This window comes from Arthrobacter sp. G.S.26 (assembly GCF_050847375.1).
Classification (GTDB): Bacteria; Actinomycetota; Actinomycetes; order Actinomycetales; family Micrococcaceae; genus Arthrobacter.
The window spans coordinates 2669501-2724787 of the sequence record NZ_CP193752.1 but is presented as its reverse complement, the minus strand read 5'-3'; the positions used below and the strand labels follow the sequence as shown (position 1 = coordinate 2724787).

The 55287-nt window shown below is 64.5% G+C and carries 60 protein-coding genes, 1 other RNA gene, 2 pseudogenes and 1 riboswitch (2 of these 64 only partly in view); of the genes and pseudogenes, 35 read left to right on the top strand and 28 right to left on the bottom strand.

Annotated elements, in window-relative coordinates; translation table 11 throughout:
* Both ACRB8A_RS12490 and rfbB read right to left on the bottom strand, forming a co-directional pair.
* Positions 1–354 carry the beginning of a sugar nucleotide-binding protein gene (locus ACRB8A_RS12490; protein WP_432244813.1) on the bottom strand. It extends 1071 nt beyond the left edge of the window, so only the first 354 of its 1425 coding nucleotides appear in the window; it begins with the start codon at positions 352–354; its stop codon lies off the left edge, out of view.
* Between the two features lie 3 nt (positions 355–357).
* A complete protein-coding gene (gene rfbB, locus ACRB8A_RS12485) occupies positions 358–1356 on the bottom strand; it encodes a dTDP-glucose 4,6-dehydratase (RefSeq protein WP_050685627.1) in 999 nt (332 codons plus the stop codon).
* Positions 1357–1411: 55 nt separating this feature from the next.
* On the opposite strand from rfbB, the gene rfbA reads away from it, so the two are divergent.
* On the top strand, positions 1412–2281 hold the full coding sequence (rfbA, locus tag ACRB8A_RS12480) for a glucose-1-phosphate thymidylyltransferase RfbA (protein ID WP_432244812.1): 870 nt from the start codon (positions 1412–1414) through the stop codon (positions 2279–2281).
* Positions 2282–2441: 160 nt separating this feature from the next.
* Here rfbA and ACRB8A_RS12475 read toward each other — a convergent pair whose 3' ends face one another.
* Complete coding sequence (locus ACRB8A_RS12475; protein WP_432244811.1) at positions 2442–5363, bottom strand: GH25 family lysozyme; 2922 nt, start codon at positions 5361–5363, stop codon at positions 2442–2444.
* Between the two features lie 326 nt (positions 5364–5689).
* On the opposite strand from ACRB8A_RS12475, the pseudogene ACRB8A_RS12470 reads away from it, so the two are divergent.
* Positions 5690–5839: pseudogene (locus ACRB8A_RS12470) on the top strand (CpaF family protein); the annotation flags it as partial.
* Between the two features lie 27 nt (positions 5840–5866).
* On the opposite strand, the gene ACRB8A_RS12465 reads toward ACRB8A_RS12470, so the two are convergent.
* Both ACRB8A_RS12465 and ACRB8A_RS12460 read right to left on the bottom strand, forming a co-directional pair.
* Entirely contained in the window at positions 5867–6385 is a 519-nt protein-coding gene (locus tag ACRB8A_RS12465) for a hypothetical protein (protein WP_157370899.1), read from the bottom strand.
* A gap of 91 nt (positions 6386–6476) precedes the next feature.
* A complete protein-coding gene (locus tag ACRB8A_RS12460) occupies positions 6477–8546 on the bottom strand; it encodes an alpha/beta hydrolase (RefSeq protein ID WP_432244810.1) in 2070 nt (689 codons plus the stop codon).
* Between the two features lie 1160 nt (positions 8547–9706).
* On the opposite strand from ACRB8A_RS12460, the gene ACRB8A_RS12455 reads away from it, so the two are divergent.
* The 11 genes from ACRB8A_RS12455 (at position 9707) to ACRB8A_RS12405 (ending at position 18198) form a co-directional block, all read left to right on the top strand.
* On the top strand, positions 9707–10837 hold the full coding sequence (locus tag ACRB8A_RS12455; RefSeq protein WP_432244809.1) for a CpaF family protein: 1131 nt from the start codon (positions 9707–9709) through the stop codon (positions 10835–10837).
* Positions 10725–12134 (top strand): recombinase family protein, encoded by a 1410-nt coding sequence (locus tag ACRB8A_RS12450; protein WP_432244808.1) that lies wholly within the window; start codon positions 10725–10727, stop codon positions 12132–12134. The genes ACRB8A_RS12455 and ACRB8A_RS12450 overlap by 113 nt, the downstream gene beginning before the upstream one ends.
* An 828-nt stretch (positions 12135–12962) precedes the next feature.
* Positions 12963–13259: a hypothetical protein gene (locus ACRB8A_RS12445; protein WP_432244807.1), complete on the top strand. Its 297-nt coding sequence runs from the start codon at positions 12963–12965 to the stop codon at positions 13257–13259.
* Positions 13256–13534: a hypothetical protein gene (locus ACRB8A_RS12440; RefSeq protein WP_432244806.1), complete on the top strand. Its 279-nt coding sequence runs from the start codon at positions 13256–13258 to the stop codon at positions 13532–13534. The genes ACRB8A_RS12445 and ACRB8A_RS12440 overlap by 4 nt, the downstream gene beginning before the upstream one ends.
* A gap of 141 nt (positions 13535–13675) precedes the next feature.
* Complete coding sequence (locus ACRB8A_RS12435) at positions 13676–15022, top strand: DUF3631 domain-containing protein (RefSeq protein WP_432244805.1); 1347 nt, start codon at positions 13676–13678, stop codon at positions 15020–15022.
* A gap of 218 nt (positions 15023–15240) precedes the next feature.
* Positions 15241–15375: a hypothetical protein gene (locus ACRB8A_RS12430; RefSeq protein ID WP_432244804.1), complete on the top strand. Its 135-nt coding sequence runs from the start codon at positions 15241–15243 to the stop codon at positions 15373–15375.
* Positions 15376–15377: 2 nt separating this feature from the next.
* On the top strand, positions 15378–16136 hold the full coding sequence (locus ACRB8A_RS12425) for a hypothetical protein (protein WP_432244803.1): 759 nt from the start codon (positions 15378–15380) through the stop codon (positions 16134–16136).
* 67 nt (positions 16137–16203) lie between these two features.
* Positions 16204–16428 (top strand): hypothetical protein, encoded by a 225-nt coding sequence (locus tag ACRB8A_RS12420; RefSeq protein ID WP_432244802.1) that lies wholly within the window; start codon positions 16204–16206, stop codon positions 16426–16428.
* A gap of 22 nt (positions 16429–16450) precedes the next feature.
* Positions 16451–17209 (top strand): hypothetical protein, encoded by a 759-nt coding sequence (locus ACRB8A_RS12415; protein WP_432244801.1) that lies wholly within the window; start codon positions 16451–16453, stop codon positions 17207–17209.
* 193 nt (positions 17210–17402) lie between these two features.
* Entirely contained in the window at positions 17403–17747 is a 345-nt protein-coding gene (locus ACRB8A_RS12410) for a terminase (protein ID WP_432244800.1), read from the top strand.
* A 271-nt stretch (positions 17748–18018) separates the two neighbouring features.
* On the top strand, positions 18019–18198 hold the full coding sequence (locus ACRB8A_RS12405; protein ID WP_432244799.1) for a hypothetical protein: 180 nt from the start codon (positions 18019–18021) through the stop codon (positions 18196–18198).
* Between the two features lie 32 nt (positions 18199–18230).
* On the opposite strand, the gene ACRB8A_RS12400 is transcribed toward ACRB8A_RS12405, so the two are convergent.
* The 5 genes from ACRB8A_RS12400 to ACRB8A_RS12380 all read right to left on the bottom strand — a co-directional run bounded on the left by ACRB8A_RS12400 (position 18231) and on the right by ACRB8A_RS12380 (position 20605).
* Entirely contained in the window at positions 18231–18674 is a 444-nt protein-coding gene (locus ACRB8A_RS12400) for a hypothetical protein (protein WP_432244798.1), read from the bottom strand.
* Between the two features lie 77 nt (positions 18675–18751).
* Positions 18752–19012, bottom strand: a complete 261-nt coding sequence (locus ACRB8A_RS12395) for a hypothetical protein (protein WP_432244797.1) — start codon at positions 19010–19012, stop codon at positions 18752–18754.
* Positions 19013–19412: 400 nt separating this feature from the next.
* A complete protein-coding gene (locus ACRB8A_RS12390) occupies positions 19413–19826 on the bottom strand; it encodes a hypothetical protein (RefSeq protein ID WP_432244796.1) in 414 nt (137 codons plus the stop codon).
* A 489-nt stretch (positions 19827–20315) separates the two neighbouring features.
* Positions 20316–20480: a hypothetical protein gene (locus ACRB8A_RS12385; RefSeq protein WP_432244795.1), complete on the bottom strand. Its 165-nt coding sequence runs from the start codon at positions 20478–20480 to the stop codon at positions 20316–20318.
* On the bottom strand, positions 20477–20605 hold the full coding sequence (locus tag ACRB8A_RS12380) for a hypothetical protein (RefSeq protein ID WP_432244794.1): 129 nt from the start codon (positions 20603–20605) through the stop codon (positions 20477–20479). The genes ACRB8A_RS12385 and ACRB8A_RS12380 overlap by 4 nt, the downstream gene beginning before the upstream one ends.
* Before the next feature lie 89 nt (positions 20606–20694).
* On the opposite strand from ACRB8A_RS12380, the pseudogene ACRB8A_RS12375 reads away from it, so the two are divergent.
* The 13 genes and pseudogenes from ACRB8A_RS12375 to ssrA form a co-directional block, all read left to right on the top strand.
* A pseudogene (locus ACRB8A_RS12375) lies at positions 20695–20949 on the top strand (CpaF family protein); the annotation flags it as partial.
* Entirely contained in the window at positions 20949–21803 is an 855-nt protein-coding gene (locus ACRB8A_RS12370) for a type II secretion system F family protein (protein WP_056597482.1), read from the top strand. The pseudogene ACRB8A_RS12375 and the gene ACRB8A_RS12370, both read left to right, overlap by 1 nt.
* On the top strand, positions 21800–22741 hold the full coding sequence (locus ACRB8A_RS12365) for a type II secretion system F family protein (protein WP_432244793.1): 942 nt from the start codon (positions 21800–21802) through the stop codon (positions 22739–22741). Before ACRB8A_RS12370 ends, ACRB8A_RS12365 begins: the two co-directional genes overlap by 4 nt.
* Positions 22742–22830: 89 nt before the next feature.
* Positions 22831–23115 carry a hypothetical protein gene (locus ACRB8A_RS12360; protein ID WP_285240745.1) on the top strand — a complete coding sequence of 95 codons (285 nt, stop codon included), beginning with the start codon at positions 22831–22833 and terminating at the stop codon, positions 23113–23115.
* 84 nt (positions 23116–23199) lie between these two features.
* Entirely contained in the window at positions 23200–23547 is a 348-nt protein-coding gene (locus ACRB8A_RS12355) for a TadE family protein (protein WP_231686064.1), read from the top strand.
* Positions 23548–23572: 25 nt separating this feature from the next.
* A complete protein-coding gene (locus ACRB8A_RS12350) occupies positions 23573–24040 on the top strand; it encodes a hypothetical protein (protein ID WP_050685635.1) in 468 nt (155 codons plus the stop codon).
* Between the two features lie 32 nt (positions 24041–24072).
* Complete coding sequence (locus ACRB8A_RS12345) at positions 24073–24477, top strand: pilus assembly protein TadG-related protein (RefSeq protein ID WP_432246039.1); 405 nt, start codon at positions 24073–24075, stop codon at positions 24475–24477.
* 50 nt (positions 24478–24527) lie between these two features.
* Positions 24528–25643, top strand: coding sequence for a peptide chain release factor 2 (gene prfB, locus ACRB8A_RS12340; RefSeq protein ID WP_056597211.1), 1116 nt, complete (start codon positions 24528–24530; stop codon positions 25641–25643).
* Between the two features lie 168 nt (positions 25644–25811).
* Entirely contained in the window at positions 25812–26588 is a 777-nt protein-coding gene (gene ftsE, locus ACRB8A_RS12335; protein ID WP_432244792.1) for a cell division ATP-binding protein FtsE, read from the top strand.
* Positions 26585–27499: a permease-like cell division protein FtsX gene (gene ftsX / locus ACRB8A_RS12330; protein ID WP_432244791.1), complete on the top strand. Its 915-nt coding sequence runs from the start codon at positions 26585–26587 to the stop codon at positions 27497–27499. The genes ftsE and ftsX overlap by 4 nt, the downstream gene beginning before the upstream one ends.
* Positions 27500–27526: 27 nt before the next feature.
* The gene (locus ACRB8A_RS12325; protein WP_050685640.1) at positions 27527–28954 is read left to right on the top strand and encodes a M23 family metallopeptidase; all 1428 of its coding nucleotides are present in this window, start codon (positions 27527–27529) and stop codon (positions 28952–28954) included.
* Positions 28955–29030: 76 nt separating this feature from the next.
* Positions 29031–29504 carry an SsrA-binding protein SmpB gene (smpB, locus tag ACRB8A_RS12320; protein WP_050685641.1) on the top strand — a complete coding sequence of 158 codons (474 nt, stop codon included), beginning with the start codon at positions 29031–29033 and terminating at the stop codon, positions 29502–29504.
* 73 nt (positions 29505–29577) lie between these two features.
* Positions 29578–29947, top strand: a transfer-messenger RNA (tmRNA) gene (gene ssrA, locus ACRB8A_RS12315).
* Positions 29948–30239: 292 nt separating this feature from the next.
* Here ssrA and ACRB8A_RS12310 read toward each other — a convergent pair.
* The 10 genes from ACRB8A_RS12310 to ACRB8A_RS12265 form a co-directional block, all read right to left on the bottom strand.
* Positions 30240–30608 carry a hypothetical protein gene (locus ACRB8A_RS12310; RefSeq protein WP_050685665.1) on the bottom strand — a complete coding sequence of 123 codons (369 nt, stop codon included), beginning with the start codon at positions 30606–30608 and terminating at the stop codon, positions 30240–30242.
* Between the two features lie 63 nt (positions 30609–30671).
* Positions 30672–31064: a fluoride efflux transporter FluC gene (locus ACRB8A_RS12305; protein WP_050685642.1), complete on the bottom strand. Its 393-nt coding sequence runs from the start codon at positions 31062–31064 to the stop codon at positions 30672–30674.
* Positions 31061–31480, bottom strand: a complete 420-nt coding sequence (locus tag ACRB8A_RS12300) for a fluoride efflux transporter FluC (protein WP_050685643.1) — start codon at positions 31478–31480, stop codon at positions 31061–31063. Before ACRB8A_RS12300 ends, ACRB8A_RS12305 begins: the two co-directional genes overlap by 4 nt.
* A gap of 48 nt (positions 31481–31528) precedes the next feature.
* Positions 31529–32242: a metal-dependent transcriptional regulator gene (locus tag ACRB8A_RS12295; RefSeq protein WP_050685666.1), complete on the bottom strand. Its 714-nt coding sequence runs from the start codon at positions 32240–32242 to the stop codon at positions 31529–31531.
* A gap of 48 nt (positions 32243–32290) precedes the next feature.
* The gene (locus ACRB8A_RS12290; protein ID WP_056597216.1) at positions 32291–33049 is read right to left on the bottom strand and encodes a class I SAM-dependent methyltransferase; all 759 of its coding nucleotides are present in this window, start codon (positions 33047–33049) and stop codon (positions 32291–32293) included.
* Positions 33050–33118: 69 nt separating this feature from the next.
* Positions 33119–34540 (bottom strand): aminotransferase class V-fold PLP-dependent enzyme, encoded by a 1422-nt coding sequence (locus ACRB8A_RS12285; protein WP_050685645.1) that lies wholly within the window; start codon positions 34538–34540, stop codon positions 33119–33121.
* Between the two features lie 35 nt (positions 34541–34575).
* Positions 34576–34690, bottom strand: a riboswitch (SAM riboswitch).
* Positions 34691–34851: 161 nt separating this feature from the next.
* Positions 34852–35664, bottom strand: a complete 813-nt coding sequence (gene hisN, locus ACRB8A_RS12280) for a histidinol-phosphatase (RefSeq protein ID WP_050685646.1) — start codon at positions 35662–35664, stop codon at positions 34852–34854.
* Positions 35665–35709: 45 nt separating this feature from the next.
* Complete coding sequence (gene rsgA, locus ACRB8A_RS12275) at positions 35710–36825, bottom strand: ribosome small subunit-dependent GTPase A (protein ID WP_432244790.1); 1116 nt, start codon at positions 36823–36825, stop codon at positions 35710–35712.
* Positions 36809–38197, bottom strand: coding sequence for a 3-phosphoshikimate 1-carboxyvinyltransferase (aroA, locus tag ACRB8A_RS12270; protein ID WP_432244789.1), 1389 nt, complete (start codon positions 38195–38197; stop codon positions 36809–36811). The genes rsgA and aroA overlap by 17 nt, the downstream gene beginning before the upstream one ends.
* 7 nt (positions 38198–38204) lie before the next feature.
* Complete coding sequence (locus ACRB8A_RS12265; RefSeq protein ID WP_050685649.1) at positions 38205–38753, bottom strand: DoxX family protein; 549 nt, start codon at positions 38751–38753, stop codon at positions 38205–38207.
* A gap of 270 nt (positions 38754–39023) precedes the next feature.
* Between ACRB8A_RS12265 and ACRB8A_RS12260 the strand changes: the two genes are divergently transcribed.
* Positions 39024–39785, top strand: coding sequence for a sigma-70 family RNA polymerase sigma factor (locus tag ACRB8A_RS12260; protein ID WP_082178296.1), 762 nt, complete (start codon positions 39024–39026; stop codon positions 39783–39785).
* A complete protein-coding gene (rsrA, locus tag ACRB8A_RS12255) occupies positions 39782–40042 on the top strand; it encodes a mycothiol system anti-sigma-R factor (RefSeq protein ID WP_432244788.1) in 261 nt (86 codons plus the stop codon). Before ACRB8A_RS12260 ends, rsrA begins: the two co-directional genes overlap by 4 nt.
* Positions 40043–40165: 123 nt before the next feature.
* Here rsrA and ACRB8A_RS12250 read toward each other — a convergent pair whose 3' ends face one another.
* From ACRB8A_RS12250 to ACRB8A_RS12225, 6 genes are all read right to left on the bottom strand, one after another.
* Positions 40166–40240, bottom strand: a complete 75-nt coding sequence (locus ACRB8A_RS12250) for a 50S ribosomal protein bL37 (protein WP_369299106.1) — start codon at positions 40238–40240, stop codon at positions 40166–40168.
* 111 nt (positions 40241–40351) lie between these two features.
* Entirely contained in the window at positions 40352–40978 is a 627-nt protein-coding gene (locus ACRB8A_RS12245; RefSeq protein ID WP_432244787.1) for a PadR family transcriptional regulator, read from the bottom strand.
* A complete protein-coding gene (locus ACRB8A_RS12240) occupies positions 40978–41805 on the bottom strand; it encodes a DUF4097 family beta strand repeat-containing protein (RefSeq protein WP_432244786.1) in 828 nt (275 codons plus the stop codon). The genes ACRB8A_RS12245 and ACRB8A_RS12240 overlap by 1 nt, the downstream gene beginning before the upstream one ends.
* Before the next feature lie 87 nt (positions 41806–41892).
* Positions 41893–42492, bottom strand: coding sequence for a GDSL-type esterase/lipase family protein (locus ACRB8A_RS12235; RefSeq protein WP_157370901.1), 600 nt, complete (start codon positions 42490–42492; stop codon positions 41893–41895).
* 142 nt (positions 42493–42634) lie between these two features.
* Entirely contained in the window at positions 42635–46450 is a 3816-nt protein-coding gene (locus tag ACRB8A_RS12230) for a multifunctional oxoglutarate decarboxylase/oxoglutarate dehydrogenase thiamine pyrophosphate-binding subunit/dihydrolipoyllysine-residue succinyltransferase subunit (RefSeq protein ID WP_056597225.1), read from the bottom strand.
* A 148-nt stretch (positions 46451–46598) separates the two neighbouring features.
* Entirely contained in the window at positions 46599–46733 is a 135-nt protein-coding gene (locus tag ACRB8A_RS12225) for a hypothetical protein (protein WP_432244785.1), read from the bottom strand.
* 272 nt (positions 46734–47005) lie between these two features.
* Here ACRB8A_RS12225 and ACRB8A_RS12220 point away from each other — a divergent pair, with 272 nt between their 5' ends.
* From ACRB8A_RS12220 to ACRB8A_RS12200, 5 genes are all read left to right on the top strand, one after another.
* Positions 47006–48340: a hemolysin family protein gene (locus ACRB8A_RS12220; protein WP_050685656.1), complete on the top strand. Its 1335-nt coding sequence runs from the start codon at positions 47006–47008 to the stop codon at positions 48338–48340.
* Positions 48337–49407 (top strand): hemolysin family protein, encoded by a 1071-nt coding sequence (locus ACRB8A_RS12215; RefSeq protein ID WP_432244784.1) that lies wholly within the window; start codon positions 48337–48339, stop codon positions 49405–49407. Before ACRB8A_RS12220 ends, ACRB8A_RS12215 begins: the two co-directional genes overlap by 4 nt.
* A gap of 102 nt (positions 49408–49509) precedes the next feature.
* Positions 49510–50490, top strand: coding sequence for a metal ABC transporter solute-binding protein, Zn/Mn family (locus ACRB8A_RS12210; RefSeq protein ID WP_432244783.1), 981 nt, complete (start codon positions 49510–49512; stop codon positions 50488–50490).
* Positions 50491–51306 (top strand): metal ABC transporter ATP-binding protein, encoded by an 816-nt coding sequence (locus ACRB8A_RS12205; RefSeq protein WP_050686840.1) that lies wholly within the window; start codon positions 50491–50493, stop codon positions 51304–51306. It abuts the gene before it with no gap.
* The gene (locus tag ACRB8A_RS12200) at positions 51306–52181 is read left to right on the top strand and encodes a metal ABC transporter permease (protein ID WP_050686838.1); all 876 of its coding nucleotides are present in this window, start codon (positions 51306–51308) and stop codon (positions 52179–52181) included. The genes ACRB8A_RS12205 and ACRB8A_RS12200 overlap by 1 nt, the downstream gene beginning before the upstream one ends.
* Before the next feature lie 17 nt (positions 52182–52198).
* Here the strand turns inward: ACRB8A_RS12200 and ACRB8A_RS12195 are convergent, their stop codons facing one another.
* Positions 52199–52660, bottom strand: coding sequence for a Fur family transcriptional regulator (locus tag ACRB8A_RS12195; RefSeq protein WP_432244782.1), 462 nt, complete (start codon positions 52658–52660; stop codon positions 52199–52201).
* A gap of 95 nt (positions 52661–52755) precedes the next feature.
* Here ACRB8A_RS12195 and ACRB8A_RS12190 point away from each other — a divergent pair, with 95 nt between their 5' ends.
* Complete coding sequence (locus tag ACRB8A_RS12190) at positions 52756–53412, top strand: MBL fold metallo-hydrolase (protein WP_432244781.1); 657 nt, start codon at positions 52756–52758, stop codon at positions 53410–53412.
* Here ACRB8A_RS12190 and ACRB8A_RS12185 read toward each other — a convergent pair.
* Positions 53409–54515, bottom strand: coding sequence for a PLP-dependent cysteine synthase family protein (locus ACRB8A_RS12185; RefSeq protein WP_432244780.1), 1107 nt, complete (start codon positions 54513–54515; stop codon positions 53409–53411). The two genes, ACRB8A_RS12190 and ACRB8A_RS12185, sit on opposite strands and share 4 nt — an antisense overlap.
* A gap of 73 nt (positions 54516–54588) precedes the next feature.
* Between ACRB8A_RS12185 and ACRB8A_RS12180 the strand changes: the two genes are divergently transcribed.
* Positions 54589–55287, top strand: the 5' portion of a protein-coding gene (locus ACRB8A_RS12180; protein ID WP_432244779.1) for a sulfurtransferase. It continues 198 nt past the right edge of the window; the window shows 699 of its 897 coding nt (coding positions 1–699); it begins with the start codon at positions 54589–54591; its stop codon lies off the right edge, out of view.

Genomic DNA, 55287 nt, shown 5'->3' with positions numbered 1-55287 from the left:
ACCGCGGGGAATGAAGATCGCCTGGCTGGCGTCCATTTCGGCGGTGAAGACGGCGCCGAACGACGGGCCTTCGCGCAGGTCAACCCACGCGCCGAAAATCCGGCCGGTGGCCACGGAGATGAATTTGTCCCACGGCTCCGCGTGGATGCCGCGGGTGGTGCCCGCCTTCTCGTTGAAGGAAATGTTGTTCTGGACAGGCTGGAAATCCGGCAGGCCCAAAGCCACCATCTTTTCCCGCTGCCAGTTTTCCTTGAACCAGCCGCGGTTGTCGCCGTGGACGGGCAGATCGTAAAGGACAACGCCCGGAATGGGTGTTTCCGTGGCCGTCAGCTTTTTGCCGAACTCGATGGCCATGGGCTACTGGCCCTGCTCTTTGTACTTGGCTTCCGTGGCGGCCTTCTGCGGGCGCCACCAGTCCTGGTTGTCGCGGTACCAGGCGATGGTGTCCTCGATGCCGAGGTCAAAGTTGGAGAACTGGGGTTCCCAGCCGAGCTCGTCACGGAGCCTTGTGGAGTCAATGGCGTAGCGCAGGTCATGGCCCGGCCGGTCCACCACGTGGTCGTAAGCGTCCGGGGACTGGCCCATGTGCTTGAGGATCAGCTCCACAACCTCTTTGTTGTTCTTTTCGCCGTCGGCGCCGATCAGGTACGTCTCACCGATGGTGCCCTTGTCGATGATGGCCAGCACCGCGGAGGAGTGGTCATTGGCGTGGATCCAGTCGCGGACGTTCTCGCCTTTGCCATACAGCTTCGGGCGGATTCCGTCGATCACGTTGGTGATCTGGCGCGGAATGAACTTCTCCACGTGCTGGTACGGGCCGTAGTTGTTGGAGCAGTTGCTGATGGTGGCCTGCAGCCCGAAGGACCGGACCCAGGCGCGGACCAGCAGGTCGGAGCCCGCCTTGGTGGACGAGTACGGGCTCGACGGGTTGTACGGGGTCTGCTCGGTGAACCGCTCCGGGTCATCCAGCTCCAGGTCGCCGTAAACCTCATCCGTGGAAATGTGGTGGAAGCGCCGGTTGTGCTTGCGGGCCGCTTCGATCAGCACGTAGGTGCCAATGATGTTGGTGTCCAGGAAGGGGCGCGGATCGTGGAGGGAGTTGTCATTGTGAGATTCGGCCGCGTAATGAACCACAACATCGGTCTCGGCGACGAGGCCGTCCACCAGGCCGGAATCGGCGATATCCCCCTGCACAAAACTGAAACGGTCTGCAGGGAGGCCCTTGAGGGACTCCAGGTTGCCCGCGTAGGTGAGCTTATCCAGCACCGTCACGGTGTGGTCAGTGTGCTCCAGCACGTAGTGGACAAAATTTGAACCAATGAACCCGGCACCGCCGGTTACGAGGAGTCGCGACATAGTCCCCAACGATACCGGATTTGCCGACGCACTTAGTGGGAGGAAAGATGGTGGCATGCGCGGAATAATACTTGCCGGCGGTACCGGCTCCAGGCTTCACCCGATCACATTGGGAATCAGCAAGCAGTTGGTCCCGGTTTACGACAAGCCAATGATCTATTACCCGCTTTCCACCCTGATACTCGCCGGCATCCGTGACATCCTCATTATCACCACGCCCCACGACAGCGAGCAGTTCCAGCGGCTGCTGGGGGATGGCTCCCGCTTCGGCGTCTCCATCACGTACAAAGAGCAGCCGTCCCCGGATGGTTTGGCGCAGGCGTTTGTCCTTGGCGCAGAGCACATCGGGGATGACAGCGTGGCCCTGGTCCTCGGCGACAACATCTTCTACGGCCCGGGAATGGGCACCCAGCTGCGCCGGTTCGAAAATATCGACGGCGGGGCCGTCTTTGGGTATTGGGTGGCGGACCCGAAGGCTTATGGCGTGGTGGAATTCGACTCCGCGGGGAAGGCAATTTCCCTCGAAGAAAAACCCGAAAAGCCCAAAAGCCACTACGCGGTACCCGGCTTGTATTTCTACGACAATGACGTGGTGGAAATTGCCAGGGAGCTCAAGCCTTCGGCCCGGGGCGAGCTCGAGATTACCGATGTAAACCGCACCTACCTGGACCGGGGCAAGCTGCAGGTTGAAATCCTGCCCCGGGGCACCGCATGGCTGGACACCGGAACGTTCAGCGACCTCAACGATGCGTCCAACTTTGTCCGAACCACGGAGAACCGCCAGGGATTGAAGATTGGCGCACCCGAAGAAATCGCATGGCGGCTGGGCTTCCTGTCAGATGAGGAACTCCGCAAGTTGGCTGAGCCCCTTGTTAAGAGCGGCTACGGTGCGTACCTGATCAACCTGCTCGAGCACGGACGTTAAAGGCGCCGCGCACTGCAGAGCCGGCGGACTGCTCCCCGGATGCCGACGGATATTCCGTCCGGCGTTCGGGGAGCATTTTCGTTAATTGCGTCAACAACACAAGAGGGCCCGGCGACGGTGCGTTACCGTGTCCGGGCCCTCCTTCTGCTGGTGCCGCGTGCTAGGACACTGTGGTCCAGACACCGCGTGAAGCGGTCCAGTTGACCCGGCCGCCCTGGAAGTTCTGGCTGCAGGAACCGTTGCCGGGCGTGCACGTCTGGCTTGACGTGGGGAAGCCGAGCCGGCCCGCCTCGAACCCCTGGGTTGCCCAGGCTTGCTGGATGGGGCCTGGCGTGAGGGGATGGGCGCCGCTGGTGGGCGACCACATGATGGTTCCCTTTTCGAAGTTCTGGAAACACCCTCCGCTGCGCAGGCCGCAGGTCGTTCCGCTGGTGGGGTAGCCCAGGGACCCGGTCTCATACCCGGAGGTGGCCCACCTGGCCCGGATGGGGGCCGAGGTCAGGGCGTGCGCCCCGGTTGAGGGCGAGTACATGACGGTTCCCTTGGTGAAGTTCTGGAAACAGCCGTTTTTCTGCAGGCCGCAGATTTGCCCGCTGACCGGGTAGCCAAGTTTTCCACCTTCGAAGCCGGAACCGGCCCAGGCGTCCCGGACGGGGCCAAACATGACGGCGTTGGCGCCGCTGGCCTTGGACCACATGACGGTTCCGGCCGAGTAGTTCTGGAAGCAACCGCCGCCCGCCAGTCCACAAACAACGCCGGATGCCGGGTAGCCGAGGGTGCTGTTCTCGAATCCGGCCTTCTGCCAGAAGTCGCGGATGGGGCCGTTGATGCTGGGCTGGGCGCCGGTCTTCGGTGAGTACATCAGGGCTCCCTTCTCAAACATCTGGAAGCAGCCTGCGTCCTTGAGTCCGCAGTACTGGCCTGAGGTTGGGAACCCCAGCGTACCGGTGCCCCAGCCGGATGTTGCCCATCCTGCAGCCATGGGTCCGGCTGGAACGGTCGCAGGGGGAGTGGCACGGGAGTAGGCGGCGACGCCTTTTTCAAACGGCTGCCGGCACTGGGTCTGCGCATCGGAGCAGGTTGCAGTGCCGGTGGGGTAGCCTAGGCTCCCGTTTTCAAAACCGGTGCTCTGCCAGTAGGAGAGCAGTTTGCCGGTGACCGGGAATGCCCCGGTGGCAGGTGAGAACAGGAGGGTTCCCTTCTGGAACAGTTGGTAGCAGCCGCCGGCCCGGATGCCGCAGACTTCCCCGCCGATGGGGTAGCCGATCGGTTCGCCCCGGGTCAGTGCCGCCTTCCATGAGTCAGCCATGCCCAGGTAGATGGGCCAGGCGCCTGTGGTTGAGGTCCAGGCCACCACCCCGCCCGTGAAATTCTGCCGGCAGGTGGAGGCTGCGCAGGTGGCTTCCGCCGCAGGGTAGCCCAGGAGGCCGTTTTCATAGCCGGCACGGCCCCAGGCGTCCAGCAGGGGGCCGGCCTTGACCAGCTTCGCAGCCGTTGCGGGGCTCCAGAGGACCGTTCCGGCCTCGAACAACTGGAAGCAGCCGCCTGCTTTGAGGCCGCACACCGCGTTGCTGGTGGGGTAGCCCAGGGCGCCGTTCTCATAGCCCCTGGCCGCCCAGTAATCCCGGATGGCGCCGAAGCCGAGGACTGATGCGCCGGTGGCAGGGGACCAGAGGATGGAGCCGCCCTGGTAGTTCTGGAAGCAGCCACCCTTCTTGAGCCCGCATACCACCACTGATGTGGGGTAGCCCAGGGAGCCGTTTTCGAAGCCGTTCCGCTGCCAGGCGTCCCTGATGGGTCCGTTGAGGCTCGGTTGGGCGCCCAGGTCAGGCGACCACATGATGGCGCCGCCCTGGTAGACGCGGTAACAGCCGCCATCCCGGAGTCCGCAGACGATGTCGCTGGTGGCAGCCCCGAGGGCGGGCAGCGTGGCACGCAGCGCATTGATGGGCGCCGCGGCGGCCACGTTGTTGCTGTTCGACGCGAAGGCCTTCAGCCCTGCCAGGTCACCGTTCCACACGTTTGAGTCGCCGGCCAGGGGTCCGGTGCTGCTGTACTGCCAGATGCTGTAGGTGTTCCAGCTGCCGGTGGGAACGGCGCCGGCGTTGTTTGTCGGGGCGCCGGGGTAGGCGGCAACCCAGAGGGGGTAGTCTCCGAACCCTGTCGGGTTGCCGAGGCACTGGTTCCACCATGAGGTGTTGGTGTAAATGGCGGGCAGGCGCCCTGTCAGCGACCTGACGGTGTTGCCGAAGTCCCTGACCCAGGCGCCAAGCTGCGCGGCGGACATGTCGTAGCAGGTGTTGCCGTAGTAGATCCCGTCGATGGTCCGGCCCTCGTAGGGGTTGAACTCGAAGTCCAGGACAGGCGGCAGCGTTGAGCCGTCGGCTGACCAGCCGCCGCCGTTGCGGACGAAGTACCGGGCCTGCTCGGCGCCGGAGGACCTGTTGGGGATGGCGAAGTGGTAGGCGCCGCGGATCATCCCGACGTTGCGTGAACCCTGGTACTGGGATGAGTAGGACGGATTTGTGTAGTACGTGCCTTCGGTGGCCTTGACGTACGCGAAGCGCGCGCCCATGTTCCACTGCTGGTTCCAGTCCACGCTTGGCTGGTGTCCGCTGACATCCAGGCCCTGGACGCCAAAGGTGGGCATCCACGTGCCTTCTGCGGACAGCGATTCGGAGCGGAGCAACCGTGCTGAGGAACTCTTGGCGGTCACCCGCGCTGACCGTTGACCCATTTCGGCCCCGCCGGCCGCCAGCACGTCTGCCATGGATTCGTTAAGGGTTGGCTCAGGTGACGGTGCTGCGGGGGCCGGCGCAGGCGCCGGTAGGGTCTGTGCCGGGGCGGGAGCTGTCGGTGTGGCGGAGGGCGACGGGGCCGGTGCGGCGGGTGTGGTCTGCTGAGCGCCGGTGCCGGTTGCCGGCTTGCTGGTTTCCACCGCCGATCCGGACACGGGCGGGACTGTGGGCTGCGGCGTTACTGCCGAGGCGATGCCCGGCCCTGCTATCAGGGACGCTGCCAGCGCGGCCGCGCCAATCAGGCTGAGAAAGGGTCGTGAGACAGGCGACGGGCGCGACTTCATATGAACTCCGGTGATAGGGCCGCTCCCCAGAAGCGAGCCATCAGAATCTGCTGATCCCGGACAAACAACACATCCGGGATTCCGCAGGGGAATGTCAGAGACAACTGGCCGGGCCAACGTAGCACCATGTGCTAAATGTGACCAGTGTTTCAGTTGATTCCAATGTGACCATTATGCAGGCAGACGCAAGGGGCCGGAAGTCACACGGCATCCTCATCTTTTGCGGGGCAGAGTCGGCGCCGGAAACGGGCGGAAAGGCGCGTGGAGACACCGGCGCGCGGAGGTCTTCCACATTCGTGCGGGAACACCTTGGCACTCCTCCGCCCAACACGCCGTATGAGATTTACGTGGCGCGGAACGGGGCGTCGGAACTGTCCGCGCTGAGCGACCAGCAGGTCCGCGGCGTCGTAGAACGGATGCTCGAAAGCTCAGGACGGCGCCTGGACGGGCCCTCACGCGTCGTGGACGCGTCCCTCGTCTGCACAGCTTTACTCTGCACAGCTTTACTTGGACGGCGGAGTGGAGGTGTCCCGCGGATCGGGTTTCGGGATTACTCCTTCGTCCCCGGGAAGCACCTTGCCCTGATCCCGCTCGGCCTGATCCTCAACATTCAGCTCCCATGCGTCGCCCGGCGAGCAGGGGGCGGTAGCGCCGATACTGTAGGACTGGTCAGCGGCATCAGTATCGAATTCAGCCCGGAGGACGGGTCCGCCCTCTGCGAAGACCACCGGGTGTGTTGTCGGGTTTACGGTGCGTACGGTCATGCCCAGGGATTCCCAGTATTCGGCGACGCGTTGGGCGTCTTTAACGTGTTCCGTTCCCTGGGGTGCCCAGTGGTCGTAGCTGTAGTTGGCACCCTCCACACCTTTTCCGAGGGCGCATTCCTGCGCCCCGGCTACACCGTTGCGGGGCCACCACCCGGTGACGTCGAGCTGTTTGGTGGTGTTGATGACGAGCTCGACCACACGGTCCCGTCCATCTCTGGCGCTGACCGTCTGTTCCGGTGTCGTAGTCTCTGACATTGTGGTGTTTGGCTCCTTCTCAGCGCATGCGGATACCGTCATTCCCATCACGAGTCCGACCAGGGCCGCAGTGAGTGTCCTCATATGTTTTTTAGCGGCCGGCATTGGACAACCCTTCCAGTAAGGCTTTCTGCAGATCCGTCGGACCCAGGGGCACATACGGGCTCATCTTTTCCGCTTCGCCTGTGATTGCCCAGACCGTGTTCTTCAGGGATTCAGTCCTCTTGTCGAAGTATCCGGCTTGTTCGCCGTCGTCACCAATGAGCGCGCTATGGTCTGTTACGGCCCTCCCGGCGTCGCCGCCAGCGTCAGTGCCGAAGGCGTGGGAACCGAACTCAGGTTTGATCGGGTTCACGTGGTGATCGCGGCTGGTTTCCCGGCCGGTCCAGGCCCACTGGTCTCCGCTTTCGGTTTCCCCAGGTATCTTGTCGCGCGCATGTCCGGAGTATACGTGTCCGACGTTGAGGTCAGCGGCGGTATGGACGTTGTCCGGTAGTCCTGCGGAGCCAAGGGTGACGAAGTTATCCACCCGGATTCCAGGCTGCGTGAGGGCCACCGCAGCGGTGGTCGTTCCGTAGGAGTGCGCCACAATATTGAGCTGCGGCGCGCTCTCACCGCGGACTGCAGCCAGGCCGCCGAGGGCTCCCGCCAGCTTCTGCCCACCCGCGACTGCTCGATTCACATCAAGAACGCCGACGTCGAGATTGTTGTCCAATGCCGGCACGGGAGGTGTCTCATATCCGATCCAGGACACCACGGCGCTCCCCGAGGGAAGCTGGTCGTGCAGGTTTTGGGCTGCTTTCGTCCACCCCGTCATGTCATTGCTGGTCGTGCCCATCCCCGGAACAGCGTAGGTGACACTGCCGGCCGTATCGAGATCACCGACCGACACCGCAGCCAACGGGGGCTTGTCCTCGGTGAAGGAAACTAATTGCCGTTTCTCCCACCCCTCAGGCGTGAATTGCGCCTTTTGGATGTTGCGCAGCCCGTCGAGTTGCTTTTGAAAGTTGTTGAGCGTTTGCTCCAATCCGGCCGCCAACGGGGACGCCGCGCCGAAGCCCGCGGGAGTGTCGTAGATCAAAGCCTGTATTTGCGCGATCCGGGTCTCCGCATCGGCGACCGCTGCCTTGAGCGCGGTTTGGTTGGCCTGATTCCGGGCCGTATAAGGCACTCCTTCCAGATTTCCGAAGTCCGTAGGAAACTGTGTCAGCAATAGGTCCTGCCGTTCCGAGAACGGGGTTTTGCTACCCGTTGGCGGGTTCAGGCCTGTCCACCACGTGTGGATTTCGCCCGGGTTCATCAGCTGAAGATGAGACCGCAGGGCAGGAGAGGCCGCAATCGTGGCAGCGAGTTCTTTCGCCGACAGGGTCGAGAACAAATCTAAGAGTTCCCGATTGCTTAGTGTCGTGACAGCAGCAGCGGCAACATCGAGTGCGGGATTTGAAATGGATCCGCCGCCGGCCGCGGCGAACGCATCGGCGATATGTTCAATCCACTTCGCATCAGCCTCGTTTTCGCCCAACAGCCGCTCAAAGCCCCCTGGGAAAGAGTTCGATCCGAGCAGCACCCACGAGCAGGAAGAGGTAAATGACGCCCAAGCGTTGCGAAGCTGCATGAGGTCTTGCCGCATGCCTGTGTTACCTGCCCTGGCTTGGGCCACGAAGGTGCGTAAATGGTCGGGAACGGCCGAACTCTTCCCGTCCGAGGACCCAGAGCCCGCGCTGCGGTTGCGTTGGCTGGGGGAGAAGGCCGCTGAAATGGTTGGTGGCGCGATGGGGGTCTCAGAGGGTTTCGGATCAAAGAGCCCCTCCACTGCGGTGCCGATGTCTCCGATGAAGTTCTCGGGCCTGCTTTCACGTTCAGCTTCCCGCACCTGCCACGCTGCCAAACGGGATTGGCGCTCGCGTTCCGACCGCGCCTTCTGCTGCGCTTCTTCGATCTGTCCGGCAAGACCGTCAAGTACAGCGGCGAGTTTTCCACGATCTTCAGCCTCACTGGAGGAAGCTTCCCTGAACAGGTCGGCGTACGCGCCGGCGAAATCCTCCAGCGCCGTCTCCACCGCGCCACGACGCAACACACCCTCATCACGAAGCCGCCCATCCACATCCCTGGCAACCCCGACCAACGACGTGGCAGCATCATCATCAAACGCTAAAGCCACGGTGTTTACTCCCCCCAAAGGAAAAACGGCGCAGGAACGACTTGGTTCCTGGGCGCCGGCCCCTGCATCATGCCGCAAGGAAGGGACGGGACTTTGGCTACATTACCAATATGGACGATTAATTCCAATAAATTGATAAACTATTCAGGGGCAAGGAAGCCGAACTTCAGCTCACCCTCACCAGGGTTGCAGCGCCGGTTTGGCCGCCTGTGTTCCACCAGGCCTGGCTGATGCCGGCACCGATATAAGTGCTGGGCAGCGCCGGCAATGGCTACAGCTGACAGCCGGGTTTTTAGAGTTGTTAATGGATCCCCAATTTTTCGTTGCCTACCGGAAGAGGCGGGCTGCGGCCCTTAATGCGGTAACAGTGTTCGCCCGGGAAGTACCGGTACGGCAGGGATCTTGCTGGTGCTGCGGCCCGGGCATAAGATGCCCGAACGCTGTTGTCAGGGATTTATCCCGTCCCCTGGGGGGAACTTGTTGCGACCGCCAAGGAGACTCCTCATGAAACGCAGAACAGCCCCGCTGGTGATGGCCATTGGACTTTTGGCCGGACCGGGAACGGGTACTGCCACAGCCGCCCCGCCAACTCCCACAGATCCCTCGGTTCAGCAGTTCGATTGCCCCGGTTTCGTCATATCTGCGCAGGTCACGGGAGCTGAAAAGGTGATTCCCCACTCCCTCCACTTTGCCGGTTCCAAGCCCGTCACCCTGTTTACCAACGTCGCCGCGGCTTCCACGCTAACCCTTTCGGGACCAGCGCCCGCTTTGAAGGTTTTCAGCTCGTCCATAAACGGAACGGTGCGCGTTGCCTGGGACCCTGGAACCGCTGATTTTATTTACAAAGCCACCGGACGGAACTTGATCACGGTTCCAAAGCACACCGGATATCCGGGCGGCGTGTTCCTGACAGTAGGCCAGGTGGCTTGGACGCTGGATGGGCCCGTCGACCCTGACGGAGGCCTCACGGGGCCGGGGACCGTCACGGATCTCTGCAGGTTGCTGGCGCCGTAGCGGGAAAGCCGCCGACTTTTGGCTCCGCCGGAAGCAGGGGTTTTCCACATTCGCTGCCGGGTGCCTTGGCACCCCACTCTCAGGTCCCTAGGCTGGACCCATTCGCACTGCCTCCAACGGAGGTGGCAGGTTCTACAGGGGTACGCATGGATGCTCTGGGAATAGTCGAGGACGAGGTCCGCGAGCTCATCCGCAGGCGCGGGCTTGATCCGTTGCGGCAAGCCGTCGAGGTCCGCCGACTGGTGGAGGCTGCCGTCACCGATTACGACGAGCGCTCACTGCTGGGTACCCTGCCGCCCATCGGAGCCTTGGATTCTGCGCGCAGGTTCCTCTTTGACGCGGTGGCAGGGTTCGGCGTCCTGCAACCCCTGCTGGATGACCCCAGCATCGAGGAAATCTGGCTCAACACGCCGTATGAGATCTACGTGGCGCGGAACGGGGAGTCGGAACTGACCTCGCTGAGCCTCACCGACCAGCAGGTCCGCGACCTCGTGGAACGGATGCTGAAGAGCTCAGGACGGCGCCTGGACGTGTCCTCACCCTTCGTGGACGCGTCCCTGCCCGACGGCTCGAGGCTGCACGTGGTGATACCGGATGTGACCCGCCGGCATTGGGCAGTAAACATCCGGAAATTCGTGGTTAAGGCCAGCCGGCTGGAACACCTGGTGGAACTGGGAACGCTGACCCCACAGGCCGCAAGATTTCTGGGGGCAGCAGTTGCCAGCGGACTGAACATCCTGGTCTCGGGCGCCACGCAGGCAGGAAAAACCACCATGTTGAACTGCCTGGCCGCTGGCATCGGCAGCCGCGAGCGCGTGATCACCGTGGAGGAAATCTTCGAGCTGCAGTTCCCGTTGCGGGATGTGGTGGGGCTCCAGTGCCGGCAACCAAACCTCGAAGGCTACGGTGAAATACCCTTGCGTCGTTTGGTGAAGGAGGCGCTGAGGATGCGCCCGGACCGTCTGGTGGTCGGAGAGGTCCGGGAAGCGGAATGCCTGGACATGCTGATTGCCCTGAATTCCGGCCTGCCGGGGATGTGCACTGTCCATGCCAACTCGGCGCATGACGCAGTCACCAAGATCTGCACCCTGCCCCTACTGGCGGGCGAGAATATTTCGAGTGCGGACAATGTCAAATACCTACGGACTGACGTAGACTCAGGATATGACCCCTACCGCCGCCCCCAGCGCCGCCATTTATGCGCGCATATCATCCGACAAGACCGGGGCTGGCCTAGGCGTTGCGCGCCAGGAAGAGGACTGCCGGCGCCTCGCTGAGCGTCTAGGGTGGAACGTCGTTAGCGTTCTCGTAGACAACGACGTCAGCGCCTATAGTGGGGCCGCCCGCAAGGGGTACGCGGAGCTACTGGAATTCATGAAGTCCGGGGCAATTAGCGCCGTCCTAACCTGGCACACAGACCGACTGCACCGCTCACCCCGGGAGCTTGAGACCTACATAGACGTATCAGAGACTCACGGCGTCACCACGCAGACAGTCAAGGCCGGAGAAATTGACCTCAGCACCCCCTCAGGCCGCGCCGTCGCCCGCACCCTCGGAGCATGGGCCCGGTATGAGTCCGAGCATAAAAGCGAGCGCATCACACGTAAGAAACTGGAGCTCGCCACTGCCGGCAAGTTCAGCGGGGGCCCGGTGCCCTATGGCTGGCGGATGATAGACGGTAATCCCGTCGTTGTAGAGGCCGACGCCGCAGAGATTCGCAAGGCCGTTGACGCTACCATTGCGGGCGAAAGCATTGGATCCATCGTGAAGGATTTGAACACCCGCGGTGTGCGGACCAGGCGCGGACAAGCTTGGACCTCGACCGCCGTTCGAAATCTGATCTTGAGGCCGACCAACGCGGGACTATCCGCTTATCGAGGGGAAGTTGTCGGAGAGTCAGTTTTCCCCGCAATCGTCACCGAGGACCAATGGCGAACCGCGTCGGCAATCTTGAAGGACCCCGCACGGCGCTCCGCTTTCGATTCCAAGGTAAAGCACCTACTCGCCGGAATGCTGCGGTGTGGAACATGCGGCAAAGCCATGCACACATCATCGCGTGCAGGCGGAAGCGGCGCGGCGAAGTTCTACTACAAGTGCCGGGCCGTCGGGGGAGGCCATTCGTTCCAAGTAGCCGAACCAGTGGAAGAGCTCGTGGCCGCAGTCGCCGTCGGCAGACTCTCCGACCCGGCCGTCAGGGCGGCTATCAGCACGCCCCATGACGTCGAAAAGCTGGCATCGCTGCGGGCTGAAGCAATGACTCTACGGGGACGCCTGGACGAATCAGCGAACAGTTACGCAGACGGCGCCATTACCGGGCAACAGCTCGAATCCATCACCCGCCGCGTGCGCGAGCAACTGGATAAGGTCACGGCGCAGATGGGTGCACTTGGCCACGGTAGCCCGCTCCCGTCCGCAACTGTGACAAACGTGGGGGAGTGGTGGTCTGCTGCTGGCATGGAGCGTCAACGTGCCGTCATTGACGCCCTCATGACTGTGTACGTGGATCCGATTCGCAAAGCAGCGCCCCGAGTATTTGACTCCGAGAGAATCCGAATCGAATGGAAGCAGGCATAATGTCGAGTGATTACATGACGGTGTTTTGTGACAGCCAGTCCAGTAAGCACGGGAAAAAACATCCAACCCCGGCAGTGCAGGAATTCGTTTATGCGGAGTACCGTAAGGACGATCTGGGTATGGGGTGGACTGATAACAACAACCGGCGGAAGCGTCTAATCAAAGAGCGCGCACACGTAGACGTTGCGCGTGCGCTTGTTGGCAATGAGCGATACGACCGGGCAAAACACCAGGGGCAAGAGCGCCGAGAGTCCTATTCGTTTGAATGTCTCAAATGTGGTGAGAGTGCAGACATTCGACACGAAAAGATGTACTCCGCGTTTTCGAAACTGCGTCAATTGGGAATTGACCGGGTTTCTTTATCGACTCTCCGAGATGTTGCGGCGCGATTAAGTGTGTCGCCTTGACCTATTAGGCCAAGATCATCTAAGTTGGATACATGCCGCTTCGGTGGCTGACCGGGTGAACAGAACCCCCCTCGCTGGCCAGAGGTTCGAAAGATAACGGCGGCAACGAATGGGCACATGAGGTGCCAAGGCTATAGAAAGCCACCTTCCCCCCGGATGACAGATTACTTGTCATACCCGGAGGGATTTTTTTGTCTACCTGGACTAAAGACCGCGCCAAGGTTGCATCACTGTCTCGTGTGCGACCGTCAGATGATCCCGAGCTCGTCACTGCCCGCCGCAATCTCAAGGCGGCAAAGCTCGAAGAATACGTAGCCCGCGTAGTAGCCAAAGCTCCAGCCTTGACGCCGGAACAGATCGACCGTGTTTCGGTCCTGCTGCGGGGTGGTGCCGCTTGAGAGCCGCAACCCACCCCCGCCCTTTGAGCGAATGCTCAGCCAAGGGAACCCGGACTGAGGTCCACAACGCAGTTGAAATGCGGGACCTCAGCGACTACTTCCGCCGCGAACACGGCATGTCCCGGCGCCGCTCCGGATTCATGGCCCGCGAAGTCTACCGGGATGAAGCACTGTCGCTGGCATGGCTCCCGGCGGGATGGCACGAGTCCATTTACCCGCCCGCCATTGCCTTTATGCGCCCCTTGGGCAAACTTGGCGAACCTCTCAGCCCGGCCCAACATGCGGCCTGGCTCAAGGCGGGCGGTGAGCGCGCTAAATGACCGAGACACAAGAAAAGGCCCCCGGCGGCGAATCCAAGGGCCTCGAAAATCTTGCTAACAAAATCATACCAGCCAGCATTGACGGAGCCACGGCCACCGCACTGGTAACCGGCGTGCATGTCGTCGTAGTGGAGACAGCCGCCGGCAAGTATCGCCGCCGCGTCTACCTGTCCCTAAACAGCGCCCAGCGGGCTACTGACCGGGCCATCATGGCAGGGCACCCTACCCACCTGATTCTCTGCCAGCTCATGCCGGTAACAGGCGGTGCACTGTGACGGACGACGATATCCGCGAATTCATGGCAGACGCTCCAGATGTCCATACCACCGCACGGCGGGCGGGCGAATGGATCAGCGTCCACGCGTCCCGCACTGGCCCCGGAACAGCCTACGTTCCTAAGTCAGGTGATCGACGCTATGAATAACAACTTCGAACCTCTCACAGATGCTGAGATGGAAGGCGCGGGCCTCCTTCCCGTCAGTCCCGGCGCTTACGTCAGTCCCGTCGGTTTGCTTGAAGACACGCAAACCGTCGGTTCAACCGGTTCCGTCAGTCCCGTCGGTTCACTTTCGAGGGTACTAACCGACGTGAGAGCCTGGCTCGCCCGCTTTGTCTGCGTCATGGATGACCTTGACCTGGACCTCCTGACGCTTTGGGCGGCTCACACTCACCTTGCTTTCGAGACCTACACGACGCCTCGCCTTGTCCTGGATTCATCCATGCCAGGATCCGGTAAGACCACGGTTCTCGAACACCTGTCTAGGCTCTGCCTGAGCCCGATACAGGCCGCGTCCCTCTCATCGCCGGCACTCCTAACCCGGATGCTCAACAAATCTATGAGAACCATCCTCATAGATGAAGTAGACCGGTCCCTTGACCCGAAGAAACCAGGAGTCGAAGACCTTATCGCGGTCCTGAACTCTGGGTACAAAAGGGGAGCTACGCGCCCCGTACTGGTTCCCGGAAAGGGAGGGGAGTGGGACGTGAGCGAGATGTCTACCTTTTCCCCGGTAGCAATGGCCGGCAACGCGCCGAACCTCCCAGACGATACGCGCTCCCGCTGCATCCGCGTTCTGCTGATGCCCGACCTTGAGGGCCGAGTTGAATCCTCCGACTGGGAAGAGATAGAGGAAGAGGCCCAGGAACTTGGACGGCGACTTGTAGATGCCGCCGAAGAGGCCCGCGAGTTTGTCCGCACGGTTCGCCCCGAACTCCCCGAAGGCTGCATAGGCCGGATCAAAGAACGTTGGAACCCGATAAAGCGGGTAGCAACAGCAGCAGGCGAGCAGTGGGCCGCCATCGCTGACGAACTTATCAAGAGAGACATAGCGGAGGCAGAGATGGATAAGGAAGACGGAATTACCCACCTACCCCCGGCCGTAGTGCTACTCAAGGACATCCGGGACGTATGGGGACCGTCGGACGCGTTCACGCCCTCCGCGGAACTCATACACCGCCTGATTCAGCACAACCCGGCCATGTGGGGGATTGCCAGTAGCTACGGCAAGGAACTAAACGCCCAGCGGCTCGGCCGAATGTTAGTTACCGCGTTCAAACTCCATTCCACAAGGCAGGGAGATTCCAAGCGTGGATACTTCCGGGCCAACCTCGAAAACGTCTGGCGTCGGATGGGGATGACACCCCCGAAACAAACCGACGGGACCGCCGTAACTGGCAGAACCGACGGGCCGCCCTGCTCCCTCCACCCCGTACCCAAACCGAACGTCTGCTTCACCTGCTCAAACCTCCAGGAGGCATCATGACCCACTACGAACTCACAGACGCCGCCGGTAACCCGGAACCAACACTCCCCACCACGCACCCCGAAAGCGAGTAAGACATGACCGACAATCACGGCCCCATTACCGACCTTCACCTGTCAAAAGACCGCCATCCGGTTTCATTCGGGCCGAACACGCCCGTATTGGTAGCAGGCGCGAAGGATCCCAACGACGCCTCCGTGTACGTCCTTATGCCTCACATGTCCGCGCCAGCCGGCGTCGGGCTTGTCCACAGACTCACCGAACAGGACGCCGTGGACCTGATCCGCGCCGTCTACCTCAGCCTCAGCCCGTTCGGCAGAATCACGGCCATGACGGCCTTGGAAGGAGCTTAACCATGGGCCAGATCAACAACCTCTCAGAGTCCGAGTTCCCCGATATTCTGCGCCGCATTCGAGTCCTTGAACGTGCAACGAACCAGAACAACATGGCTATCGGCCGTGGCGGGCTCACGGTCTACGGTGGCGGTGCGATCACCATCGAGAACGGCGGCCTGAACGTCACCGGATCCGCAACCATTACCGGCATCCTCAACGCCGACGGGACAGTGAACCTGACCGGCATCATCGGCGTCAGCGGCCCCCTCACCGTCACCGGAACAACCGCGCTCAACGGACCCACCACAGTAGGCGGAAACACCACCGTAAACGGCGACCTGACCACCAACGGAAAACTCGACGTCAATGGCCCAACCACTCTGGATGGCAACACCACCGCCACCGGAGACCTCACCGTCAACGGGCCGCTGAACATCAACGGCACCTCGACCCTCAAAGGGGACCTCAACGTCACTGGCAACGGAAAAATCAAGGCCGGCGGCATGACCGTGGACCCCGGCCTGTTGGGCGGCAGTGTCCAGTTCACAAACGGCGGCTACCTGTCAGGCACCACGGACGGCCCGCAGCTCACTGGCCCGGCCGGTAACGCCTTCGTCTACGTCCGCAACGCCCTTGCGGGTATTCAGGCCGCAGCCATCAAATTGGTTGGCGCTGTGACGGTACAGGGAGGCCTCCAGATAACCGGCCTGCCAACTACGACCCAACCAGCCAACCTCCACATCGACAGCAGCGGCAACGTCTCCAGGAGCACCGCATGAGCCGCAGTCACCAAATTCCCCGCCCACCCGCGCAGAGCCCCAACATCCCATCCAAGGAGAACCACTGATGTTCACGTCCAAAGCCGAACACTACGGAATCAACATCAAGCAGGGCGTCACCATCAATGCAAAACCCGCGCTCATGACCACGGATAACGGCGAGCACATCGCGGCCGTAGTCGTTTTCAAGTCACGCCAGATCCAAAGCGTCCTACCCCTTGCCGACGCGCTCCGCCTGGCTAACGAGATAGCCGACGCGATAGCCGCCCACCGCATCGCCACCCACAACTAACCGAATCACGAAGGACAGAACCATGATTAATGCACAACTCACCAACCTTGTCATCGCTTCACTCAAAGCAGCCGGCGTCACGCCGCCAGAACTCACCCCGACCCGGCCGTTTCCCAGGCCGACCAAGGTCAGCGCCGAAGAACTTATCGAGGCTGTGATCGCGAGCAAGCACGATGATCCCTACCAAGACCCCGCTGTTATTGCCATCGCTTCCAAGCACTACGTCCAATCACTCGGAACACTGGAGCAGGGACACGTGCAGATTGAACTTGCACGCCGCGCCGCAGAGCTCAATTCCAACAAAGATCTCATCCTCGATCGACTGCAAAAGGCATTCAAAGAGACTGCAGAACAGCTCGTGGAAGATGCTGCACCGATCAAGCAGGTAGACGACCCCGCCGCCATTGATCCTCGAAGTAGCAGCCGGGAAGCTTCGCTCGCCGCCGGAAACGTTATCCACGGAATCAGGAAGCTTGAAGCGATCCTCAAAGCGTGGGCAGACCTCTGGCTCGCGCTCGGGAAGGCCAGCTACGGCGTCGAACGAGGAAAGCCATTCGCCTTCATGAACCCCAACGCCGAGATGTGGGACCAACTTCGGTTGAACCCCACCATCTGGGAAGCGGTTCACATGGGCGAGCCCCTGACCCTTGCAGACAGCCCCGAACATGTCAGTGAACGCTTCCAAGCCATGATCCGCAACGAACAAGCTGCCTTCGATTCGCTGCGGGAAGCGCATCACAGCAAGAATGGCGCGGCACTGCTCAAGTCCTTCCGCGGCTAGGACAAACCAAGGGGTTAGCCGGCCACAACCGTCCGGCTAACCCCCAGGGGCGGGTCCCCCCGCGCCCCTCCGTCTAGCCCCTCTGGGTGTAGGCGATTTCTCTCCCCGGGGAGCTGAATAAATCGACCTGTAGGGCCGGATCCCTTGGAATTAGTGCGATCCGGCCCTAATGTCCCACGTTGAAAGGACTGAAATGGAGCATAAAACCCCATCGGGGCTGAAGGCTGGAGGCAGGAAACTGTGGCGTTCCGTCACTGATGACTTCGAATTGGGCGAGCATGAGCTGAGCATCCTGCTGGAGGCTGCCCGGACTGTGGACGCTTTGGACGCGCTGCAGGCCATTGTTAGGGATGAGGGCGTGACTAATGTATCGCCGCAGGGCGTCAGGGCTCACCCTGCGCTTGTGGAGGCGCGTCAGCAGCGCGTGACGTTGGCCAAGCTTGTGGCGTCCCTACGGATTCCACTGGAGGAAGAGCAGGAGGCTGCCCGGACGCCACAGCGGCGCTCAGGTGTCCGCGGCTTGTCGGCGGTTCAGTGAGGCGCCGGCCGCGGGAAGCGCGGGCCGCGGACGGCCGAGACGGCCCACCCTGGCTTGATGACTTCGACCCCGCAGCATGGCCCGGTACATCCGACTACCAGCGCTGGGAGGCCTGGGACAAAGCCCGCAGGGCATGGGCGAAAACCAACCTTCCAGGCGGTGCCGAGCAACTGAAATCTCATTCTGAAGTCATCCCTGACCGGCCGTGGGCTGAAGTCCGGCATCTGATTTGATGACCACGTAATAGCAAGCAACTAAGAAAGGGCCAATCATGCCTGAAGAAGCAACGAGTATTGAAACGCTGTCTGCCAACGCGAAAGCGGCATTGCTGAAAGCCATCACAGAAGCAGCTCCCAAGGCAGGCGGCGCCGCCGCGCCGCTCGAACTGCTAGCACGGGCTTACTCCGCGGTTGCAGGCTCCGGGCCGCGCAAGGGCGAACTGACCGAGTAGCCGGTAGGAGGAAGTGCGGCCGGGACCTACTTTCAGGCGTCAAGCTCTGCAAGTAGGTCCCGTGCCAGTGACTCCCAAGCAGCAGCGGGAATGGTTGGGTCCGAGGCGAGTCCGCCGGCTACTAGCTGAAGGTCTTCAGGCAGATCCGGATCCCAGTCTGAACCTTCCCTCCCGTAAACCTGGTAGCCGCCCTGCTCCCCGTCGTCCCAGTAAAAGGGCACGTAGGGCGTCCTCACGCGCTCATCGGCGCTTATCAGGGCGATGTAAGGATCTACGGTGGGCACACCGAGGGCGAACAGCTTACCGACCGCAGGAAAACGTTCCTTGTGCTTCCACTGTTGCCAAGCGTGCTGGAAGGCAAATTCGAGGGGCAGCTTGGCGCTCGGCACATGGTAGCGACCTATCATGCACAACCCGAGGGCGATGCCGGCAGATACGGCTTTGTACTGAAAGTTCTTGTCCTGGGTCTTGGTCATCCGGACAGTATAGGACGGCCAACCGGCGACCCCGGACCTCTTGTGAGGTCCGGGGCTGCTTCAGTGTCTGGAATTTCTCAGGTTGCCTTTACCTTGGCGGCAGGCGCCGCAGTAGTAATATCAGCCGCGGCAATGATTGCGGCCGATATGCGCTTCAGGTAGCCCACGCAAACAATCAGCAGCCCCAGGATTCCCCCGCCTGAGAATATGAGCCCGTTACCTGCGCCGTTCAACGCGGTTATTACGTAGAGTATGAAGCTCAGGGCGCAGAACATGATGCCTACGCCAATGAGATTTTCGCCCGGAAGCTTACCGTTTTTCCCCAATATGATTGCCATGAGTTGATTCAACCACGTTGGCTAGCGATCCTCGCACGGTGCTTCTGTTGTTTTGACTGAGGCGGTACTCTCATTGGCAGAGACCTACCATTGGGGAAAAATGCGCAGAGTTGCAATCAGCTTGGCCGTGACAACCTTGCTCCTCACACAGCGTCCGCTACAAGCCCGGTGACCTCGGCCGTCGATCCGGGCAAAGCCGATTCGATGTGGTCACTAAGCGATCGGGACAAGACCAGCCCAAGGGCCATGCGGGGGTCATCCGTGAGTTGCATGATGATCTCCGGAGGCAGCCCGGGCTTCCCCTCTGGCGGGGCTGTGGTCACTCCCAGCGCGGTTTCCCTCAGAGTTATTGGGTCTACGTCAATGTGAAATTCCACGGCCAGCTTGTAAGTAGCCACTGTTAGCTCTGGTCCATTGCGAATATCTGGGCAAGAGCCTCCGCGATCTTCCCGGCCTCAGTTGCGGGAATGGCATTGTCCCGGTCGCCATCCACGTAGAACGTGATGCCCTCATCTACTCCCCAGTGCGAAGTTACTTTCCACTGGTTGCCAGTAAATACAGGACCATCCCACATGCCGCCGATCTGGTCGTTGATATCGAGGGGGCTGTAGGACAGGCGGAATCCGGCCGGCGGTTTAAACTGCGACCGCAGGCGCGACTCTAGCGCTGCAACTTGATCATCCGTCAGGGTTTCCGGTGCCGGGTAGGCGCCCGCGGTAAGGAGTTCCGCGAGGAACTCTGAAGGGTCTTTACCCTGGGCAGCGGCCTGGTCGGCGAGTTCGGCAATGGTGGCGGGCGTTGTGTTGCTGTTCATGGTGAGACCTTTTCTGTGGTGGTGGGCATCCCCAGCGGATGCCGTGAGCCTAGCTTGGTTGTGTGACAGGCGGTGGGGTTTCCTCCCCATTTTTGGGGAGCTGTTTTGGACGGTCGCATTTGAAATGCGGAAGGGCTCGGCTTGTAAGGATGAAACGGACCCAAGGGGCTGGGCTTGTCATAGTCCCTCACCCCGTCACGAAACCCGCCGCCCCCGCCCCTTGTCTGCGACATTCCACGCCCGTAGCCCGCCACGGTATCCGGGGCAGGCTGTAGCGCAACTGACCACTAGCGCATTGTGGACAGCAGCCCCGGCGGTACGGGGCTCTAAGAGGGGTGTAACCGCGCTGACACTGGTTAGCGTCTAGGCCAGCAGGAACGACGCAGGCGGAAGCCTGGAACCGCCAAGGGGCGCGTTTGAAACGCGACCCTTGGGAAGATCCCGACCGCCGCGAACTGTCGGAATTCCGACAGCTTGGACGGGCAGGAGTTAGGCCGGCTTGGTGTGGAGTAGCGCGCCCTTAGCCTCGGTCTTGGTACGGAATCCGCCGAAGGTCACGGCGCCGCATGTCTCGCAGCGGGCCGCGTAGCCCTTGCGCTGGCCCTGGTCGCCGCTAGTGCCGCGCTCGAAGGCAACAGTTACGTGCTTGCTCATGCCGTCACTGCCCCGAAGGTGATGCTCACGAGGAGCGAGGGCAGGAGAAAGAATGCCGACACAATCACGGTGTAGAAAACGAACTGCACTGTGCCTTGCACGGCGCGGGCTGTAGAATTGCTCATGTTGCCGGTCCTGACTACTGGTAACCACGCCCCGGACTGTTTGCAGCAGTGCCGGGGTACTACTTTTATGTAGTGCCTTGAACCTAAGCTCAAGTGCGTTTGTGGTGCCAACGGTCGCCTCGTGCATCGACCTGGTGGTCCATTGCTGCCGGCAGGCCAACGGCAGGCGGGAAGTGACGGAAATCCTGTCGCTGGGCCGCCGGGTGGAGAACGGAATCATCGAGTCGTCACTGGTGTTCGCCACCGTGGACGGCGTACTGCAGCCGAGGGCAAACTCCATGCCGGAGGCCGAAAAATTTGCCCGGGCAGGCTACGACGTAGCCGCCCTGCTGGATCCCCGATGATGGCCGCCCTGGCAGGCATGACGGCGGGTGCAGGGCTTCTCCTTGTTTGGTGGTCCTGCTGGGAATCGCAGGCCGCACGGAAAAGGCCCCGCCGTCCCAACCGGCTCGCCGACCTTTTGGCCGCCTCGGGGGTCGCAAGGGTGAGTGTCGGAGGCCTGATTGGCTCGTGTCTGGGCCTTGGCGCGGCGGTAGGCGCACTGGTTTTCGCCGTCAGTCGTTCCGTTCCCATCGCGGCTTGCTTCGGACTTTTCGCCCTGGGGCTTCCCATCACCATCCTGCGGTGGCAGGCGCGGAAGCGGAGCATGATGCTGCGCCAGCTCTGGCCGGATGTAGTGGATCATCTCCGCTCCGCCATCCGCGCCGGCCTGCCCCTTCCGGAAGCCCTGATCCAGCTGGGCACCAAGGGCCCCGAAGAGCTGCGTCCGGTGTTCCGGGACTTCGGTGCTGACTACCGGGCCGGGGGGCAGTTCGACGGATCACTGACCAGGCTGAAGGACAGGCTCGCCGACCCTGTCGCCGACCGGATCGTCGAAGCGCTGCGGCTTACCCGCGAGGTGGGCGGAACGGATCTGGGCCGGTTACTGGGGACTCTCGCCGAATTCCTGCGCGAAAGTGCTCGTACCCGCAGCGAGCTCGAAGCGCGCCAGTCGTGGACCATCAATGCCGCACGCCTGGCCGTGGCCGCGCCCTGGATTGTCCTGATGCTTCTCGCCACCAGGCCCGAAGCCGTCCATGCCTACAACACCCCCATGGGGGCCGCCGTGCTGCTGGGTGGACTGGTGGTCTCCCTTACCTGCTATTCAATAATGTTGAAGATCGGTGCCTTGCCCCAGGAAGAACGGGTACTGCGATGAACGGCATCCTCACCGCGGGCATCGTTGTAGGGCTCTCGCTGGGCATTGGCCTGTGGCTTGTTGTTGCCAGGTCACCGCTGACGCGGGCCACCACTCTCGCGCAGCGGATCGAACCGCAACTGCGCTCGCAGAACCTCACATCACGGTTGCTCCTCGCCGGCGATACCCGCCCGGCCCCGTTCGGCCCACTGGCAGGTATCCTTCGGCCTGTACTGCATGACGCGCTGGCCGCCCTGGGCCGGTTGAACCCATCTGCCGGTGGCGCGGCACGCCGCCTGGCGCAGGCGGGCATCACCAAATCGGTCCTCGACTTCCGCATGGAACAACTGGTGTGGGCCGCCTACGGGTTCATCGCAGTCCTCGCCATCATGGTTCCCGGGTCAGCATCCGGGCGGCTCAGTCCGGTGCTGGCCGCCGTCCTGGTCGCAGCCGGCGCCGTGGGTGGGTTCGTCGGCCGGGACTACTGGCTGGGAGTCCAAATCCGGCGGCGGGCGGTCCGTATGCTGGCAGAATTTCCCAGCCTCGCAGAGCTGATGGCGCTCGCGGTCAGCGCCGGTGAGAGCGCCACCGGGAGCCTGGACCGCATTTGCAGGACTGCCCGGGGCGAGCTGGCCCGCGAGTTTGCGATGATCCTTGCCGAGACCCGGTCAGGCAAACCCTTGGTTCAGGCGTTGCAGGAGTTTTCAGCGCGCACGGACCTGGCACCTTTGGCCAGGTTCGTTGACGGAATCATCGTGGCGGTTGAACGCGGAACACCCCTGGCTGATGTGCTCCGGGCGCAGGCCCAGGACGTCCGCGACAACGCCAAACGCGATCTGATGGAAGCCGCCGGCAAGAAGGAGATCGCCATGATGGTGCCCCTTGTGTTTGGCGTCCTGCCGCTTACCGTCGTCTTCGCAGTTTTCCCCGGTCTCGCCGCCATCAACCTGGGTTTTTAGGAAGGCCCGCCGCACTGCGACCAACAACCAGCCAAGGTCGGGGGACCGGGCGGCCATCTCCGGAAGTACTCAAGAAACAGGACGGTCAAATGAAAACCATCGGACTCCGCGTCGTGGTGGCGCTTGTTATCCTTTTGGCGCCAACCACCGGTAAACACCGGCCCGCCAACCGCCGCCGTGCCCGCACCATCCCCTCCACTGCACAGCGGACCGGTGGCAAAACTCCGGGAAGTGGGCACCCGGAACGCGGCGACGTCCCCGGCTGGGTAATGATCACATTGATGTCGGCCGTCCTGGTGGCCGCGCTGCTTGCCTTGGCCGGTCCCGCCCTTGAAGCGATGTTCAACCAGGCCATGGACACGGTGGGTGGGTAGCCCGTGTCCACCCCCGCCAGGAGCCGGCTCCGCCAACCGGCGTCCGAGCTTCAGCCGGCGGACGCCGGCGAACGTGGGTCCGCGGTGGTCGATTTTGTCCTGGTCGGGAGCCTGCTGACTGTTCTGTTCCTTGCGGTCATCCAGCTGACACTGATCCTGCACGTCCGGAACACCCTTGTTGATGCCGCTGCTTCGGGTGCCCGCTACGGGACCCTCGCCGACCGTAATGCCGCGGATGCGCAGGAGCGGACCCGCAGCCTGATCGGAACCGCACTGAACCCCGGCTTTGCTGGGGAGGTCAGCACCGGGGAGGTGACCGTACAGGGACTTCGCACCCTCGAAGTGACAGTGCGCGCACCGTTGCCGGTCATCGGGCTGATCGGACCCCAGGGGATGCTGGAGGTTACGGGCCATGCGGCGGTCCAGCAGTGACCCGCGGAAGAGTGCAGGTCTTCGGATGCCGGATGCATTCCCGGCCCTGAACCCACCAGCGGACCCGGATGCAGGAACCGACGGTGAACGGGGGAGCGCGGTGGTGGAATTCACCTTCCTGGCGGTCCTGTTACTGGTTCCCCTGGTGTACTTCATCATCACTGCCGGCCAGGTCCAGGGCGCTTCCTTCGCCGTGGCCGGTGCAGCCGACCAGGCCGCCAAGGTGTTTGTGGCGTCGCCTGCGGAGGTGGACGCCCGCGCCGCCGCCGAGCAGGCAGTTCAGCTAGCCCTTGCGGACTTCGGCCACGGCCTGGATCAGGCCCGGGTGGATACCAGCTGCAGCTCCGCTGACTGCCGGGCAGCCGGCTCAACAGTCACTTACACCATCCGGTTGACCGTTCCGCTGCCGTTCATACCCTTTAACAACGGGCTTGGCCTCCATGCCACGGAGGTGCAGGCCTCATCCACCCAAATGGTCGGCAGGTTCCGGTGACGCCGCGCGCCGAAGAAGGACAGATCACCGTGATGGTGGTGGGCTACCTGGCCGTCGCGCTGCTGGTGGCCACCGTGATGCTGGGCATCACCTCGGTGTACCTGGAGCACAAGCGCCTGCTGTCCCTGGCCGACGGCGCCGCCCTGGCCGCGGCGGACAGCTTCACCCTCGGCGAAGTGGCAGCCCAGTCGGGCAGCCCGGCAGCCCTCCTCGACCCGGGCAGGGTCCGCAGCGCGGCCGCGGACTTCGTGGCTGGCAGCCCTGCCGCTCTCCGCTTTGACAGCCTGGCTGTGGCGGGGGAGACCGGTACCCGGGATGGAGCCACGGCAGTGGTGGTCCTGACCGCTGCCGTCCACCCGCCCATCGTGAACTTCCTGGTCCCGGGCGGTATTCGCATCGAAGCCAGGTCCACCGCCCGGTCCCGGCTCACCCGGTGACCACGGCACGTGACGGACGGTTTTGCCGGATAGCGTAGGGTTAAACAACCATGGCCAATATTGATTTTTCCGCTGAAATCCGCGCGCTACGCGGCACCTACACCTCCATCGAACGCGTTACCGATGTTGAGGCACTGAAGGAAGACATCGCCGAACTGAGCGAGCGGGCAGGCGAGCCCAACCTTTGGGATGACCCGGCGGCGGCCCAGAAAATCACCTCAAGGCTCTCCCACCGCCAGTCCGAACTGGAGCGCCTCACCAGCCTGGAATCCCGGATCGACGACCTTGAGGTCCTGGTGGAACTCGGCCAGGACGAGGGCGACGCCGACTCCATGGGCGAAGCAGCCACGGAGCTGGAATCCATCCGAAAAGCCCTCAAGGACCTCGAGGTGGTCACCCTGCTGTCCGGCGAATACGATGAGCGGGAAGCCGTGGTCTCCATCCGGGCAGGCGCCGGCGGCGTGGATGCCGCGGACTTCGCCGAGATGCTGATGCGCATGTACCTCCGCTGGGCCGAACGCCACGGTTACCCCACCACGGTGATGGACACGTCCTACGCCGAAGAAGCCGGCCTGAAATCCGCCACGTTCGAGGTTAAGGCCCCCTACGCGTTCGGCACCCTCAGCGTTGAAGCCGGAACCCACCGCCTGGTCCGCATCAGCCCGTTCGACAACCAGGGCCGGCGCCAGACGTCCTTCGCCGCCGTCGAGGTCATTCCGCTGATCGAACAGACGGACTCCATCGAGATCCCGGACAACGAAATCCGCGTGGACGTCTTCCGTTCGTCGGGCCCGGGCGGCCAGTCGGTCAACACCACCGACTCGGCAGTACGCCTCACGCACCTTCCCACCGGCACGGTCGTCTCCATGCAGAACGAAAAGTCCCAGCTCCAGAACCGCGCCGCCGCCATGCGCGTGCTCCAGTCCCGGCTGCTGCTCCTGAAAAAGGAGCAGGAAGACGCCGAAAAGAAGGCCTTTGCCGGCGACGTCAAAGCCTCCTGGGGCGACCAGATGCGGTCCTACGTCCTTAACCCCTACCAAATGGTCAAGGACCTCCGCACCGAACACGAAGTGGGCAACACCTCGGCCGTGTTCGATGGCGAGATCGACGACTTCATCGACGCCGGCATCCGCTGGCGCACCGATAACCGCAACGCCGAAAAGTAAACCCCGCGGCGGCGGCCTTGCCGACACGCCATCGGCAAAAAGCATGTGATGCCGGCAACCCTGCGTATAGTCGAGGGGCCGGGGCCCTAATTCCCCCAAACGAAAACCCGTGCACCGGCTGCAGACTGGGCTGCAAGTCTCAGCCATGCCTGCAGGGTACTTAGGGCCATGATCCGATTCGAAAATGTCACCAAGGTCTACGACCAGACAGCCAGGCCTGCGCTGGACGCCGTCAACCTTGAGATTGACCGCGGCGAATTCGCCTTCCTCGTGGGCGCATCCGGCTCCGGGAAATCCACCTTCCTGCGCCTTGTGCTCAAGGAGGACCGGGCGTCCTCCGGTGCGGTGTACGTCGCCGGCCAGAACGTCGCCAAGATTTCCAGTTGGCGGGTGCCGCGCCTGCGCCGCGGCATCGGCGTTGTCTTCCAGGACTTCCGCCTCCTGCCCCAGAAAAACGTCTTCGCCAACGTGGCCTTCGCCATGCAGGTCATCGGCCGAAGCCGCAGCGTCATCCGGGACACCGTCCCCGAGGTCTTGAAGACCGTGGGCCTGGAAGGTAAAGAGCACCGCATGCCGCACGAGCTTTCCGGCGGTGAGCAGCAGCGCGTGGCCATTGCCCGCGCCGTGGTCAACCGGCCCGGCATCCTGCTGGCTGATGAGCCCACCGGAAACCTCGACCCCACCACATCCATGGGCATCATGGGCATCCTGGACAAGATCAACCAGAACGGCACCACCGTGGTGATGGCCACGCACGACGACGACATCGTCAACGAGATGCGCAAACGGGTGGTGGAACTCAAGAACGGCGTGGTTATCCGCGACGAGGCCAAGGCCCTTTACACGTCCATGATTCCCGTGGTGGGCCAGTCCCGCCGGCTCAAGGATGCCAGTGGCCGGGAAACCCAGGACGAGGCGCCCGGGGAAAGCGGGGCACAGCGATGAGGCTCGCATTCATCCTCAGCGAGATCGGCAGCGGCCTGCGCCGCAACGTCTCCATGGTGGTCTCGGTCATCCTGGTCACCTTTGTCTCCCTCACGTTTGTGGGCGCAGCCGGCATGCTGCAGATGCAGATCAACCAGATGAAGGGCTACTGGTACGACAAGGTCCAGGTCGCCATTTTCCTCTGCAGTGACGGCTCGACGGCGGCCAGTTGCGCAGGCGGTCCGGTCACCCCGGAGCAGCAGGACAGCCTGAACACCCTGCTGGAATCCCCGGCGGTGGGCCAGTACATCAACGACTTCGCGTTCGAATCCCGCGAGGAAGCGTACGACCACTTCAAGAACCAGTTCTCCAACTCGCCCATCGTGGACTCCGTCACGCCGGACCAGCTGCCGGCGTCCTTCCGGATCAACATGAAGGACCCGGAAAAATACCAGATCATCAGCGAGACCTTCTCTTCCCAGGCAGGCGTGGAAACGGTCATTGACCAACGACAACTGCTGGAACGCCTGTTTTCCGTCATGAACGGAGCCTCCCTGGTGGCCGTCAGCATCGCCGGCGTGATGATCGTCTGCGCCATCCTGTTGATCGCCACCACCATCCGGCTCTCAGCGTTCAGCAGGCGCCGGGAGACGGGGATCATGCGCCTGGTGGGCGCCTCCAAGACGGTGATCCAGCTGCCGTTCATCCTCGAAGGGGTGATCGCCGCCGTCATCGGCGCCGCCCTGGCCTCAGCCACGTTGTGGGCCGTGGCGCGTTTCTTCCTGGGCGACTTCATGGCCCAGCAGTACCCTGACACGGCGTTCATTTCCGCCGGACAGACCCTCATCCTGGCGCCGGCGCTGCTGTTGCTGGGTGCTTGTTTGGCAGGAATTTCGTCCCTCTTGACCCTTCGCAGATACTTGCGCGTCTAGGCTGTGCAAACCAACCAAGGAATGCTTATGAACGTCATGGCTCAACCTCCCCACGGCCGCCGGTCCACCCGGAGCCGCCAGGCCGCACGCCGGTCCGGCCTCATCAGTGGCCTCCTCGCCGTCGTGCTCGCCGCCGGGCTGGCGTCCTCCGGGCCTGCCGCCATGGCCGACGAGCTCGAGGACCAGCAGGCAGCGCTGCAGGCCGAAGCTGCACGCGTCCAGCAGTCCCTGGAGTTCGTTGATTCGCGCATCGCCAAGGCCGCCGGCGATCTGGTGCTGTACCAGGGCCAGTTGCCCGGCGCCCAGCAGGCACTCCTTGAAGCGCAGGGCCGCGTGGCAGGTGCCGTCAAGGAAGTGGAGGCGCTCTCCGCCCGCGTGGACATGGCCCAGCAGAACAAGGCCAAGATCACGCAGCAGATGGAGTCGGACAAGCAGAAGATCACCGACACGAAAAAGCTGATCGGCCAGATCGCCACCCAGGCCTACAAGTCGGGCGGCGTGCCGTCCAACCTGTCGCTCTTCTTCGGTTCCAACACCGGCAGCAGCCTGACGGAAACCATGGACCTCGCGGACCAGGCAATGCGCAGCCAGAACGCCGCCATGGATAAGCTCACCCAGCAGAACGCCACCAACGTCAACTCCCAGGCCCGGCTGCAGGCCGTGGAAGCGGAGATCAAGGAACTCAAGGCCAAGGCCGATGCGGCCCTCGAACGCGAAAAGGCCTTCCGGGACGAGGCCGCAGCCAAAAAGGCCCAGGTGGATCAGCTGATCGCAGACACCACCCGCCTCGACGCCGAACTTCAGGCCGCCAAGCCCGGCATCCAGTCCCAGCTGGCCAGCGTCCAGGCCAGCCAGAACGCAGTGGCCGCTGAAATCGAGGAACGCGACCGCAAACTGCGTGAAGCGTGGGAAGCCGAGCAGCGCCGGATCGCCGAGGCAGCCGCTGCCGCCGCAGCCGCCGCCGCAGCGGCAGCGAACCGCCCCGCCCCGCCGGTGGAAACGTTTGTGCCGCCTGTTGGGTCGCCGTCGGCCTTTGGCCTGCGCCACCCCTTCGCGTCCAGCGTCCCCATCACCTCCGGCTTCGGCTACCGCAGCACCCCGCCCGGCAGCATCGATTTCTACGGCACCGGTGGCTACATGCACACCGGCATCGACTTCGGTGCCCCCTGCGGCACGCCGGTGTACGCGGCTGCGGCCGGCGAAGTCTTCAGCTCAGGTTGGAACTCGGCCGACGGCGGTGGCTGGCGGGTCAAGATCTCCCACGGCCTGATGCAGGGCAACACGCTGAACACCATTTACTACCACAACTCCAGCATCGTGGTCTCGAACGGCCAGCGCGTCTCGCAGGGCCAGCTGATCGCTTATTCCGGCAGTACCGGCAATTCCACCGGCTGCCACGCGCACTTCGAAACCTGGGTGAACGGCCAGGCGATGGATCCGATGCGGCTGCTTTAGGCCCTGCCGTAGACTTGTATGATCCCGCGCCGGCTGGCCGGGGCAACAACCGAGACTGATATTGAGGAGCTTTCCCGTGCCCAAAGAAAGTGGCCGTAAAGTGGTGGCCACCAACCGCAAGGCCCGGCATGATTACCACGTGCTGGATACCTACGAGGCCGGCATCGCGCTGATGGGGACAGAAGTGAAATCTCTGCGCGAGGGCCACGCCTCAATGGTGGACGGATTCTGCACCTTCTACAACGACGAGCTGTGGATGGAAGCCATCCACATCCCGGAGTACAACCAGGGCAGCTGGACCAACCACGCTGCCCGCCGCCGCCGGAAGCTGCTGCTGCACCGCGAAGAACTGACCAAGATCTCGCACAAGATCAGGGAAACCGGCTACACAATCGTCCCGCTCCAGCTCTACTTTGTGGACGGCCGGGCCAAAGTGGAGATCGGGGTGGCCCGCGGCAAGCGCGAGTACGACAAGCGCCAGACGCTCCGCGAGCAGCAGGACACCCGTGAGGCCCAGCGGGAGATGCGGGAGCGCAACCGCCGCCGCTAGGAATGAAACCGGCGGATCATGCGTTAGTATAGGTAGTCCGGTGGGCTTTCCCACCGGTTTGATAACAAAATACGGGGATGATCGGTTTCGACGATGTTAGTCGCGACAGGTGAAGCGGGCCGAGGATGCAGAATTATCTCGTAAACGCTGTCTGCAAAACAATAATCGCCAATTCAAAACGCGATGACTTTGCTCTTGCTGCCTAAGCAGTAAGACCAGTCCGTCAGCCCGAGGTTGCTATTGCCCCGGATGCTGGCGTCATTTAGATAGCCACTGCTGTTTGCCCCCGTCATCGGGGTAAACGGGACACTTTGATGACTGGGCCCGGATCGGCCAGCTGTTTGCAGCATGGCCGGGGCCGAGAAAGTCCGACGCAAACTGCGCCCGGAGAAGCCCTGACAACACGACATCGGACGGGGGTTCAATTCCCCCCATCTCCACATTTTGCTGTGCCGCGAGGCAACGCAGTACGGCCCGGACTCTTGTCCGGGCCGTACTGCGTTAACCAGGCTGACCCTCAGCGCTTCTTAAGGTGCGCCACGGGGTCCGGCGCACCGTCCAGGGGAGTCCTGGTTTTCTTCTCGGCGCGCTTTTGTTTAATGGTTTTAACCGGCTTTTTGGTTATGTGCCGGTGTGGTGACTTGTCAGGCATGGCGGGCTCCCTCGGCGAATCGGGACACCACGTGCCCCTCCTCGTAAAATACGCCTGTTTGCCGCGGAAGGAAATGCCCTGGGTCAGGCCGGTGCCTGGACGTCCACCACACCTACAAAGCGTGTTCCGACGCCGTCGAATTCGGTCCTGACGAAGCCCGCGGGCCGCTCCGGGACCTCCTGCTTGGTATGGTGTTCGCAGGCCACAAAACTGAAGTCCGGCCACCATTTTTTCGGCCGGGCCGCTTCCTCATAGCCGCAGACAGTGCACTCCAGGTGCACCCAGACCGGACGCTTGCCGGTGCGGTTTGCGCGGGACTGCACCAGCCACGGGGGAGGGGCGTCCAGGATCGCCCCCAGCTCCGCTTCGCTCATCCATTTGGGCAGGCCATGGCGCTGTGCCATTTCCAGGGGTATTTCGAGGGCAATTGCCGCGTCACGTCTGCTGATCATCAGGTACAACTTTACGGGAGCCCACCAAATCAGTCCGGTCTGGTGGGATTGCCGGGGGTCCGGCTAGCCGGTAACGGCCATGCCGGCAGCGGCAGCCGCAACGCCCAGGGCCAGGTTGGCCGTCACGTTCACCGTGGCAGCCCCGTAACGGGCTTCGCTGATCAGGCGCACCGTAGCGGTGGTCCACGAGCTGAACGTGGTCAGGCCGCCGGCCAGGCCGGTGGCCAGGGCGGTCTGCCACTCACCGGTCAGTCCCAGTCCGCCGGTCACCCCCGCGGCGGCTCCGATCACAAAACAGCCCACCATGTTGACCAGCAGGGTTGCCCAGGGCCAGTGCCGCGCGCCATTACCCGCTTCCGCCTGGCGGGCCGCCTGCTGGGCGAACCAGCTGTCTGCCGCGAACCGGAGGAGGGCCCCGGCTACCCCGAACAAGCCCACCAACAGCGCGGCGGTCATGGCTGCTCGTTCCGGGTCGGGGACGCCACTTTGCCGAGCTGCCAGCCTGCACCCGCGGCGGCCAGGCCCAGCACCAGGGAAAGGGCCAGGTACGCCGCCCACACCACATGCGCGCCGGACTGCGCCAGCCGGTCCACGGCGAAAATTACAGCGGAGAAGGTGGTGAAAGAGCCCAGCAGGCCCGGTCCCAGCCCTGCCCGCAGCCAGAAGGGAGTATGCGGGCGGTTCAGCCAGAAAGTGGTCAAGGCAGCCAGGAGGAAGCTGCCGCACACGTTGATTCCGAGCGTGGCCCAGGGGACACCGTCCGGAACATCAGGGAAGGCGAGGCCGAGGCCGTACCGCAGCTCGCTGCCCACCAATCCGCCCACAGCCACCGCCAGCCATGCCGGCGCCGCAGGCATACCGGGGCGGCTCATGCGGGGACGGTGCCGCGCAACAGCCCCTGGCGCGGTCCGTGCGTCACGTCAGCTGCCCACCAGGAGGCAACCTTGGTGCGTTTGCTCGCTGTGCACCCAGAGCGCCGAGGTGATTTCGTCAGCGAGGTCAAACTCACGGCTGTTCCCAACGCCACCGATCCGGACCACCAGGGCACCGCCGAACGGCCGGCGGCCCACCACCTCCACTTCGGCGTCCAGGTCGATCCGCTCGGCGGCCAGGTACCGCAACAATTCAGGGTTATCGTCACTGATCCGGGTGATTCTGCCGGTGTGGCCCTCATCCAGCCCGGAAAGCAGGTGGGCGGCAGGCATCAGCACCTCACCGGACGCCGTGGGAATGGGGTCGCCGTGCGGATCGCGGCGGGGATCGCCCAGTTGGGCGGCGACGCGTTCGATGAAGGTGTCCGAGACGGCGTGCTCCAGCAGTTCGGCTTCGTCGTGGACCTCGTCCCAGCTGTAGTCCAGCTGCTGGACCAGGTACGTCTCAATCAGCCGGTGGCGGCGGACCATGGCCAGGGCCAGGCGCAGGCCCGGGCCCGTCAAGGTAATGGCGCTGTAGGGCTTGTGGTCAACGAGGCCCTGGTCCTTGAGCTTGCGGACCATCTCCGAGACGGAGGAGTTGGCCACACCCAGGCGCTGGGCCAGCTGCGAGGAGGTGATGGGTTTGTCCTGCCACTCGGTAAACGAGTAGATGACCTTGACGTAGTCCTCGATCGAGGAGGAGGGCGCGCTGGTCTTCACAGCATCAAGCTTACCGGGTACTGCACCGCCGCTGGCCGGCAACGAGATTCACGCCGCCGTGGCCCGCCATGCCAGGGTCAGGTAGGGCAGGTCGATGATTTCGCCGTCCCGGTGGCCAAGATGCTCATGCAGGTACCAGTCCAGGTTGGCCAGCACCTTGGCGCGGGTGGGTTCGGAGGCCCTGAGATAGTAGCTGCGCGTTTTGGTGAGCTCCATCAGGCCCGTGGTGGTTACAGGGTCCTGCCACCGGGTCACGTACCCCTCAAGGCCTTGGAATTCAGGCCCGACGGCGGGCCGGTGGCCAGGCTTGTAGACGTCGCCCGCGTGCATGATCCGGGACAGCCGGTGGACCCAGGGAACGGAGGTGTCCAGCTGGTTCCAGACCAGCCCCAGCGTGCCGCCCGGGCGAAGGACCCGGGCGAGCTCCGTGCTGGCCGCAGCTGCGTCGCACCAGTGCCAGGCCTGGGCCACGGTGACGACGTCGAACGCCGCCGCCGGCAGGCCGGTGGCCTCTGCGGTGCCCAGGACAGCCGTGGCACGTGGATAGTGCTCAGCCAGCTGTTCCAGCATGTCCGCGGACGGGTCGACTGCGGTGACGGCCAGTCCTTTGGCCAGGAGCAGTGCGGTGAATTTGCCGGTGCCGGCGCCGACGTCCAAAACCTCACCGGCCGTTGCGGGCACCAGCCAGTCCGCGGCTGCCGCCGGGTAGCCCGGCCGGACCTGCTGGTAATGCTCGCCGCCGTCCTGGAAGCTTTGGCCCAGCTCCTGGCGCCGGTTGTGTTCCAGCTTGGGGCCACCCCGGACCACGCGCGGCCTCCTTCAGTAGATGTCTCTCCTGAATTTACCGCATGGACCCCGCCGGGGCGGCCCGGCGGTTCAGTCGTCCAGGCAGGGGGCCGCGCCGGCGGTGCCCGGCGTGTTGGGGGCCCAGTGCGGGTAGGTCCGGGAATCGTTGGCGGGCACCCAGCGGCCTGCGTCCACCACGTAATCCCAGCCAAGGCCCTGGGTCCGGAGGGCAGAGATGCCGGCAAGGAGCCGTTCGGCGTCCTCAAGGCGGGAGCCCACACCAAAGCTGGCCCGCAGCGAACCGGACGGAAGGCCCAGCCGCTTGAGCAGGGGGTGGGCGCAGAAACGCCCGTCCCGGAGGCCCACGCCGTGCTCTGCGGACAGGTAGGCCGCCACCAGACCGGCGTCGTAGCCGGCCACGGAAAAGTTAACCACACCGATGGTGTCCGTCTCAGCGTTGGTGTCCTTGAAGATCTGGTGGACACTCACGCCCTCGATCTGCTGCAGCCCCGCCACCAGGTAGGACCGGATGGACTGTTCGTGGGCGTGCCATTCCTGCGGGTCCAGGGCGGCGATGACCTGCGTGGCACGTGCCAGGGTGGCGGCGCCGAGGACGTTGGGCGAGCCGCCCTCGTGCCGGGCCGGGCCCGTGGCCCAGCTGACGCCGTCGAGCCGTGCTTCCTTGACGGCACCGCCGCCGGCGAGGTGCGGTTTTCCGGCGTCGAGCCAGTCCGGGCGCCCCACCAGGACGCCGGAACCGAACGGGGCGTAGAGCTTGTGGCCGGAGAACGCGAGGTAGTCAACGCCGTCGGCGGTGATGTCTACCCGCCGGTGGGGTGCCAGCTGCGCGGCGTCCACCACAATCCGGGCGCCGTACTGGTGGGCCAGCGTGGCGAGGGCGCGGATGGGCAGGATTTCACCGGTGACGTTGGAGGCGCCGGTAACGGCCAGGAGGCTGACCCCGCCCTGCTCCAGTTCGCCGCGGACAGCGTCGATGGTGCCGGCCAGGGTGTCCGCGGCCACGATGCTCCGGTGCGGGACGCCCTGCCACGGCAGCAGGTTGGCGTGGTGCTCGATGTCCAGGTACAGGACGTCGCCGGTGGGCCGGCCGTCCGTGTTGGGCAGGCACCCTGCCAGGAGGTTCAGCGAGTCGGTGGTGTTGCGCGTGAAGATCACCGAGTCGTCCGGGCGGCCGCCCACAAAGTCCCGCACGATGTTCCGCGCGTTCTCGTACACGGAGGTGCTGATCTGCGAGGCGTAGCCGGCGCCACGGTGCACGCTGGCGTAGTAGGGCAGGATCTCGTTCAGGTAGGCGGAGACCAGGGACAGCGCCGGCGCGGAGGCGCCATAGTCCAGGTTCGCGTAGCGGACATGGCCACCGGCGATCAGCGGCGCCTGGATCTCGGCGCCGGTTACGGCGGCGAGGGGCCTGGCGGCGATGGAGTGGCCGGCCAAAACCGAAGGTGCGGCGGGCGCCAGCGAAGCTGCGGGGGAGACAGTGGCAGTTGTCATGGGGAATCCTCACGTTGACAGGACTCCCTGCAGGGAATCCGCGCTTGCCGTATCCATGTCCGGACCGGCCTGGTCGTCACCCGGGGCACCCCACCGCGAATGGAGGGTTGCCGGCCAGCAAACCGGGGTTTAGCGCTGGCACTCGTGACCTGCTTAAGAGCGTAGGACATGGTGCGGGGTGGTTTGAAGCCAGCCCGAATGTTAAGGGATTTGTTACGCCGCGCCCGTACGCCGGGGCTTTTGTCGAAGAACACGACGGCGGACGCCCCCATCCGGAGGCGTCCGCCGTATATTCTTCGGTCCAGGCAGTCCTAGAGGAGGTCGTCCAGCCCCGGGTTCAGGCGCCGCAGCACCTCGGAATGCAGGATGGAGTTTGTGGCCAGGGCGTTTCCGCCGAACGGGCCGTCCTGGCCCTCCAGGGAGGTAAACCGGCCGCCGGCTTCCACCACGATGGGGACCAGGGCGGCCATGTCGTAGAGATTCAGTTCGGGTTCGCAGGCAATGTCCACCGACCCCTCGGCGACCATGCAGTAGGACCAGAAGTCGCCGTAGGCGCGGGTCCGCCATACGTCCTCGGTGAGCCCCAGGAACTCGTCGAAGTTGCCGCGTTCCTTCCACCCGGTGAGGCTGGAGTAGGACAATGACGCATCGGAAAGGGTGGCGACGTTGGAGACGCGCAGCCTGGTGGCCGAGGCGAGCGAACGCCCCATGTAGGCGCCCATGTCTTTCGCCGCCCACCAGCGTTTGCCCAGCGCAGGTGCGCTGACCACACCCACCACCGGTTCGCCCTCGTCAACGAGCGCGATCAGGGTTGCCCATACCGGGACACCCCGGACGAAATTCTTGGTCCCGTCAATGGGGTCGATGATCCAGCGGCGTGAGCCGTGGCCGCTGCTGCCGAACTCCTCACCCAGGACGGCGTCGCGGGGGCGGGAGCGGGAAAGCTGGCCGCGGATGGATTCCTCAGCTGCCTTGTCCGCGTCGGTGACAGGCGTCAGGTCCGGCTTGGTCTCCACATGGAGGTCCAGGGCCTTGAAACGGCTCATCGTCTGGTCGTCCACGGAATCGGCCAGGACGTGGGCCAGGCGCAGGTCATCGTTGTAGCTGGAAGCGGATTGGATCATGGTTCCAAACTACCGTCTGGCGGCGGTTGTGCTGGGAGGCCCACGTCAGTTGACGCTGCCGAGTTCCTTGGTCTCCTGGGCTTCCAGGCGCGGATCCGCCCCGAGGAGCCGCCGCAGGGAAGAGAGCCGGGCAGCGCCGGTGGGACCTGCCTGGCCGGCGGCCACCCAGGCGTCCAGCCCGCAGTTCACGGCCGCTGCCGTGTGCTTGCAGCCGCGTTCGCAGGCATCGGTGCCGGGGGAGAGGTCCGGGAAGGAACGCAGGATGCGGTCCGGGTCCACCAGTGCCAGGCCAAAGGACCGGATGCCAGGGGTGTCGATGATCCAACTGCCGGCCGGCGCATCTGCCAGCCGCAGGGCCAGGGCGGAGGAGGATGTGTGCCGGCCGCGGCCGGTGACGGCGTTGACGCCGCCGGTGGCCCGCTCGGCTCCGGTCAGCGCGTTGACCATGGTGGATTTGCCCACGCCGGAGTGCCCCAGCATCACAGTGACGTTCCCGTGCAGGAAGGTCCGCAGCTCCGCTACGGCCTCGCTGTCCAGCCGGGCGGACAGGCCATCGTCTGACCTGGCGTCGATGCCCGATGCCTTATTGTCCGCGGTGCGGCTGATGATGACCGGGAAGTCCAGGTGCGCGTAATTGGACAGCAGGTCAGCGGGATCCTTGACGTCTGCCTTGGTGATCAGCAGGATCGGTTCGATCCCGGCGTCGTAAGCCGCCGCCAGGGCCCGGTCGATGAAACCGGTGCGCGGTTCCGGGTTGGCTGCTGCCACCACGATCACCAGTTGGTCGGCGTTGGCCACCACAGCCCGTTCCACGGGATCTGTGTCGTCCGCGCTGCGGCGCAGCAGCGTGCGCCGGTCCTGGATTTTCACCAGGCGCGCCAGCGTGTCCGGTTCGCCGGAAACGTCGCCCACCAGCGAGACAAAGTCGCCGGCCACCACGGGGTTGCGGCGCAGTTCCCGGGCGCGGGCGGCGATCACCACCCGTTCCGTAGCGGTGTCCTCACCCACCACCGCCGTGTAGCGGCCGCGGTCAACGGTGATGATCCGGCCAGTGACGGCGTCGTCGTGGCTGGGCCGGTCCTTGGTGCGGGGCCTGGAACCTTTTTTGCTGGGCCGGATGCGGACATCCGATTCGTCCCAAGAGTCAGTGCTGCGCGCCAACGCCTGTACCTTCCGTGCCGGTTCCGGCAGGAGAGCCCTGCGCCAGCATCGCGGTCCACAGGTCCGGGAAGTCGGGCATGGTTTTGGCGGTGGTGGCGATGTCCTCCACCTCGACGCCGGCGACGGCCAGGCCCAGGATGGCACCTGCGGTGGCCATCCGGTGGTCAGCATAGGAATGGACGACGCCGGCGTGCAGCGCAGCGGGGCGGATCACCAGGCCGTCGCTGGTTTCCTCGGCGTCGCCGCCCAGGCGGTTGATTTCCGCCACGAGCGCCGCGAGCCGGTCAGTTTCGTGGCCGCGCAGGTGCCCGATGCCGGTGAGCCTGGACGGGGTGTCTGCCAACGCGCACAAGGCGGCAACAGTGGGGGCCAGTTCGCTGGTGTCGGCGAAGTTTCCGCCCTTGATGCCGGAGCCTGCGGTGACGGTGAGGACCCCTTCCGTCAGCGAGACGCTGGCGCCCATGTCGGCCAGGATGCTGCGCCAGAGATCACCCACCTGCTGCGTGTTGGCGGGCCAGCCGGGAATCCGGACCGTTCCCCCGGATGCCAGGGCTGCGGCCAGGAAGGGCCCGGCGTTGGACAGGTCCTGCTCGATCCGCTGGTCGAAGGCCCGGATGGGACCCGGCGCCACCACCCAGTGGTTGGGCACGGAATCGTCCACCGAGACTCCTGCCTCACGCAGGACAGCCACGGTCATGGAGATGTGGTCAAGGCTGGGTACCGGCTTGCCCACGTGTTCCAGGTGGAGGCCTTCGGTGAACCGGGCCCCCACCAGGAGCAGGGCGGAGACGAACTGCGATGAGGCGCTGGCGTCGATCACCAGGTGGCCGCCGCGGACTTCGCCCGTGCCCTCAACGGCGAAGGGCAGCGAAGAGGGGGTGCCGCCGTCGTCCGCCGTGACCACAACACCGAGCGCCTTCAGCGCCTCGATGATGGTGCCCATGGGACGCTGCCGGGCGTGCGGATCGCCGTCGAAAACGCTGGTCCCCTGCCGCAATGCCGCGAGGGGCGGAACAAACCGCATCACGGTTCCGGCGAGGCCGCAGTCGATGGTTGCCGGGGCAGGCGGCGCGTCCTGCCGCAGCGGGACGACCTCAAGGTCGGGGCCGAAGCTGCCCTCACCCGGGACCTCCGTGATGGTGGCTCCCAGGCTACGCAGGGCCCCGATCATCAGCGCCGAATCCCTGGAGTGCAGGGGCGCCCGGAGCCGCGACGGCCCGTCGGCCAGGGCCGCCAGGACCAGGTACCTGTTGGTCAGGGACTTGGAGCCGGGGACCGTGACGGTGGCATCGACAGGATGCGTGGCGAAGGGGGCGGGCCAAAGCGGAACGGGTGTCCCGGCGGAGTCCAGGGTGGAGGCAGCGGCGGTCATTGTCGGTTTAGGCTCCCGTTGCGTGGTCCACGGCGCGGCGGACTGCTTTGTCAGCGGTGCGCAGCTTCCGGTTGGTGCTCCTGCGTGCGTCGGTGGCGAGGTGCGATGCGCCCTTGCGTGCGTCGGCTGCAAGGTGTTCGGCGCGCCAGGCCAGGCCCGGCTTGCCTGCGGTGTCCACGGATGCCAGCAGCGCCCCGCCGCTCAGGGAAAGGTTTTTCAACAGCTGGTTGCGGCGGTCCTGCCGGCCTTCCTTGCTGCTGATGTCAGCGCTGCGCCACTCCACAAACGTGTTGAGCAGGGAAATGACCGTCAGCAGGGTGGCCGAGACGCGCGAGAACTTACCCAGTCCGAACAGCACACCGGCACCCACCTGCGTTCCGCCGATCACGCGGGCCAGGGTGCGCTCATCCGCCTTGAAGGGCAGCGACGCGGCGGCCTTGCGGAGCAGCGGTGAGAGCTGCTGGGCGGTATCGTCGGCGTTCTTAAGCTTGTCCACTCCAGCAACAACAAAACTGGAAGCCAACATGGGCCGTGCGAGCGTGCGGAAAAAGGACATGGATTTCCTCCTGGGTGGACGGACCGCTCCGTCAGCGGCGCAAGGTGCAGATCCAGTCTTGCACTTTTGGGGAATATTTGCCCGCGGCCGGGGGTTGTTGAGAGCGGGTCCGGAAAGGCCGGACCGCCGGACGCAGAGCGGAGTTGGGCCTTGGCGCGGGTGTTGGATGGAATTGGAAAGGCGGGCCCGGTGGCCCTTGGCGCACTGGCGTCGGAGGCTCCGGGGTTCGGATCGCCGCGGGCGCAACGCCTGACAGTAGACTTGAACGCAATGAACACCCTGGATCCGGCCGTTTCGGCCATGTATGAGGCTTCGCAAGGCGAAGTAAAGGCCGGCGCCGCAGCGCAGCCTGAGTCCGTGCCCGCACAGGCGCCCGGCGCTTCAGCAGAGCAGGCCGGCGGGGACGTGGACGTGTCCACGGAGACCACCGACCAGCGCCGCGCCCGGTTTGAGCGCGACGCGATGCAGTATGTCGACCAGCTGTATTCCGCGGCCATGCGGATGGCCCGGAACCCGTCGGATGCCGAGGACCTGGTGCAGGAGGCGTACACCAAAGCCTTCTCCGCGTTCCATCAGTACCGGCCCGGCACCAACCTCAAGGCCTGGCTGTACCGGATCCTGACGAACACCTACATCAACCTCTACCGCAAGCGGCAGCGCGAACCCCTGCAGTCCAATTCGGACACCATCGAGGACTGGCAGCTGGCGCGCGCGGAGTCGCACACCTCCAGCGGGCTCCGCTCCGCCGAGGCGGAAGCGCTGGACCACCTGCCGGATTCGGACGTTAAACGCGCGCTCCAGGAGATTCCCGAAGAATTCCGCCTAGCGGTCTACTTCGCGGATGTCGAAGGGTTCGCGTACAAGGAAATTTCAGACATCATGAACACGCCCATCGGCACCGTGATGTCCCGGCTCCACCGCGGCCGGAAAATGTTGCGGGACATGCTGGGCGGATACGCTGCCGAGCGCGGATTCAAAACAGCCGTGGCCTCCAGGGACGCGGCGGAAAGCAAACAGGAGAGCGGGAAATGAGCGACTGCCAGGGATTGGGCGATTGCGACGATACGCGGATGCAGCGGATCTATGAGTACCTTGACGGGGCACTGACCCGTGAGGACATTTCGGAGATCAAGAACCACCTTGATGACTGCCCGGAATGCACAGAGCAGTACGACCTTGAATGCGTCATCCGCAACATGGTTAAGCGCTCGTGCACCGAGGCCGCCCCGGAGAACCTGAAGAACGCCATCCTGGACCGGATCCATTCGATCCGGCCCGTGGAAGCGTAGCCAAACCTGACATCAGGGGGTCTGCCCCCGGTGGCGCGGCCATACCGCGCGCCACAGCAAAGGACCCCGGCAGCCGAGTGGCTTCCGGGGTCCTTCGCTTGAACCGTGATACCTGGCGTGTGCCTAGGTGTTGGGGCGCTTACCGTGGTTCGCGCCGCCACGCTTACGGTCACGACGCTTGCGTGCACGCTTGCTCATAGCTGGCCTCCTTACATGTTGGTACTCAAAAGAGCTGCCCTCAAGTCTCCCACATGATCCGATGGCCCGCGAACCGGTGACCGGCGCGTGACCTGCGAGTCCGCAGCGGATTCAGGGCTTGGCCGGCGTTGCGGCGCAAGGCTGCGGGGGGAGTGCCGCACGGGCCTGCCGCAATCCGGCGGCCAAGGCGTCGAGGGTTGCCGGGTCCAGCGGCGCAGCGGCCGCCTGGCGGCGGAGATCAGCAAGGACGCCCTCCTGGAAGGCCTGCAGCAGCCCACCGGCTCCCCGGAGGATCGCCTCGCTCTGGGCATCCGGGCCGGCGGCAGCGTTGTCCCTGCCGGGGCGGCCTGCGAGGGCCGCTGTTGCCGCCGCAGCAAGATCCGCGCTGATCCCCAGCATGTTGCCCCGGACGTCACTGCCCAGGGTGCCGGCCAGCCGCCGGACGGACGCGGCGATGCCAGTCTCCACGCCCGCCAGCTCCTCACGGCGCCTGTTCAGTTCCGCCATCCCGGCGTCGGTGATCCGGTAGTTGGTGCGGCGACCAACTGCCTCGGTGGCCACCAGGCCCTCCTCCTGCAGTTTCCCCAGGCGGGGATAGATGGTTCCCGCGCTGGGCGAATATGTTCCGCCGAACCGGTCCCGTAGGGCCAGCATCAGGTCATAGCCGTGCTTGGGGCCCGCCTCGAGGAGGGCCAGCAGGTACAGGCGCAAGGCACCGTGGGCAAAAACCGGCGGCATCAGAGCCCGGTTCCGGCGCCCTCCGGAGCAGCCCGGTGGAGGATGGACGTCCGGCCGGACATCGAGTTGGTGCGAACCAGCATCAGCTGCCGGTCCGGGCCGGAAATGGTCTCCACGGTGCCGCTGACCTGCGCGTAGTGCTGGTCATCAATCACCACCGTACCGCTGGCTGTTTTGGCCACGATGTCGGCGCCCACGTCGTGGGGTAACAGCACTGTCAGGTTTCCGGACACCGAATTGGAGCCGAAATCATGGGTGTTGCCGAGGAGTTCGAACGTGAGGTCGCCGCTGACCGTGGTGGCCCGGACGTTGGTGAAATCCCCGGCGGCGTGGACCTCCCCGGAGACGCTCCTGGCAGTGAGGATGCCGTGGTGCCCGCTCACGGTGACGGTCCCGCTGACGGTGTTGACGTGCAGCTCCCCGGCGGTGTTTTCCGCTGCCACCGAACCCGACACAGTATTGAGCCGGGTGGGTCCGGTGACACCGCTGACCAGCCCGTCACCGCGGACAGTCCCCACTTCCACCTCCGTTCCGGCCGGAACGGTGAGGCGGATGGTGGCGGAGTTGGCGCTGGTGTGGTTCACCGTTTCCATCAGGTTCTTGAACCACCCTTGTGGCCCGTGCAGCTGGTGCCTGATTTCCAACCGACCACCGGATACAGTGACGTCCACGGGATCCCCGTGGACGTCACTGATGTCAACCAACACCCCCGGCTGGTCCCCGACCCGCACCTCGAACCTGCCCTGGATCATGCCCAGCTTCAGGGCGGACACACCATCGATATCGATGGCCTGCGGGCTTGTCACGGTCCAGTTCTGATCGGTCATTGATCCTCCAGAGGCGATATATCGTTTACTGGCTTCAACGTACCGGCCGGTAACCGGACCGTCAAGATATATCGCGACCGGCGGTGGTTACTCGGGGGCGTCCAGCTTGAGCCACTGGAACCAGCCGCGGTGCAGTACCAGCCAGGCCATCAGGCCATAACCGGCCTGGCCGGGGGTTCCCCCGTTGGCGGCGAGGTCCTGGCGCCACTGCTCGTGGTTCAGCAGGGGTGAAAACGTATCGACGTAAAGGTGCTTGCGCCGGGTGGAAACATCGGCGAAGGCGGTGTTCAGCTCATCCAGCCGCCGGTTATGGACCGGGTCAAGGGTGGGTGGCGGTCCCACCACAAACACCTCGACCCGGTTCTGCGAGGCAGAGTCCAGGATGTTGGCAAGGTTCAGCCGGCTGCGCGCGGTGGACAGGCCGAACTCAATATCCCGCCCGGACAGTCCGATGACCAGCCGGTTCTCGGCCTGCGGGCTGAAACGCCGGCCGGCCTCGTCGAGCCAGCGGGCTGCCAGCGCTTCCGTCCCCTCCTGGGGGCAGGGAAGTGAGTAGCTCTCCAGCAGAATCCCGTCCTGGGGAGTCCGTGCCAGGACGCGGCCCAGCCAGCCAAGTGCCCGCGGGTCACCCAACCCTGCCAGCAGTTCGTCTCCTACGGCTGCGATACGCAGCTTCCTGTCTTCCACACGTTCCTCTTTACTTCGGTGCCGGCCCGCTGTCCCCGTCGCAGCCACTGATGCGGTGGATCGAAGCGGCGCTGTCCATCCATTAAACAGAACTGCCCGGCCGGAGTCGGTATTTCGACGTCCGGCCGGGCAGCCTTAGCGGTTATTTCTGTGAAAAAGCCTGCTTAAGCAGCAGATCCTGCTCCGCAGCGTGGCGTTTCATGGAACCGGCTGCCGTGGAGGCAGATGCCGGCCGTGACACAAGCCGGACCTTGCGGTCCAGTGCGTCGGGCAGGTTCAGGCCAATGAACGGCCACGGTCCCTGGTTGGCCGGCTCATCCTGGGCCCATACGGCTTCGGCGTTCGGGTACTTGGCAAGTTCCGTGGCGATCTCCTCGTGCGGCAGCGGGTACAGCTGCTCCACGCGGACGATTGCGGTGGTCTTGTCGCCGGTCTTCTGCCGGGTGGACAGGAGATCGTAGTACAGGCGGCCGGATACCAGCAGGACGCGTTCGACGGCGTCCGCCGGCAGCTGCTCATGGTCCGGGATCACGGGCAGGAAGGTGCCGGTGGTGAAGTCCTCCACCGAAGATGCTGCGGCCTTGAGGCGCAGGAGCTGCTTGGGCGTGAAGATGATCAGCGGCTTCCGTGGCCGGCTGTACGCCTGGCGGCGCAGCAGGTGGAAGTGGGAGGCCGCCGTGGTGGGGTTGGCCACGATCATGTTCTGCTCGGCACACATCTGCAGGAACCGTTCGATCCGTGCGGAGGAGTGGTCAGGGCCCTGGCCCTCGTAGCCGTGCGGGAGCATCAGCACCAGCGAGGAACGCTGGCCCCACTTCTGCTCGGCAGAGGAGATGAACTCATCAATGATGGTCTGGGCGCCGTTGACGAAGTCGCCGAACTGGGCTTCCCACAGCACCAGTGCATCCGGGCGTTCCACCGAGTAGCCGTACTCGAAGCCCATGGCGGCGTATTCGGACAGCAGGGAATCGTAGATCCACAGCTTGGCCTGGTCATCGGACAGGTTGCCCAGGGGCAGCCATTCCTTGCCGTTGGCGCGGTCGTGGAACACCGCGTGGCGCTGGACGAACGTCCCGCGCCGCGAGTCCTGGCCGGCCAGCCGGACGGGCACGCCCTCCATGATCAGCGAACCGAAGGCCGCGATCTCGCCGAAGCCCCAGTCGATGCCGCCTTCACGGGACATCTGCTCGCGCTTCTCCAGGAGCTGCTTGAGCTTGGCGTGCACGGTGAAGCCTTCGGGGATTTCAACGTGTGCCGTGCCGATCCGCGCCAGGGTCTCCTTGGAGATTGCGGTGGAGGCCGGGGAGTTGATACCGAAATCGGACTGCTGGGCGTGCGGGCGCTCGATGTCCGAGACTGCTGCGGAGTCGGCCGTGATGATCGGGATCGGCGAGGTCTGGGCTGCGTGCGTTTCGGCGAAGACCCGCTCCAGCCGTTCCTGGTAATCGCGGAGGAGCTGCTCGGCTTCTTCCTCGGTGATGTCACCGCGGCCGATCAGCGACTCTGTGTACAGCTTGCGGACGGAGCGCTTGGCTTCGATCAGGTTGTACATCAGCGGCTGGGTCATCGAGGGGTCGTCGCCCTCGTTGTGGCCGCGCCTGCGGTAGCAGACCATGTCGATGACAACGTCCTTGTGGAACCGCTGGCGGAACTCGTAGGCGAGCTGGCCGATGCGGACCACTGCTTCGGGATCGTCGCCGTTCACGTGGAACACCGGCGCCTGGATCATCTTGGCAACGTCGGTGGAGTACGTGGAGGAACGGGAAGAGGACGGCGCGGTGGTGAAACCAACCTGGTTGTTGACCACTACGTGGATGGTGCCGCCGGTGCGGTAGCCACGGAGCTGGGAGAGGTTAAGTGTCTCCGCCACCACGCCCTGGCCGGCGAAGGCTGCGTCACCGTGCACCATGATGGGCAGCACGGGGAAGGATTCGCCCTGGTCCAGGCGGTCCTGCTTGGCGCGGACGATGCCTTCGAGGACCGAGTCCACAGCTTCAAGGTGGGACGGGTTGGCAGCCAGGTAGACCTTGGTCTCCTTGCCGTTGTCCGAGGTGAAGGTCCCTTCGGTGCCCAGGTGGTACTTCACGTCACCGGAGCCCTGCACGGAGCGCGGATCCTGGGTGCCTTCGAATTCGCGGAAGACCTGGGCATAGGTCTTGCCGGCAATGTTGGTGAGCACGTTGAGCCGGCCACGGTGGGCCATACCGATCGCAACCTCGTCCAGGCCGTCGTCGGCTGCGTCGGACATGATGGCGTCCAGCAGCGGAATCAGGGATTCGCCACCCTCAAGGGAGAAGCGCTTCTGGCCCACGAACTTGGTCTGCAGGAACGTCTCGAAGGCCTCGGCAGCGTTGAGCTTCGAGACGATCCGGAGCTGCTCTTCACGGCTGGGCTTGGAGTACGGATGCTCCAGCTGGTCCTGGAACCACTTGCGCTCGTCCGGGTCCTGGATGTGCATGTACTCGATGCCGGTGGTGCGGCAGTAGGCGTCGCGGAGTACGCCGAGGATGTCGCGGAAGGCGAGCATCGGCTTGCCGCCGAAGCCACCCGTGGGCCATTCGCGGTCCAGGTCCCACAGGGTGAGGCCGTAGGTCAGGACATCGAGGTCCGGGTGCTTGCGCTGGACGTATTCCAGCGGATCGGTGTCCGCCATCAGGTGTCCGCGGACGCGGTAGGAGTGGATCAGCTGCTGGATCCGGGCGACCTTGTTGATTTGGTCGGCGGGGTCCACCTGCAGGTCCGGGCTCCAGCGCACGGGCTCGTACGGAATCCGCAGGGATTCGAAGATCTCGTCGTAGAAGCCCTGCGCGCCGAGCAGGAGCTGGTGCACCAGCTTGAGGAACTCGCCGCTCCCCGCGCCCTGGATGACCCGGTGGTCGTACGTGGACGTCAGCGTGAGGACCTTGCTGATGGCGTTGTGCGCGATGATCTTTTCGCTGGCACCCTGGAACTCGGCCGGGTAGTCAAGGGCGCCGACGCCGATGATGGCGGCCTGGCCCTTGGAGAGCCTGGGTACGGAGTGGACCGTGCCGATACCGCCGGGGTTGGTCAGCGAAACGGTGGTGCCCTGGTGGTCGTCAGCGGTGAGCTTGCCGGCCCGGGCCCGCTTGATGAGGTCCTCGTAGGTGTGCCAGAACTCGGCGAAGTTGAGGGTTTCGGCCTTTTTGATGTTCGGGACCATCAGCAGGCGGGTGCCGTCGGGCTTGGGCATGTCGATCGCAATGCCGAAATTCACGTGGGCAGGCTGGACCGCGGAGGGCTTTCCGTCCACCTCGTCATAAAAGACGTTCATCGACGGGAACTGGGCCAGGGCCCGGATCACGGCATAGCCGATCAGGTGCGTGAAGGAAACCTTGCCGCCGCGTGCGCGGGCCAGGTTGGAGTTGATCACCACGCGGTTATCTATCAGCAGCTTGGCGGGGATGGCGCGCACGCTGGTGGCCGTGGGAACCTCAAGGCTGGTGACCATGTTGGTGGCGATGGCCTTGGCCGGGCCGCGGAGGACGGAGACAACGTCCTCTTCCGGTGCTGTGGGCGCCTTGACGTTCTTGGGCAGCTGCGCCGGGATGGGCTGGGCGCCATTGCCCGCACCGGTCTTCTTGCCGCCATCGCGGGCTTCTGTTGCCGGGGCCTTCTTCACGGGAGCTGCGGCAGAAGCCGGCGCAGCCGCGGCCGGCGCTGCGGCGGGTTTGGCCGGAGCGGCCGCAGGCGGTGCTGCCGGTGCCGGCGGGGCAGCGGCCTTCACCACCGGAAGTTCCCGGGTTGCGGGGTTGGCTTCGACGTGGCCCGAATGTCCATTGGAAGAAGAACCGCTGCCGGAGCCGAAAGATTCAAACAGCGGCCACCACTTGGAGTCCACCGCGTTCTTGTCCTCTTGGTACTGCTCGTACAGTTCGTCAACGAGCCACTCATTTCCGCCAAATTCCTCTGGTAGACGGTGGCTAGGCTGCTCTGGCACTTGAAATACGCCTCTTCCATGAGTTTGATTTCCCTCCGGCCAACGGTGCTTAAGCACTGCGGTTGAGCCGGCCTCTGCGTCCTCTGAACCCAGACCTCTGCAAGTCTAGTGAGCATCCTGTGTTAACTGCCAATAAGGGTGACCCAAATCATGACGTGACGCCGGTGTACGGGAATATGGCGGGCCGCGCCGGTGTTGCGCCGGCCGCAGGAGTGGCGGCGTCCGCCCGCCGGGACCAGCGCCGCGGACCCGGCAGGCGGCGGTGCCGGGTCCGGACGGCCATAAGGGCTCCTGTAGACTGAAGCCCTTATGGACAGTAAATCTAGGTGCCGGCCTGGGGGCTGTCAGCGGAGCATTAAGAGCAGCACCGCGCAGTCCACCCGCAGAGCCGGCAAACCCCGAACACGTTCCCATTCCCCAGCGGCCCAGCAGCCGTCCGGGACCCGCCAGGGCAGGTCGGCAACAGCTGACCATCCCCCTCCGGCCAGGCCGTTGTTCCGGCCCAGGGCTTCGCGGTTTTGCCGCGCTACGCAGGCCCGCCGGGCGGGATGCTGAGTGGAATGGATTTTCCTTGCAGCAGGCTTGCTGCTGATCGCCGGGACCGGGTTCTTTGTCGCCGTCGAGTTTTCCCTGATCGCCCTGGACCAGCCCACCGTCCAGCGCGCCGTTGACAACGGCGACACCGGCGCCGTGCCCCTTCTTGCGTGCCTGAAATCGCTGTCGACGCAGCTCTCCAGCTGCCAGCTGGGCATCACCCTCACGACGCTCCTCACGGGCTACGTGATGGAACCATCGGTGGGCAAACTCCTGGAAGGCCCGCTGGCCGCCGTCGGACTTCCCGACGTTGCCGTGGCCTCCATTTCGCTGGCCCTGGCCATGGTGCTTGCCACCCTGCTGTCCATGCTGCTGGGCGAACTGGTGCCCAAGAACATGGCCATTGCGCTCTCCTTCCAGGTGGGCAAGGCCCTGGCCCGTCCGCAACTGATGTTCACGGCCGTGTTCAAGCCGGCGATTGTGGTGCTCAACGGATTCTCCAACAAAGTCCTCAACGTTTTCGGGCTCGAGGCCAAGGAGGAAATCTCCGGCGCCCGCACCCCCTCGGAGCTTGCCTCCCTGGTGCGCCGCTCAGCGGCCATGGGAACGCTCGACGCCGGGACGGCAAACTTCGTTGCCCGCACCCTGAACTTTTCCACGCGGACGGCGGCGGATGTTATGACGCCCCGGATCCGGGTGGAAACCATCGACGCCAGCCAGCCCGTCTCTGACATTGTGGACGCCGCGCGCCGGACCGGGTACTCCCGGTTTCCGGTGATCGGCGATTCGGCGGATGACATCAGGGGCCTGGTCCACGTCAAAAAAGCCGTGGCAGTGCCCTGGGACCGGCGGCACAAACTCGAAGCCGGTGCCATCATGACCGAGGTGTTGCGGGTACCCGAGACCATCCATCTCGACGCGCTCCTCGCCGAACTGCGCGAGGGGAACCTTCAACTGGCAGTGGTCCTGGACGAATACGGCGGCACAGCCGGCATCGCCACCCTCGAGGACCTCGTGGAGGAAATCGTGGGGGAGGTGGCCGATGAGCACGACAAGGTCCGCCCCGGTCTGCTGCAGAGTGCATCGGGGGACTGGTACTTCCCGGGCCTGCTCCGGCCCGATGAACTTTCCGAACAGGTCCCCGGGCTGACCGTCCCTGACGAAGCAGCCTACGAAACTGTTGGCGGTTACGTGATGAGCGAGCTGGGCCGGATTGCCACCGTGGGAGACACCGTGCCCGTGGGTGGCGGCGTCCTGAGCGTCACCAGGATGGACGGGCGCAGGATCGACCGGATCTGCTTCCGGCCGGCCGCCCCGGACCCCGAAGAGACCACCAACGACAGGAACCAGGCATGAGCGACTGGGCCGGAATACTTTGGCTGGCTGTCCTGCTGCTTGGCAACGCCTTTTTTGTGGCCGCTGAATTTGCCGTGATGTCAGCCCGCCGCAGCCAGATCGAACCGCTGGCCGAGGCAGGTTCCAAACGGGCGCAGACGACCCTGAAGGCCATGGAGAATGTCTCGCTGATGCTCGCCTGCGCCCAGCTGGGCATCACCGTGTGCTCCCTGCTGATCCTGCTGGTGGCCGAACCGGCCATCCACCACCTGCTGGCGGTGCCCATGGAGACCCTGGGCGTTCCCATGGAGGTCGCTGACGTTGCCGCGTTTGTGGTGGCGCTGATGCTGGTGACGTTCCTGCACGTGACCTTCGGCGAGATGGTGCCCAAAAACATTTCCGTTTCCGCCGCGGACAAGGCAGCCCTGTTCCTGGCGCCGCCGCTGATGTTTATTGCCCGGCTGGTCAATCCCGTCATCTCGGTCCTCAACTGGTCCGCCAACCACATCCTGAAGCTGCTCCGGATCGAGCCCAAGGATGAGGTGACGTCCTCCTTCACCCTTGAGGAGGTGCAGTCGATCGTCCAGGAGTCCACCCGCCATGGGCTGGTGGATGACGACGCCGGCCTCATCACCGGGGCACTGGAGTTCTCCGAACACACGGCGCAGGACATCATGGTGCCGCTGGGTGAACTGGTGATGCTCAAAGCAGCCACCACCCCCGTGGAGTTCGAGAAGGCTGTCAGCAGGACCGGGTTCTCCCGGTTCCCCATGCTGGACGACGAAGACCTGCTTTACGGCTACCTGCACGTAAAAGATGTGCTCTCCATTCCCGACTCGGCGTACGGCGAAGCCATCGCCGAAAGCCGGGTCAGGTCGTTGGCCAACCTGGCCCTCGACGACGAGATCGAAAAGGCGATGTCCGTTATGCAGCGCACCGGGTCGCACCTGGCCCGCGTGATCGGCCCCGACGGGAACACCAGGGGTGTCCTGTTCCTCGAGGATGTGATTGAACAGCTCGTGGGCCAGATCCGTGATGCCACGCAGGCAACGGGCATCCGCCGGTTGGGCCAGCCCAACGGGGCCTGACCGGCCCCGCCCGGCGTCCGCGGCTTATACCTAAATAGGAATCATTCCTATTTAGGTATACGCTGGACGGGTTGTCCTCTCCTCCTGATTGAAGGTTTTTTCGTGCGCCGTCCTGCCGCTGCCCACACTTCCCTCGCCGCCTTTGCCGGCCTTGGCCTCCTGCTGGCGGGCTGCGCCGCGCCGCAGGCTGCGACCGAGTCTGCGGCGGACGGGATTTCCGTGGTGGCCTCCACCAACGTCTACGGGGATATCGCCCAGGCCATCGGTGGGGACGCCGTCAGCGTCACGGCCATCATCAACAAAACCAGCCAGGACCCGCACTCCTACGAGGCCACGGCACAGGACAGGCTGGCGGTTTCCAAAGCAGACCTGGTGATCGAAAACGGTGGCGGCTACGACGACTTCGTCACAACCCTGACCAAGGACAGCAGCCTTGCCGACGGCAACATCCTGAACGCCGTGGACATCTCCGGACTGGACGATCACGGCGACGCGACGGCGGAGGCCACGGCAGGCGGCGCAGCCGACGCCGAAGACCATGACCACGACCACGGCGCCTTCAACGAACACGTCTGGTACAGCCTGCCTGCCATGGAGAAACTCGCGGACAGCATTGCTGCACGGCTCACCGAACTGGACCCCGGTTCGGCAGCCACGTTCGAGGCCAATGCCGCATCCTTCAAATCCGCTGTGGAAAAACTCCACGGCAGCCTCGACGCCCTCAAAGGCGCCGGTGCCGGCAAGCAGGTTGCCGTCACCGAACCTGTGCCGCTCTACCTCCTGGCGGATGCAGGCCTGGAAAACGCCACCCCCGAGGAATACACGGCCGCCATCGAGGAAGGCACGGACGTTCCGCCCGCTGTTCTCAAGACGGCGACTGACCTGGTGTCAGCCAAGACGGTCCTGCTCCTTGCCTACAATGAGCAGACCGAGGGCCCGCAAACCGAAGCCCTGAAGAAGGCAGCCGAATCCGCAGGCGTACCGGTCGTTGACTTCAACGAGACGCTGCCTGAGGGCAAGACGTACCTGCAGTGGATGACGGACAATGTGGAGAAGATCAGCAAAATTCTGGAGAATAAATAGTTGAAACCCGCGGTCAGCCTCACCGGCGCCTCCCTCAAGTTCGGTCAGCGGGCGCTTTGGGAGGACCTGGACCTGGATATCAGGCCCGGGGAGTTCTTTGCTGTCCTGGGTCCGAATGGAAGCGGCAAAACCAGCTTCCTCAAGGTCCTGCTGGGACTTCAGGACCTGCATCACGGAACGGCCACCCTTGGCGGTCACCCCGTGGAGCGCGGCAGCAACCTGATCGGCTACATCCCGCAGCAGAAATCCTTCGCCCCGGATGTTCCCATGCGTGCCCGGGACCTGGTTGGCCTGGGCGTGGACGGCCACCGCTGGGGATTCCGTTTCTCCGCAGCCAAAGTGAACCGCCGGATTGACGAGCTCCTGGAACTTGTCGGGGCCACGGAATACGCCAAGGTACCCGTCGGCCAGCTCTCCGGCGGCGAGCAGCAACGGCTCCGCGTGGCCCAGGCCCTCGCCACGGACCCGCAGGTGCTGCTCTGCGACGAGCCATTGCTTTCCCTTGACCTGCACCACCAGCAGGCCGTGAGCGCGCTGATCAACAAGCAGTGCCATAAAAAGAACAGCGCAGTAGTGTTTGTGACCCACGAAATCAACCCCGTGATCGACTATGTGGACCGCGTCCTGTACCTGGCCGGCGGCCGGTTCCGGGTGGGCGCCCCCGAGGAGGTCATGACCACCGAGGTACTTTCCGACCTCTACGGCAGCCACGTCGAAGTGATCCATGCCAACGGCAGGATCGTGGTGGTGGGGCTCCCGGATGCCACCACGCACCATCACAGTGCCGGCCGGGAACTGGCAGGGGACGCCGCCTGATGGACCTCGACAGCATCCTCGGAGCCATCTTCAGCTTTGATAACTACGGCGAACTGCTGGTCCTGGTCCAGAACTCCATCTGGGCCGGTGCCGTCCTGGGCCTCCTGGGCGGGCTGGTGGGAACGTTTGTGATGAAGCGCGACCTGGCCTTTGCAGTGCACGGCATCTCCGAACTGTCCTTTGCCGGGGCAGCCTTCGCGCTGCTGATCGGTACGGACGTGGTTTTCGGTTCGCTGATCGGCTCCGTCGCCGCCGCGCTGCTCCTGGGCCTGATGGGGGTCCGTGCCCGGGACAAAAACTCAATCATCGGCGTCATCATGCCGTTCGGCCTGGGGCTGGGCATCCTGTTCCTCTCGCTGTACGAGGGCCGTGCCGCCAACAAATTCGGTTTGCTGACCGGCCAGATCGTGTCCGTGGACACCGTCCAGCTGCAGGCCCTGGCCGGGACCGCCGTGGTGGTGATGCTGGCGCTTTTTGCGATCTGGCGTCCGCTGAACTTCGCCAGTGTGGACCCCGAGCTGGCGGAGGCCCGCGGTGTTCCCGTCAGGACACTGGCGCTGGTGTTTATGGTGCTGCTGGGCGTCAGCGTTGCCTTGTCCATCCAGGTGGTGGGTGCCTTGTTGGTCCTCGCCCTGCTGATCACCCCTGCGGCCGCGGCCTTGAGGGTGACCTCAAGCCCGGTGGCCGTGGTGCTGCTGAGCGTGGCGTTCGCGGTGGTGGCCACCGTGGGCGGGATCCTGCTGGCGCTGGGCGGCCGGATCCCCATCAGCCCCTACGTGACCACGCTGTCGTTCCTGATTTATGCCGTGTGCCGGGGGATCGGCGCTTTCCGGGCCCGCAGGGGGCTCAACGGCCGCGTACTGCAGGGCGCCTGAATTGCTGCCGGGTCGTGCTACAGCAGGCCGGCGGCCTTGAGGCTGGTGCAGTCCGGGCACAGCCCAAATATTTCCACCGTGTGGGCCACTTCCGTATAGCCGTGCACCGCTGCGGTCCGGGTGGCCCAGGTTTCAACGGCCGGGGCCTCCACCTCCACAGCCTTGCCGCAGTTGCGGCACAGCAGGTGGTGGTGGTGGCCGGTGACCGCGCAGCGGCGGTACACCGCTTCGCCGTCGCCGTTGCGGAGCACATCCACGAGGCCCTCGTCAGCGAGGGACTGCAGGATCCGGTAGGCGGTGGCCAGCGAGACCGAATCGCCCTGGTTCTGCAGGATCCGGTACAGCTCCTGCGTGCTGACAAAATCACTGAGCGTGTCCAGGGCGGCGCTGACCGCCTTGCGCTGTTTGGTCACGCGTTGTTCCTTGCCCCCACTGGCCGGCGGCGGGGTGGTGGCGTCAGCCTGGGCTCCGAACGGCATGGAGGGACTGCCTTTCCGTGGGGATGGGTGCAACGCTACAGATTACCAGCCGCGGCGTCGTGGACAGGGTGCTGACCGGACCCTAGGCTGGCCGGATGAAGCTGACGAAATACACGCACGCCTGTGTCCGGCTCGAAAAGGACGGCCGGGTGCTGGTCCTTGACCCCGGCACGTTCTCCGAAACCGACCAGGCGCTGCCCGGCGCCGAAGCTATCCTGGTGACCCACGAACACCCTGACCACATTGATATGGCGGCAGTGGTTGAGGTGCTCAACGGCCCTGGCGCCCCGGCTGTCCACGCCCCGGCGGGAGTGGCGGAGAAACTGCGCGCCGAAGCACCCGGCGCCGCCGGAGCCATCCACACGGTGGATCCCGGCAGCACCTTTGAAGCGGCAGGCTTTGCCATCAGCAGTTTCGGCGGCCAGCACGCCCTGATCCACCCCCAGATTCCGGTGGTGGCCAACATCGGCTACCTGGTGGACGGGAACGTCTACCACCCGGGGGATTCCTTCATCATCCCGGACGGGATCAGCGTCAAGACACTGCTGGTGCCGCTGCACGCGCCCTGGTCCAAAATGTCCGAGGTGGTGGACTTCGTGATCGGTGTCCGGGCTCCGCAGGTGTACCAGATCCACGACGGGCTGCTCAACGCTGCCGGCCTGAAGATCGTGGAGACGCAGGTACAGCGGCTCGGCGCGAAATACGGCGTCACCTACACGCACCTTGAGCCGGGCGAGTCGGTGGAGGCCTAAACCGGCCAGGCGCCCGTCTCGAAGAACTCTGCGAGGATGGCTTCGTAGGGCGCCGGGTCCAGGCCCTGGGCCGCCAGCCAGGCAGGGTTGTAGTAGTTGCCCGCGTAGCGTTCGCCGCCGTCACACATCAGGGTGACAACGCTGCCGGTGCGGCCTGCCGCGAGCATCCCGGCCACCGTCTGCCAGACTCCCCAGAGGTTGGTTCCGGTGGAGGGCCCGGCGGCGAACCCCGTGAGGGTCCGCAGGTGCCGCATCGCGGCGACGGATGCCGCGTCCGGGACCTGGATCATGGCATCGATCACGGACGGCACAAAGCTGGGTTCCATCCTGGCGCGGCCGATTCCTTCGATGCGGGATGGCAACCCGGCGGGATCGGCGGCGCCCCGCCAGCCGGGGAGGAACGCCGAGTTTTCCGGGTCCACCACCAGCAGCTGCGTGGAATGGTTGTTGTAGCGGAGGTACCGACCGATGGTGGCGCTGGTGCCGCCGGTCCCGGCGCCCACCACGATCCAGTCCGGCACCGGATGTTCCTCGAGCCGGAGCTGGCCGAAGATGGACTCGGCGATGTTGTTGTTCCCACGCCAATCGGTGGCCCGTTCGGCGTAGGTGAACTGGTCCATGTAGTGGCCGTTGCAGGTGGCCGCCACTTCCTCAGCAGTGGCGTAGACCTCCGCGGCGTGGTCCACCAGCAGGCAGGAGCCCCCGAACTGCTCGATCAGGGCGATTTTCTCTGCGCTGGTGCTGCGTGCCATGACGGCGATGAACGGGAGCTCCAGGAGCTGGGCGAAATAAGCCTCGGACACGGCGGTACTGCCGCTGGAGGCTTCAACGATGGTGGTGTCGGACCGGATCCAGCCGTTCACCAGGCCGAATAGGAACAGGGACCGGGCCAGCCGGTGCTTCAGGCTGCCGGAACGGTGGGTGGACTCGTCCTTGAGGTACAGACCGATGCCCCAGTGTTCCGGCAGCGGGACCGAGTAGAGGTGGGTATCGGCGGAGCGGTTGTTTTCCGCCGCGATCTTCCGGATGGCCGCGTCCGCCCATGCCCGGTCGCTGCTTTTCCTGCTGCCGTGGTCCGGGGCGCTGCCCTGCTCGATCTTCACCGCACCAGCCTACCTGCGGCGCGGCCCCGCCCTTTAGAGTTGGAACCGAACGTCAAAGCACCGAAGGAGCCCCATGGAACCCCTGATGGATGTGGACCGGCTGGCCGGCCGCCTTGCCGCCGGTGAGCGGACGGTCCTCCTTGATGTGCGCTGGGCGCTGGGCGACCCCCACGGCCGTGACTACTACCTGGCCGAGCACCTGCCGGGCGCGGTATTTGTGGACCTCGCCGCCGAGCTTGCCGATCCGGCAGCGGAAGGCCGGGGCCGGCACCCGCTGCCGGAGGCGCGGGCATTCCAGGACGCCGCCAGGGGTTGGGGCCTGCGGTCCGGGGACGTGGTGGTGGCGTACGACGACAGCGGCAACATGGCCGCGGCCCGCTTGTGGTGGCTGCTTCGGGACGCCGGGATTGCCACCGTTTTCCTGCTCGACGGCGGCCTGGCCGCCTGGCGCGCGGCGGGGCTCCCGCTCGCCGCCGGTCCGGTGGTACCGGAACCGGGCGACATTGACCTTGCGGCGGGTGCAATGCCCGTCCTGGACGCCGCTGCGGCTGCGGAGTGGCCTGACCGCGGCCTGCTCCTGGATGCGCGGGCCGGGGAACGCTACCGCGGTGATGTGGAACCCGTCGACCCGCGCGCCGGCCACATCCCCGGGGCCGTCAGTGCGCCGGCGGCGGCGAACTTGGCGGCCAACGGGCTCTTCCTGCCGGCCGCGGACCTGCGCCGCAGGTTCGAGGCGCTGGGCGCGCGGGACGGCGTGCCGGTGGCCGTCTAC

Coding starts and splice junctions, on each gene's coding strand:
- rfbB (WP_050685627.1), bottom strand. CDS start 1,356: ATGTCGCGACTCCTCGTAACCGGCGGTGCCGGGTTCATTGGTTCAAAT.
- rfbA (WP_432244812.1), top strand. CDS start 1,412: ATGCGCGGAATAATACTTGCCGGCGGTACCGGCTCCAGGCTTCACCCG.
- ACRB8A_RS12475 (WP_432244811.1), bottom strand. CDS start 5,363: ATGAAGTCGCGCCCGTCGCCTGTCTCACGACCCTTTCTCAGCCTGATT.
- ACRB8A_RS12465 (WP_157370899.1), bottom strand. CDS start 6,385: ATGTCAGAGACTACGACACCGGAACAGACGGTCAGCGCCAGAGATGGA.
- ACRB8A_RS12455 (WP_432244809.1), top strand. CDS start 9,707: ATGGATGCTCTGGGAATAGTCGAGGACGAGGTCCGCGAGCTCATCCGC.
- ACRB8A_RS12450 (WP_432244808.1), top strand. CDS start 10,725: ATGACCCCTACCGCCGCCCCCAGCGCCGCCATTTATGCGCGCATATCA.
- ACRB8A_RS12440 (WP_432244806.1), top strand. CDS start 13,256: ATGACCGAGACACAAGAAAAGGCCCCCGGCGGCGAATCCAAGGGCCTC.
- ACRB8A_RS12435 (WP_432244805.1), top strand. CDS start 13,676: ATGAATAACAACTTCGAACCTCTCACAGATGCTGAGATGGAAGGCGCG.
- ACRB8A_RS12430 (WP_432244804.1), top strand. CDS start 15,241: ATGTCCGCGCCAGCCGGCGTCGGGCTTGTCCACAGACTCACCGAACAG.
- ACRB8A_RS12425 (WP_432244803.1), top strand. CDS start 15,378: ATGGGCCAGATCAACAACCTCTCAGAGTCCGAGTTCCCCGATATTCTG.
- ACRB8A_RS12420 (WP_432244802.1), top strand. CDS start 16,204: ATGTTCACGTCCAAAGCCGAACACTACGGAATCAACATCAAGCAGGGC.
- ACRB8A_RS12415 (WP_432244801.1), top strand. CDS start 16,451: ATGATTAATGCACAACTCACCAACCTTGTCATCGCTTCACTCAAAGCA.
- ACRB8A_RS12410 (WP_432244800.1), top strand. CDS start 17,403: ATGGAGCATAAAACCCCATCGGGGCTGAAGGCTGGAGGCAGGAAACTG.
- ACRB8A_RS12405 (WP_432244799.1), top strand. CDS start 18,019: ATGCCTGAAGAAGCAACGAGTATTGAAACGCTGTCTGCCAACGCGAAA.
- ACRB8A_RS12400 (WP_432244798.1), bottom strand. CDS start 18,674: ATGACCAAGACCCAGGACAAGAACTTTCAGTACAAAGCCGTATCTGCC.
- ACRB8A_RS12395 (WP_432244797.1), bottom strand. CDS start 19,012: ATGGCAATCATATTGGGGAAAAACGGTAAGCTTCCGGGCGAAAATCTC.
- ACRB8A_RS12390 (WP_432244796.1), bottom strand. CDS start 19,826: ATGAACAGCAACACAACGCCCGCCACCATTGCCGAACTCGCCGACCAG.
- ACRB8A_RS12385 (WP_432244795.1), bottom strand. CDS start 20,480: ATGAGCAAGCACGTAACTGTTGCCTTCGAGCGCGGCACTAGCGGCGAC.
- ACRB8A_RS12380 (WP_432244794.1), bottom strand. CDS start 20,605: ATGAGCAATTCTACAGCCCGCGCCGTGCAAGGCACAGTGCAGTTCGTT.
- ACRB8A_RS12370 (WP_056597482.1), top strand. CDS start 20,949: ATGGCCGCCCTGGCAGGCATGACGGCGGGTGCAGGGCTTCTCCTTGTT.
- ACRB8A_RS12365 (WP_432244793.1), top strand. CDS start 21,800: ATGAACGGCATCCTCACCGCGGGCATCGTTGTAGGGCTCTCGCTGGGC.
- ACRB8A_RS12360 (WP_285240745.1), top strand. CDS start 22,831: ATGAAAACCATCGGACTCCGCGTCGTGGTGGCGCTTGTTATCCTTTTG.
- ACRB8A_RS12350 (WP_050685635.1), top strand. CDS start 23,573: ATGCCGGATGCATTCCCGGCCCTGAACCCACCAGCGGACCCGGATGCA.
- ACRB8A_RS12345 (WP_432246039.1), top strand. CDS start 24,073: ATGGTGGTGGGCTACCTGGCCGTCGCGCTGCTGGTGGCCACCGTGATG.
- prfB (WP_056597211.1), top strand. CDS start 24,528: ATGGCCAATATTGATTTTTCCGCTGAAATCCGCGCGCTACGCGGCACC.
- ftsE (WP_432244792.1), top strand. CDS start 25,812: ATGATCCGATTCGAAAATGTCACCAAGGTCTACGACCAGACAGCCAGG.
- ftsX (WP_432244791.1), top strand. CDS start 26,585: ATGAGGCTCGCATTCATCCTCAGCGAGATCGGCAGCGGCCTGCGCCGC.
- ACRB8A_RS12325 (WP_050685640.1), top strand. CDS start 27,527: ATGAACGTCATGGCTCAACCTCCCCACGGCCGCCGGTCCACCCGGAGC.
- ACRB8A_RS12310 (WP_050685665.1), bottom strand. CDS start 30,608: ATGATCAGCAGACGTGACGCGGCAATTGCCCTCGAAATACCCCTGGAA.
- ACRB8A_RS12305 (WP_050685642.1), bottom strand. CDS start 31,064: ATGACCGCCGCGCTGTTGGTGGGCTTGTTCGGGGTAGCCGGGGCCCTC.
- ACRB8A_RS12300 (WP_050685643.1), bottom strand. CDS start 31,480: ATGAGCCGCCCCGGTATGCCTGCGGCGCCGGCATGGCTGGCGGTGGCT.
- ACRB8A_RS12285 (WP_050685645.1), bottom strand. CDS start 34,540: ATGACAACTGCCACTGTCTCCCCCGCAGCTTCGCTGGCGCCCGCCGCA.
- hisN (WP_050685646.1), bottom strand. CDS start 35,664: ATGATCCAATCCGCTTCCAGCTACAACGATGACCTGCGCCTGGCCCAC.
- aroA (WP_432244789.1), bottom strand. CDS start 38,197: ATGACCGCCGCTGCCTCCACCCTGGACTCCGCCGGGACACCCGTTCCG.
- ACRB8A_RS12265 (WP_050685649.1), bottom strand. CDS start 38,753: ATGTCCTTTTTCCGCACGCTCGCACGGCCCATGTTGGCTTCCAGTTTT.
- ACRB8A_RS12260 (WP_082178296.1), top strand. CDS start 39,024: ATGAACACCCTGGATCCGGCCGTTTCGGCCATGTATGAGGCTTCGCAA.
- rsrA (WP_432244788.1), top strand. CDS start 39,782: ATGAGCGACTGCCAGGGATTGGGCGATTGCGACGATACGCGGATGCAG.
- ACRB8A_RS12245 (WP_432244787.1), bottom strand. CDS start 40,978: ATGCCGCCGGTTTTTGCCCACGGTGCCTTGCGCCTGTACCTGCTGGCC.
- ACRB8A_RS12240 (WP_432244786.1), bottom strand. CDS start 41,805: ATGACCGATCAGAACTGGACCGTGACAAGCCCGCAGGCCATCGATATC.
- ACRB8A_RS12225 (WP_432244785.1), bottom strand. CDS start 46,733: ATGGCCGTCCGGACCCGGCACCGCCGCCTGCCGGGTCCGCGGCGCTGG.
- ACRB8A_RS12215 (WP_432244784.1), top strand. CDS start 48,337: ATGAGCGACTGGGCCGGAATACTTTGGCTGGCTGTCCTGCTGCTTGGC.
- ACRB8A_RS12200 (WP_050686838.1), top strand. CDS start 51,306: ATGGACCTCGACAGCATCCTCGGAGCCATCTTCAGCTTTGATAACTAC.
- ACRB8A_RS12195 (WP_432244782.1), bottom strand. CDS start 52,660: ATGCCGTTCGGAGCCCAGGCTGACGCCACCACCCCGCCGCCGGCCAGT.
- ACRB8A_RS12190 (WP_432244781.1), top strand. CDS start 52,756: ATGAAGCTGACGAAATACACGCACGCCTGTGTCCGGCTCGAAAAGGAC.